The organism is Sphingomonas sp. SKA58, from assembly GCF_000153545.1.
Classification (GTDB): domain Bacteria; phylum Pseudomonadota; class Alphaproteobacteria; order Sphingomonadales; family Sphingomonadaceae; genus Sphingobium; species Sphingobium soli.
The window spans coordinates 243,820-298,090 of sequence record NZ_CH959307.1 but is presented as its reverse complement, the minus strand read 5'-3'; the positions used below and the strand labels follow the sequence as shown (position 1 = coordinate 298,090).

General features: G+C 63.6%; 56 protein-coding genes and 2 tRNA genes (1 of these 58 cut by a window edge). 25 read left to right on the top strand and 33 right to left on the bottom strand.

All coding sequences use genetic code 11. From position 1 onward, the window contains the following. Together ccmA and SKA58_RS10725 are read right to left on the bottom strand one after the other, a co-directional pair. Nucleotides 1-296 carry the 5' end (the start) of a heme ABC exporter ATP-binding protein CcmA gene (gene ccmA, locus SKA58_RS10730; RefSeq protein WP_009822447.1) on the bottom strand. The gene continues 304 nt to the left of window position 1, outside the view, so 296 of the gene's 600 nt are visible here — the first part of the coding sequence; it begins with the start codon at nucleotides 294-296; the stop codon falls past the left edge of the window. After that, nucleotides 293-700: a metallopeptidase family protein gene (locus tag SKA58_RS10725; RefSeq protein WP_009822446.1), complete on the bottom strand. Its 408-nt coding sequence runs from the start codon at nucleotides 698-700 to the stop codon at nucleotides 293-295. The genes ccmA and SKA58_RS10725 overlap by 4 nt, the downstream gene beginning before the upstream one ends. A gap of 41 nt (nucleotides 701-741) precedes the next feature. Between SKA58_RS10725 and SKA58_RS10720 the strand changes: the two genes are divergently transcribed. Beyond that, nucleotides 742-1,032, top strand: a complete 291-nt coding sequence (locus SKA58_RS10720; protein ID WP_009822445.1) for a 4a-hydroxytetrahydrobiopterin dehydratase — start codon at nucleotides 742-744, stop codon at nucleotides 1,030-1,032. Here the strand turns inward: SKA58_RS10720 and SKA58_RS10715 are convergent, their stop codons facing one another. The 3 genes from SKA58_RS10715 to SKA58_RS10705 all read right to left on the bottom strand — a co-directional run bounded on the left by SKA58_RS10715 (nucleotide 1,033) and on the right by SKA58_RS10705 (nucleotide 4,667). Further along, complete coding sequence (locus SKA58_RS10715; protein WP_009822444.1) at nucleotides 1,033-1,536, bottom strand: hypothetical protein; 504 nt, start codon at nucleotides 1,534-1,536, stop codon at nucleotides 1,033-1,035. Nucleotides 1,537-1,565: 29 nt separating this feature from the next. Next, on the bottom strand, nucleotides 1,566-3,899 hold the full coding sequence (locus SKA58_RS10710; RefSeq protein ID WP_009822443.1) for a patatin-like protein: 2,334 nt from the start codon (nucleotides 3,897-3,899) through the stop codon (nucleotides 1,566-1,568). A 69-nt stretch (nucleotides 3,900-3,968) separates the two neighbouring features. After that, the gene (locus SKA58_RS10705) at nucleotides 3,969-4,667 is read right to left on the bottom strand and encodes an endonuclease/exonuclease/phosphatase family protein (RefSeq protein ID WP_009822442.1); all 699 of its coding nucleotides are present in this window, start codon (nucleotides 4,665-4,667) and stop codon (nucleotides 3,969-3,971) included. An 87-nt stretch (nucleotides 4,668-4,754) separates the two neighbouring features. On the opposite strand from SKA58_RS10705, the gene radA reads away from it, so the two are divergent. Next, nucleotides 4,755-6,122, top strand: coding sequence for a DNA repair protein RadA (gene radA, locus SKA58_RS10700; protein WP_009822441.1), 1,368 nt, complete (start codon nucleotides 4,755-4,757; stop codon nucleotides 6,120-6,122). Nucleotides 6,123-6,133: 11 nt separating this feature from the next. Further along, on the top strand, nucleotides 6,134-6,652 hold the full coding sequence (locus SKA58_RS10695; protein ID WP_009822440.1) for a CvpA family protein: 519 nt from the start codon (nucleotides 6,134-6,136) through the stop codon (nucleotides 6,650-6,652). Nucleotides 6,653-6,656: 4 nt separating this feature from the next. Here SKA58_RS10695 and SKA58_RS10690 read toward each other — a convergent pair whose 3' ends face one another. The 5 genes from SKA58_RS10690 to SKA58_RS10670 all read right to left on the bottom strand — a co-directional run bounded on the left by SKA58_RS10690 (nucleotide 6,657) and on the right by SKA58_RS10670 (nucleotide 10,798). Beyond that, nucleotides 6,657-6,845: a hypothetical protein gene (locus SKA58_RS10690; protein WP_037543425.1), complete on the bottom strand. Its 189-nt coding sequence runs from the start codon at nucleotides 6,843-6,845 to the stop codon at nucleotides 6,657-6,659. A gap of 65 nt (nucleotides 6,846-6,910) precedes the next feature. Then, nucleotides 6,911-7,807: an NAD-dependent epimerase/dehydratase family protein gene (locus SKA58_RS10685; protein ID WP_037543422.1), complete on the bottom strand. Its 897-nt coding sequence runs from the start codon at nucleotides 7,805-7,807 to the stop codon at nucleotides 6,911-6,913. Between the two features lie 24 nt (nucleotides 7,808-7,831). Continuing rightward, on the bottom strand, nucleotides 7,832-8,959 hold the full coding sequence (gene proB / locus SKA58_RS10680; protein WP_009822437.1) for a glutamate 5-kinase: 1,128 nt from the start codon (nucleotides 8,957-8,959) through the stop codon (nucleotides 7,832-7,834). 99 nt (nucleotides 8,960-9,058) lie between these two features. Next, on the bottom strand, nucleotides 9,059-10,150 hold the full coding sequence (gene obgE / locus SKA58_RS10675) for a GTPase ObgE (protein WP_009822436.1): 1,092 nt from the start codon (nucleotides 10,148-10,150) through the stop codon (nucleotides 9,059-9,061). Between the two features lie 30 nt (nucleotides 10,151-10,180). Continuing rightward, entirely contained in the window at nucleotides 10,181-10,798 is a 618-nt protein-coding gene (locus SKA58_RS10670; protein ID WP_050763032.1) for a TetR/AcrR family transcriptional regulator, read from the bottom strand. A 54-nt stretch (nucleotides 10,799-10,852) separates the two neighbouring features. Between SKA58_RS10670 and SKA58_RS10665 the strand changes: the two genes are divergently transcribed. Together SKA58_RS10665 and SKA58_RS10660 are read left to right on the top strand one after the other, a co-directional pair. Then, the gene (locus SKA58_RS10665; RefSeq protein ID WP_009822434.1) at nucleotides 10,853-11,716 is read left to right on the top strand and encodes a metal-dependent hydrolase; all 864 of its coding nucleotides are present in this window, start codon (nucleotides 10,853-10,855) and stop codon (nucleotides 11,714-11,716) included. A 32-nt stretch (nucleotides 11,717-11,748) separates the two neighbouring features. Then, complete coding sequence (locus SKA58_RS10660) at nucleotides 11,749-12,282, top strand: GNAT family N-acetyltransferase (RefSeq protein ID WP_009822433.1); 534 nt, start codon at nucleotides 11,749-11,751, stop codon at nucleotides 12,280-12,282. Nucleotides 12,283-12,334: 52 nt separating this feature from the next. On the opposite strand, the gene SKA58_RS10655 is transcribed toward SKA58_RS10660, so the two are convergent. From SKA58_RS10655 to rplU, 3 genes are all read right to left on the bottom strand, one after another. Beyond that, nucleotides 12,335-12,907 carry a GNAT family N-acetyltransferase gene (locus SKA58_RS10655; RefSeq protein WP_009822432.1) on the bottom strand — a complete coding sequence of 191 codons (573 nt, stop codon included), beginning with the start codon at nucleotides 12,905-12,907 and terminating at the stop codon, nucleotides 12,335-12,337. Between the two features lie 273 nt (nucleotides 12,908-13,180). Next, complete coding sequence (rpmA, locus tag SKA58_RS10650) at nucleotides 13,181-13,450, bottom strand: 50S ribosomal protein L27 (protein ID WP_009822431.1); 270 nt, start codon at nucleotides 13,448-13,450, stop codon at nucleotides 13,181-13,183. A gap of 32 nt (nucleotides 13,451-13,482) precedes the next feature. After that, complete coding sequence (gene rplU, locus SKA58_RS10645; RefSeq protein ID WP_009822430.1) at nucleotides 13,483-13,782, bottom strand: 50S ribosomal protein L21; 300 nt, start codon at nucleotides 13,780-13,782, stop codon at nucleotides 13,483-13,485. Between the two features lie 186 nt (nucleotides 13,783-13,968). Between rplU and SKA58_RS10640 the strand changes: the two genes are divergently transcribed. The 3 genes from SKA58_RS10640 to ybaL all read left to right on the top strand — a co-directional run bounded on the left by SKA58_RS10640 (nucleotide 13,969) and on the right by ybaL (nucleotide 16,262). Further along, the gene (locus tag SKA58_RS10640; RefSeq protein WP_009822429.1) at nucleotides 13,969-14,367 is read left to right on the top strand and encodes a hypothetical protein; all 399 of its coding nucleotides are present in this window, start codon (nucleotides 13,969-13,971) and stop codon (nucleotides 14,365-14,367) included. Between the two features lie 61 nt (nucleotides 14,368-14,428). Continuing rightward, a complete protein-coding gene (locus tag SKA58_RS20070; RefSeq protein WP_009822428.1) occupies nucleotides 14,429-14,566 on the top strand; it encodes a hypothetical protein in 138 nt (45 codons plus the stop codon). Between the two features lie 67 nt (nucleotides 14,567-14,633). Then, nucleotides 14,634-16,262: a YbaL family putative K(+) efflux transporter gene (gene ybaL / locus SKA58_RS10635; RefSeq protein ID WP_009822427.1), complete on the top strand. Its 1,629-nt coding sequence runs from the start codon at nucleotides 14,634-14,636 to the stop codon at nucleotides 16,260-16,262. Between the two features lie 6 nt (nucleotides 16,263-16,268). Here ybaL and SKA58_RS10630 read toward each other — a convergent pair whose 3' ends face one another. The 12 genes from SKA58_RS10630 to SKA58_RS10575 all read right to left on the bottom strand — a co-directional run bounded on the left by SKA58_RS10630 (nucleotide 16,269) and on the right by SKA58_RS10575 (nucleotide 28,418). Continuing rightward, nucleotides 16,269-17,804: a cryptochrome/photolyase family protein gene (locus tag SKA58_RS10630; protein WP_009822426.1), complete on the bottom strand. Its 1,536-nt coding sequence runs from the start codon at nucleotides 17,802-17,804 to the stop codon at nucleotides 16,269-16,271. 66 nt (nucleotides 17,805-17,870) lie between these two features. Further along, complete coding sequence (locus SKA58_RS10625) at nucleotides 17,871-19,613, bottom strand: DEAD/DEAH box helicase (protein WP_009822425.1); 1,743 nt, start codon at nucleotides 19,611-19,613, stop codon at nucleotides 17,871-17,873. Between the two features lie 288 nt (nucleotides 19,614-19,901). Beyond that, a complete protein-coding gene (gene rplA / locus SKA58_RS10620) occupies nucleotides 19,902-20,600 on the bottom strand; it encodes a 50S ribosomal protein L1 (RefSeq protein WP_009822424.1) in 699 nt (232 codons plus the stop codon). Nucleotides 20,601-20,604: 4 nt separating this feature from the next. Further along, nucleotides 20,605-21,036 carry a 50S ribosomal protein L11 gene (gene rplK, locus SKA58_RS10615; RefSeq protein ID WP_009822423.1) on the bottom strand — a complete coding sequence of 144 codons (432 nt, stop codon included), beginning with the start codon at nucleotides 21,034-21,036 and terminating at the stop codon, nucleotides 20,605-20,607. A gap of 127 nt (nucleotides 21,037-21,163) precedes the next feature. After that, on the bottom strand, nucleotides 21,164-21,700 hold the full coding sequence (nusG, locus tag SKA58_RS10610; protein WP_009822422.1) for a transcription termination/antitermination protein NusG: 537 nt from the start codon (nucleotides 21,698-21,700) through the stop codon (nucleotides 21,164-21,166). A gap of 21 nt (nucleotides 21,701-21,721) precedes the next feature. Further along, nucleotides 21,722-21,928, bottom strand: coding sequence for a preprotein translocase subunit SecE (secE, locus tag SKA58_RS10605; protein WP_009822421.1), 207 nt, complete (start codon nucleotides 21,926-21,928; stop codon nucleotides 21,722-21,724). Between the two features lie 170 nt (nucleotides 21,929-22,098). Further along, nucleotides 22,099-22,174 (bottom strand) — tRNA-Trp (locus SKA58_RS10600). 67 nt (nucleotides 22,175-22,241) lie between these two features. Further along, nucleotides 22,242-23,153, bottom strand: coding sequence for a YihY/virulence factor BrkB family protein (locus tag SKA58_RS10595; RefSeq protein ID WP_009822420.1), 912 nt, complete (start codon nucleotides 23,151-23,153; stop codon nucleotides 22,242-22,244). Between the two features lie 87 nt (nucleotides 23,154-23,240). After that, nucleotides 23,241-23,975, bottom strand: coding sequence for a FadR/GntR family transcriptional regulator (locus SKA58_RS10590; RefSeq protein WP_009822419.1), 735 nt, complete (start codon nucleotides 23,973-23,975; stop codon nucleotides 23,241-23,243). Nucleotides 23,976-23,992: 17 nt separating this feature from the next. Continuing rightward, on the bottom strand, nucleotides 23,993-24,916 hold the full coding sequence (locus SKA58_RS10585; protein WP_037542983.1) for a Gfo/Idh/MocA family protein: 924 nt from the start codon (nucleotides 24,914-24,916) through the stop codon (nucleotides 23,993-23,995). Continuing rightward, nucleotides 24,913-26,490, bottom strand: a complete 1,578-nt coding sequence (locus tag SKA58_RS10580; protein WP_009822417.1) for an aldehyde dehydrogenase (NADP(+)) — start codon at nucleotides 26,488-26,490, stop codon at nucleotides 24,913-24,915. The genes SKA58_RS10585 and SKA58_RS10580 overlap by 4 nt, the downstream gene beginning before the upstream one ends. Before the next feature lie 125 nt (nucleotides 26,491-26,615). Then, the gene (locus tag SKA58_RS10575) at nucleotides 26,616-28,418 is read right to left on the bottom strand and encodes an IlvD/Edd family dehydratase (RefSeq protein WP_037543412.1); all 1,803 of its coding nucleotides are present in this window, start codon (nucleotides 28,416-28,418) and stop codon (nucleotides 26,616-26,618) included. A gap of 197 nt (nucleotides 28,419-28,615) precedes the next feature. Here SKA58_RS10575 and SKA58_RS10570 point away from each other — a divergent pair, with 197 nt between their 5' ends. Together SKA58_RS10570 and SKA58_RS10565 are read left to right on the top strand one after the other, a co-directional pair. After that, entirely contained in the window at nucleotides 28,616-29,644 is a 1,029-nt protein-coding gene (locus tag SKA58_RS10570) for a COX15/CtaA family protein (RefSeq protein WP_083784916.1), read from the top strand. Beyond that, nucleotides 29,641-30,441, top strand: a complete 801-nt coding sequence (locus SKA58_RS10565; RefSeq protein WP_009822414.1) for a hypothetical protein — start codon at nucleotides 29,641-29,643, stop codon at nucleotides 30,439-30,441. Before SKA58_RS10570 ends, SKA58_RS10565 begins: the two co-directional genes overlap by 4 nt. 6 nt (nucleotides 30,442-30,447) lie before the next feature. On the opposite strand, the gene SKA58_RS10560 is transcribed toward SKA58_RS10565, so the two are convergent. Together SKA58_RS10560 and SKA58_RS10555 are read right to left on the bottom strand one after the other, a co-directional pair. After that, the gene (locus SKA58_RS10560) at nucleotides 30,448-31,074 is read right to left on the bottom strand and encodes a hypothetical protein (protein ID WP_009822413.1); all 627 of its coding nucleotides are present in this window, start codon (nucleotides 31,072-31,074) and stop codon (nucleotides 30,448-30,450) included. Nucleotides 31,075-31,140: 66 nt separating this feature from the next. Then, on the bottom strand, nucleotides 31,141-32,589 hold the full coding sequence (locus SKA58_RS10555; RefSeq protein ID WP_037542982.1) for a sigma-54-dependent transcriptional regulator: 1,449 nt from the start codon (nucleotides 32,587-32,589) through the stop codon (nucleotides 31,141-31,143). Nucleotides 32,590-32,749: 160 nt separating this feature from the next. Between SKA58_RS10555 and SKA58_RS20065 the strand changes: the two genes are divergently transcribed. The 4 genes from SKA58_RS20065 (at nucleotide 32,750) to SKA58_RS10535 (ending at nucleotide 34,578) form a co-directional block, all read left to right on the top strand. Further along, nucleotides 32,750-32,875, top strand: coding sequence for an aa3-type cytochrome c oxidase subunit IV (locus tag SKA58_RS20065; protein ID WP_009822411.1), 126 nt, complete (start codon nucleotides 32,750-32,752; stop codon nucleotides 32,873-32,875). A 40-nt stretch (nucleotides 32,876-32,915) separates the two neighbouring features. Then, nucleotides 32,916-33,194, top strand: coding sequence for a hypothetical protein (locus SKA58_RS10545; protein WP_009822410.1), 279 nt, complete (start codon nucleotides 32,916-32,918; stop codon nucleotides 33,192-33,194). Between the two features lie 110 nt (nucleotides 33,195-33,304). Further along, nucleotides 33,305-33,814 (top strand): hypothetical protein, encoded by a 510-nt coding sequence (locus tag SKA58_RS10540; RefSeq protein ID WP_156784193.1) that lies wholly within the window; start codon nucleotides 33,305-33,307, stop codon nucleotides 33,812-33,814. A gap of 74 nt (nucleotides 33,815-33,888) precedes the next feature. Continuing rightward, nucleotides 33,889-34,578 carry an aspartate/glutamate racemase family protein gene (locus SKA58_RS10535; protein WP_009822408.1) on the top strand — a complete coding sequence of 230 codons (690 nt, stop codon included), beginning with the start codon at nucleotides 33,889-33,891 and terminating at the stop codon, nucleotides 34,576-34,578. Between the two features lie 18 nt (nucleotides 34,579-34,596). Here SKA58_RS10535 and SKA58_RS10530 read toward each other — a convergent pair whose 3' ends face one another. From SKA58_RS10530 to SKA58_RS10520, 3 genes are all read right to left on the bottom strand, one after another. Then, nucleotides 34,597-34,893, bottom strand: coding sequence for an RNA-binding S4 domain-containing protein (locus tag SKA58_RS10530; protein WP_009822407.1), 297 nt, complete (start codon nucleotides 34,891-34,893; stop codon nucleotides 34,597-34,599). After that, nucleotides 34,886-37,570 carry a helicase-related protein gene (locus SKA58_RS10525; protein WP_198005958.1) on the bottom strand — a complete coding sequence of 895 codons (2,685 nt, stop codon included), beginning with the start codon at nucleotides 37,568-37,570 and terminating at the stop codon, nucleotides 34,886-34,888. The genes SKA58_RS10530 and SKA58_RS10525 overlap by 8 nt, the downstream gene beginning before the upstream one ends. A gap of 130 nt (nucleotides 37,571-37,700) precedes the next feature. Beyond that, nucleotides 37,701-38,630 carry a DUF2171 domain-containing protein gene (locus SKA58_RS10520; protein ID WP_009822405.1) on the bottom strand — a complete coding sequence of 310 codons (930 nt, stop codon included), beginning with the start codon at nucleotides 38,628-38,630 and terminating at the stop codon, nucleotides 37,701-37,703. A gap of 211 nt (nucleotides 38,631-38,841) precedes the next feature. Here SKA58_RS10520 and SKA58_RS10515 point away from each other — a divergent pair. From SKA58_RS10515 to SKA58_RS10505, 3 genes are all read left to right on the top strand, one after another. Beyond that, nucleotides 38,842-38,917: transfer RNA gene (locus tag SKA58_RS10515), tRNA-Ala, on the top strand. 65 nt (nucleotides 38,918-38,982) lie between these two features. After that, entirely contained in the window at nucleotides 38,983-39,753 is a 771-nt protein-coding gene (locus SKA58_RS10510; RefSeq protein WP_009822404.1) for an NUDIX domain-containing protein, read from the top strand. Between the two features lie 3 nt (nucleotides 39,754-39,756). Next, entirely contained in the window at nucleotides 39,757-40,482 is a 726-nt protein-coding gene (locus tag SKA58_RS10505; RefSeq protein WP_009822403.1) for an extensin-like domain-containing protein, read from the top strand. 7 nt (nucleotides 40,483-40,489) lie between these two features. On the opposite strand, the gene trpE is transcribed toward SKA58_RS10505, so the two are convergent. Both trpE and SKA58_RS10495 read right to left on the bottom strand, forming a co-directional pair. Continuing rightward, nucleotides 40,490-42,007, bottom strand: coding sequence for an anthranilate synthase component I (trpE, locus tag SKA58_RS10500; RefSeq protein ID WP_009822402.1), 1,518 nt, complete (start codon nucleotides 42,005-42,007; stop codon nucleotides 40,490-40,492). 2 nt (nucleotides 42,008-42,009) lie between these two features. Further along, on the bottom strand, nucleotides 42,010-43,962 hold the full coding sequence (locus tag SKA58_RS10495) for a peptidyl-prolyl cis-trans isomerase (protein WP_009822401.1): 1,953 nt from the start codon (nucleotides 43,960-43,962) through the stop codon (nucleotides 42,010-42,012). A gap of 202 nt (nucleotides 43,963-44,164) precedes the next feature. On the opposite strand from SKA58_RS10495, the gene tpiA reads away from it, so the two are divergent. The 3 genes from tpiA (at nucleotide 44,165) to SKA58_RS10480 (ending at nucleotide 47,138) form a co-directional block, all read left to right on the top strand. Beyond that, entirely contained in the window at nucleotides 44,165-44,926 is a 762-nt protein-coding gene (gene tpiA, locus SKA58_RS10490) for a triose-phosphate isomerase (protein ID WP_009822400.1), read from the top strand. Nucleotides 44,927-45,047: 121 nt separating this feature from the next. Continuing rightward, entirely contained in the window at nucleotides 45,048-45,416 is a 369-nt protein-coding gene (secG, locus tag SKA58_RS10485) for a preprotein translocase subunit SecG (protein ID WP_009822399.1), read from the top strand. A 90-nt stretch (nucleotides 45,417-45,506) separates the two neighbouring features. Continuing rightward, nucleotides 45,507-47,138 carry a CTP synthase gene (locus SKA58_RS10480; protein ID WP_009822398.1) on the top strand — a complete coding sequence of 544 codons (1,632 nt, stop codon included), beginning with the start codon at nucleotides 45,507-45,509 and terminating at the stop codon, nucleotides 47,136-47,138. 63 nt (nucleotides 47,139-47,201) lie between these two features. Here the strand turns inward: SKA58_RS10480 and SKA58_RS10475 are convergent, their stop codons facing one another. After that, a complete protein-coding gene (locus tag SKA58_RS10475) occupies nucleotides 47,202-48,338 on the bottom strand; it encodes a PQQ-dependent sugar dehydrogenase (protein WP_037543406.1) in 1,137 nt (378 codons plus the stop codon). A gap of 184 nt (nucleotides 48,339-48,522) precedes the next feature. On the opposite strand from SKA58_RS10475, the gene rimP reads away from it, so the two are divergent. The 5 genes from rimP to infB all read left to right on the top strand — a co-directional run bounded on the left by rimP (nucleotide 48,523) and on the right by infB (nucleotide 54,231). Continuing rightward, nucleotides 48,523-49,047, top strand: coding sequence for a ribosome maturation protein RimP (gene rimP / locus SKA58_RS10470; RefSeq protein ID WP_037542979.1), 525 nt, complete (start codon nucleotides 48,523-48,525; stop codon nucleotides 49,045-49,047). Between the two features lie 14 nt (nucleotides 49,048-49,061). Then, nucleotides 49,062-50,630 (top strand): transcription termination factor NusA, encoded by a 1,569-nt coding sequence (gene nusA, locus SKA58_RS10465; protein ID WP_009822394.1) that lies wholly within the window; start codon nucleotides 49,062-49,064, stop codon nucleotides 50,628-50,630. 5 nt (nucleotides 50,631-50,635) lie between these two features. Further along, on the top strand, nucleotides 50,636-50,869 hold the full coding sequence (locus SKA58_RS10460; protein ID WP_009822393.1) for a tautomerase family protein: 234 nt from the start codon (nucleotides 50,636-50,638) through the stop codon (nucleotides 50,867-50,869). Between the two features lie 63 nt (nucleotides 50,870-50,932). Then, nucleotides 50,933-51,592 (top strand): DUF448 domain-containing protein, encoded by a 660-nt coding sequence (locus SKA58_RS10455; protein WP_009822392.1) that lies wholly within the window; start codon nucleotides 50,933-50,935, stop codon nucleotides 51,590-51,592. A 68-nt stretch (nucleotides 51,593-51,660) separates the two neighbouring features. Then, complete coding sequence (gene infB, locus SKA58_RS10450) at nucleotides 51,661-54,231, top strand: translation initiation factor IF-2 (RefSeq protein WP_009822391.1); 2,571 nt, start codon at nucleotides 51,661-51,663, stop codon at nucleotides 54,229-54,231. Nucleotides 54,232-54,271: the final 40 nt, after the last annotated feature.

The following is a 54,271-nucleotide window of genomic DNA, read 5'->3' as shown; positions in this document are numbered from 1 at the left end:
GCCGGGTCCGCCTTGTCGATCGCGGCCCAGAAGGACAGCGCCTTATGAAGCGTCGCATCGCTGTCCAGCGCCAGCTTCTCGTCGCATAGCGCCACGCCCCCGCTCCGGGCTACCGATCCGGTGAAAGCCGGAAGCAGCCCGGCGCAAAGCCGCAATAGGCTGGATTTGCCCACACCATTGGGACCGGTGAGCATCGCGCCGGTCCCTGAAGCCAATGTCAGGTAAACGCCGCGGAACAGCATCCGCCCGCCGCGCACGCAGGCGACGTCGTCGAGCCGCAGCGCCGCATCGATCATGATCCGACCATATCCTCCAGCACGTGCATATCGATGTCGGACAGACCGAAATGATGGCCAATCTCATGCACGACGACATGGGTGATGAGGGCGTCGAGGGGCACCCCGGTTTCGACCCATTCGTCGAGCAGGGGACGGCGAAACAGGTGGATCATAGGGGGCGTATCGCCCGTCTGCGCGTCTTGCCCGACCGGGCGCCCGGTATAAAGCCCAGTGAGGCCGAAGGGGTCGTCAATGTCCATCGCCCGCAGCGTGTCGGAATCGGCGAAGTCTTCGACAAACAGCACGACGTTGAGCAGATGTTCCCGAAAGGGATCGGGCAGCCGGCTCAGAGCTTCAAGTGCGAGCGTTTCGATGTCCTGCGCGGTAGGCGCGAAGCGCGGCGGTTGACGGGTCTGCGACATGACTGCCACATAAGCGCAAAGCGCCGCCAAGGGATAGAGACATGATCGCCAGGTTGAACGAAGACGAACGCGCCAAGGCGCTTGCGCACCTATCGAACTGGACTGCGATTACCGACCCGGACGGACTATCCCGCCGCTTCACCTTCGCCGACTTTAACGCCGCCTTCGGTTTTATGACGCGGGTCGCCATTTTGGCGGAGAAGGCCGACCATCATCCAGAATGGTCCAACGTCTATAATCGCGTCGACATTGTGCTGACAACGCATGACGCAGGCGGCCTGTCCCAGCGGGATGTAGACCTGGCGCGGGCGATCGATGGCTTGCTGGAGTGATCAGCGATAGCTGAGCTGCGTTTCGATCCGGTCGTCATAGCCTTTCAGGGCGGCGATCACCGACGGGTCGCCGGCATAGCGCCGCCGCAGCATAGCCAGGCGCGCGTCCGTGCCCCGGCAAAGCTCGTCGATATTTTCCTGGATGAAGGCGCGGCGTTCAGCGTCATAGGGGTCCTCGCCGCGAAAATGGTCGCAGCCATCGCGCGAAACCATGAATTCCGTCACCTCACGCGGAAAGGGCGCGGCGCTGGCAGCGACGTCGGATGGGGGTAAGTCGAGCGGGAAGTAAGGGGCGGGTTGCGTACGCACGGTGACGACAGGACTGGCGGGCGTCGGAGCGGCGGCCGCTGCTGCCGGCGTAGGCTTCGTTGGCGCAGCGGGCTGAGGCGCGGGCGGTTCCGGGGCGGTAGCCTGAGCGGCTGCCGGCTGAAGCGGCTGGGCAACATCGTCCGTCTGCGCGCTGTCGTCGGACGCACGGCAGCCGGCGGTCAGCGCCAGCATCATAGCCATCGGAACCAGCACCAAACGCCTGCTCACCCGATTTCCTCCCGCAAGCTGGCGATCAAGTCCGCAACATGCGGCAAGCGCGACTCTTCCTCGTCGAGGATCGCCAGAAACGCCGCCCGCCTATAGTCGGCCAGCATGTCTGGCGAAAGCCGACTTGCCGCAGGAACACTCGAATTCACGATGTCTAGAAGCCGTTCGATGCCGTGCAGCCGCCCCCATAGATAATCATTTTCGCGATAGACCCGGCTGAAAAATGCGCCGAAGTTGTTGAATTCTATCCCTTTCAGCGTTGCTTCGGCGCCGCCCGGACGAATGGCGGAGCAATCTTCCGGTGAAATCCGGTCCACCTTGACCGGATCATATTCATCCAGAGTGTCGCCCTGGAGCAACGGTAGAGAGGCAATGTCAGTGAAGGGAAAGCCGAGATAGGCCAGCAACATGATGCGGCGACCTGCCTTGGGCAGCCCGGCCAGAGCCTCCGCCAGCATCCGGTCGGCCGACTCGTCGCGGGCCTTGAGGTCCCGCGCCGCCGCCACCGCATCCAGCGCGGCAGCGGCGTCGCCAGGTACGGCCTTGGCTGCGGCAACGACGCTGTCGCCATAAAAGTCATGGTCTTCGCATTCGGCATAGAGAGACAGCGCGCCATAAATCGCGTCATGCATGGCGAGCACCGCAGAATCCTCCGCCTGCGCCTCTATCTCCAGAGTTTCGGCCAGACGGCGCGCCATAAATCGCAGACGGCGGATGCGGAACGCCAGGTCGTGGGCGCGGAAGAAGGCGACGGGTGCCGCGGCCGATCCGCTGCTTTCGCTTAATTGGTCGGCGCCCTGATTGCGCACCGCTGCCCATATTGCCTGGCGATAGGCTTCGCGCATCATGGCGCTATCCTCTCCGCTCAACCGGAACAGAAGCGCACAAAGCGATTCGACGATGCCCGACAATTTGAGATGGCCATAAGCGGGATAGGCGAAGCCGGCAGCGCCGGCGGCGCGCTGCTGCGCCTTGGCGCGCCAGGCTGACAGACGCGCGGGCGTTGGCCGGTCCAGAAACAGCATGCGGCCGACCGCGCTCTCCACATCCGCCTCAATGCCGGGGCGCAGCGCGTCGAAAATCCGCCGCATGCGACGGATTCGCGCGGAATGGCGGTCGATGACATCCAGATTGTCGCGAATGGGTTGTTCGCGCGGAATGTCGGACAGCGCGCCGAAGATGGTGCGGAAAAAGCCGGGAAGGGGCGGAGTAGCTCCGCTCGGCAGGTCTTCCTGCTGCCCCTCCTTGTTAAGGCGGATGGACCGGTGCCCCGGCTTGGGATCGATGTAGACGAAGCGCCGATCCACCTCGCGGCGTGATGGCCGGTTACGCAGCGCGCCGATCGCCTGGGCGAAGGGAGCGTTGGCCAGGACCGATCCGTCGATCAGCACGGCATCCTCGGCGGCGCCGCGCGCGGCATGACGCGGGAGGGCGCGCGCGAGAAAAATGTCGCGGGTTGGCCAGTTGCGGTGTTTGCGCTTCAGCACCCTATCAAGTTCCCGCGCGGTAAAGGGCGGGAAGGCGCCGGGGAAACTGGCCGTCGCGCGGGCGGCGAACACCAGTTCGGCAGTGTCGGCGAACAGCCTTTCGCCCCGCCCGCGCGCGCGGAAGCCGATGGAGAGCCGATGTTCGGTTTCGATGACCTGCGGCGGACTGTTGAGATTAAGGCTTTGGGGATGGCCTTCGAAATCCGTGACCGTGACGAACAGGTCGAGCGGATGGCCTTCAGGCAGCAAGGGCGGTCCCCGATCGGCCGCCGCCATGGCATCGAACGCGTCGAGCAGCATGGTGGTGAAAATTTCTCCGCCGAACGGCGGGTCGAACCAGCGCGACCGGATGAAGCGCGACAATTTCATCCGCACCTCCTCCCGGGTGCCGGGCGCCACGGTGCGTTCCACCGCATCGCCCGGATGGCGCGCCGCCATCCAGACGAGCGGCGTCGCCCAGAATTTGGTGAAAGCGCGGGCTGGTCGGGCGTCGGGGTCCAGCAATTGATCGACATCGGCATTGTCGAGCCAGAGGTCGGTCAGTGGTTCCAAAGATTGCCCGGTTTCTATCGCTTGCGCCAGGAAGATGCCGTTGATGCCGCCGGCGCTGGCTCCTGCGATGATGTCGGGCATGACGCGCAGGCGAATGCCGCTTTGCGTCTCGATCGCGCCGATGAGCGCGCGATAGACGGCTTCGCTGCCGCTGCTGGGCGCTGCATTGTCATGATAAGCACGGCTGGCGCGGGCGAGCCGCCACACTTCCTTGGTGATGCCGTGCATGTAGATGGCCAGGCTGATGCCGCCGTAGCAGACCAGCGCGAGCCGTAATTCCCGCTCCTTCATGGTGTCAGGGTCGCAGAGGCAGAGCGCATTGTCGAGGGCGATGACAGGTGGCCGGACAGCAAGACGACCTCAATCAACAGAGAATTCCGCCCAGATCGGCAGATGATCGGATGCCTTGCGCGCGGCGGCGCTTTCATGGACGCCGCAGGTCTTCAGGGTCAGTTGGCTGCAATGCATGATACGGTCCAACCGGGCGACGGGCCGGCGAGCGTGAAAGCTGCGGCCGCAGGGGGCAAAGCTGTAATGACGGCCAAAATCAGCAAGACACCCACCATTTGCGCTCCATTCGTTGAGATCGCCCATCAAGATGGTGGGCAAGCTTTCGCCTTGTGCAGCAGCATGGATGACCGCAGCCGCCTGCCGGCGACGCCACAGGCCCGACAGGTCAAGATGCATGCCAAACACGCGCACAGTGATGTCCTTCGCCGTGATTTCCGCCATGGTCGCGCCGCGCGGTTCCAGATAGGGCAGGTGCAGCACGTCATGGACGCCAATTTCGGCTTCCTTGCGAACCAGGATCGCATTGCCATGCCAGCCCATCGAGTCGGTCTGGATATTGAGCGGCACGGACTTGTAACCGCTCAACATGTCGAGCAGCAGAGGCGGAATGGCGGCTGAGCGTACGCCGAAACGTCGGTCCGCTTCCTGCAGGGCGATGATGTCCGCGTCGACCTCCCCCAGGACTTCCAGCACCCTTTCCGGGATCCGTCGCCGATCGGTGCCAATGGCCTTGCGAATATTGTAGCTGGCGACGCGGATCGTTTTCATGCCGTTTCAATGCCCGAGCATGGACGATGTTTCCACTGCGACCGCGATCGTTCTTGAATTGTTCCTTGCCTTTCGCCATGACAGGTCATGGCCAAGGCAAAGCGAAAATTCGTCTGTCAGCAATGCGGCACCGTCACCAGCCGATGGCAGGGGCAGTGTGAGGATTGCGGCGAATGGAACAGCATTGTCGAGGAAGCCGGGGAGACGGTCTTTTCCGCGCGGCACGACCTGCAAAATGGCGGCCGAGCAATCACGCTGGTGGGTCTTGACAGCGCGGTCGAGCTGCCCCCCCGCACGAGCACCGGCATTGCCGAATTCGACCGGGCCCTAGGGGGCGGCATCGTCCATGGCTCCGCGACCCTTATCGGCGGCGATCCGGGTATCGGCAAATCGACCCTGCTGCTCCAGGCGGCGGCGCGGATCGCGATGCGCGGCCTTTCAGTCGCCTATATCAGCGGTGAGGAGGCGGCCGACCAAGTGCGGTTGCGGGCGCAGCGGCTGGGCCTTGGCACCGCGCCGGTGCAATTGGCGAGCGCCACATCCGTGCGCGACATATTGACCACGCTGGGGGAGGGGCCGCCGCCCGCGCTGCTCATCATCGATTCGATCCAGACGATGCACAGCGACCTGATCGAGGGCGCACCCGGCACCGTCAGCCAAGTGCGCGCCTCGTCCCAGGAACTCATCAAATTCGCCAAGCAGCGCGGCACCGCACTGATCCTCGTGGGGCACGTCACCAAGGATGGCAGCATCGCGGGGCCGCGCGTGCTGGAACATATGGTCGATACCGTGCTGGCGTTCGAAGGCGAACGCAGCCACCAATATCGTATCCTGCGCGCGGTCAAGAACCGCTTTGGCGGTACCGACGAGATCGGCGTCTTCGCGATGGTGGCCGAAGGGTTGGAGGAGGTCGCCAATCCGTCGGCTTTGTTCCTCACCAACCGGGACGAGACGGTGACAGGCGCAACGGTCTTCCCGGCGCTGGAAGGGACGCGACCCGTGCTGGTGGAGATACAGGCGCTGGTCGTGCGCCTGTCGAGTGGCGCGACGCCGCGTCGGGCCGTCGTCGGCTGGGACAATGGCCGGCTGGCGATGATCCTCGCCGTGCTGGAGGCGCGCTGTGGCCTCAGTTTTTCGACGGCCGAGGTATATCTCAACGTCGCGGGCGGGTATCGCCTGTCCGATCCCGCCGCCGATCTGGCCGTCGCGGCCGCGTTGATCTCGGCGTTATCGGAGCGGCCGGTGCCCGCCGACGTCGTGCTGTTCGGCGAAGTCGCTTTGTCGAGCGAGATCCGGCCCGTCGCACATGCGCCGCTGCGGTTGCGGGAGGCGGCCAAATTGGGCTTCAACCGGGCCTTCGTGCCCGCGTCCGCCAGTGATGGCGTGAACGGGATAGCGGTGAGTGGTTTTCGCACGCTCGCGCAGCTGGTTGACCAGATGCTGGGACGCGGATAGCCACGCAGGCGATGAACGCCATCGACATTCTCGTTCTGCTCGCCATCGGCGGGTGTGCCGTGCTGGGGCTGCTGCGCGGTTTCGTGCTGGAAACCCTGTCTCTCATCGCCTGGGTGCTGGCGATCTTCGCCATCCGCCTCTTTCATGCATCGGCTGCCGAACTGCTCAGCGCCTTTGTCGGCTCGCCGAGCGGTGCGGCGGTGCTGGCGCTGGTCCTTGTGTTCGGCGTCACATTCGGCGCGGGCAAGATGCTGGCCCATGCCATCGGCCGGCGTACGCGCCAGTCGATCCTTGGGCCGGTCGACCGGGTCTTGGGTGCGGGCTTTGGCGCGGTGAAGGGCCTGATCGGCGCGACGTTGATCTTCCTTGCCTTCAGCCTGGTCTACGACACTTTCTACGGCAGCGGTGCACGCCGGCCCGATTGGCTGAGCGACGCGCGCACCTACCCGCTGCTCAATGCCAGCGGGCAGGCGATCAGCGCATTTCTAGCCGAGCAACGGGCAAAGCAGCCCGCGCCCGAGGATCGCTGAGGGCTCAGTCGTAGCTTTTGCCGGTATGCTGGGTCACATTGGCGCCGCCCCTGGCCTGATCCTCCTGCAATTCCTCGCCATGCCAGATGTTGCGCGCCAGGAAGATGACGATGACGATCGCCAGAATAAGGCCAACGACCCAGCATCCTGCGCGTTGCAGGCGGCGGGCGCTGGGCTGTTTTGAAGGGGGCATGCGTTCGGTCATGGGAACCCAAGCGCCGGCTGGCCACAAGGGTTCCGTTATCCGCTAACCCAGGATCAGATCCAGCCCTTTTCCCGATAGGCGGCCGCCGTGGCTTTGAGACCGTCTTCGGTCGGAATCTGGGGCATCCACAAGCGCCGGGGCGGCTGCATCTCTGGCGTGACCACCCAGTCGGGATGGCAGAAATAGTCCACGCGGTCGGGGGTCAGCTTCGCCTTGCCGCCGCGTATCATCCGGTCTGCCCGCGCCGCCATGCCGAGTGCCCAGCGCGGCGTCGCCAATGTTCGCACCTGCCGCCCCACGGCTCTGCCGATTGCGGCGCCGAAATCGTGATGATCCCAGCCGCCCGGCGTGCCGTCATCGACTTCGTAGCTGCGGGCGAGACTATTTTCGGTTTCCTTCGCCGCCGCCAGCAATAGCCGCGCCAGATCACCGACATGGATGACCGACAGCCGCCCGCCGGGGGGCAGCATCATGATCCCGCGCTTGGCCATGCGGAACAGGTCCAGCATTTCGCGATCATTGGGGCCGTAAATGGCGGGGGGACGCACGATCGTCCAGTCCAGCGCGCTCGCCTTTACGTGGCGTTCGGCCAGCGCCTTCGACCAGCCATAATCCGACAATTCGGGCTCGCGCGCGGCGAGCGAGGAGACATGGACCAGCCGACGGATGCCGCGCCGGCGCATGGCGTCGATGACCGCCACCGTCCCGCGCGCATTGCCGGCCTCGAAACCGGCGCGGTCGGGCGCATTGACGACGCCGGCAATGTGGATGACGGCATCGGCGTCGCGCACCAGCGTATCAAGCGCGGCGGCGTCTTCCAGAGCCCCTGGCACCCATTTCAGCCGGGCGCGGGGCGGTTGCGCCCGCCGCGTCAGCGCATTGACGCGCAGACCTTCTCCCAATGCCTGTTCGAGCACGTCTGTGCCCACAAAACCGGTTGCGCCGGTCATGGCGATGCGAAACGGCGCCATGGCTCAGATCATTGCCAGATGGTCGCGATGGACCAATACCGACCGGGGCATTTCGCCCAGCAGGGCGGGTATGTCCTCGCTGCGGCGGCCTGCGATCCTGGCGGCGGCGACGCTGTCATATTCGATCAGGCCACGCGCGATCACGCGGCCGTCCTGCGCCACTATGTCGATCACATCGCCGCGATCGAACACACCTTCGACGCGGGCGACACCGGCGGGTAACAGGCTGTTGCCCTTGGCCAGCGCCTGTTCCGCGCCTGCGTCCACGATGATCCGCCCTTGAGTCGTCAACCGACCCGCGAGCCAGCCCTTGCGCGCGCCCTTGGCCTGCGCGGCCAGAAATATGGAGCCCCGCCCACCATCGACCCAATGCGACAGCGGCGCGTCAATCTTGCCAGATATAATTGCCAGATGCGCGCCTGCCCCGGTGGCGATGCGGGCCGCCTGTATCTTGGACACCATGCCCCCCGACCCCATACCCGACGCGGAGCCGCCGTCCGCCATCGCCGCGATCCGCGCGTCGATCGTCTCGATCGTATCAATCAACATCGCGGTCGCATCGACCTGCGGGTTGGCGGTGTAAAGCCCGTCAACATCGGAAAGCAGGACAACCGCGTCAGCCCGTGCCGCCTGTCCGATACGCGCCGCCAGCCGATCATTGTCGCCGAACCGGATTTCAGCGGTCGCTACGCTGTCATTTTCGTTGACGACGGGCACGACGTCGAGCGTCATCAACCGCTCCAGCGTCGCCGATGCGTTGAGGTAGCGCCGCCGGTTTTCCAGATCGTCCAGCGTCACCAGCATCTGTGCGGCCGTGATGCCTTGCTGATCGAGCAGGCCCGCCCAGCATTGCGACAGTGCGATCTGCCCGGTGGCAGCGGCGGCCTGCGCATCTTCGAGCGACCCTCGCCCGCCTTTGGGCAGTTTGAGCCGCCTTGCCCCCAGCGCGATGGCGCCCGAAGACACGATGATGACCTGCTGTCCCGCCGCCTTGCGGGCAGCGACGTCCGCGACCAGCGTGCGCAGCCAGTCAACGCGCACCTCTCCCGCAGGATCGACCAGCAGGGCCGAGCCGACCTTGATGACGAGGCGGCGGACGAGCGCAGGAGGGAAACCGGAGAGGGGGTTCATGGCGGTCTAAAATACAATCCATTCGCTTCGAGCTTGTCGAGAACCCTCGCGCATCGTTCTCGACAAGCTCGAACCGAACGGAGGCAGGCTATGGGGTTGTCAAATCGGCGACCATGGCTTCTCGGCCTCAGGCGCGTCCTCTTCCTCACGTGGTGCCGGAGCGTCCAGCATCGGCAGCACCGCGTCCAGCAGCGCGCCGACGCCTTCGCCCGTTGCGCCCGAAATGATGAACACATCCTCGACGCCGGCTTCCTCGCGTAACTGGTCGGCAATGTCTTCCATCAGTTCCTGACCCAGCAAGTCCCCCTTGTTGAGAGCGACCAGTTGGGGCTTTTCGTCCAGCCCTCCGCCATAAGCCGCCAGTTCGTCGGTCACGATGCGAAAGGCTTCGACCGGATCGTCGCCGGTCGCGTCGATCAGGTGCAACAGCACCCGGCAGCGTTCGATATGCCCCAGGAACCGATCGCCGATACCTGCTCCTTCGGCGGCTCCTTCGATAAGGCCGGGAATGTCCGCCAGCACAAATTCGCGATCGCGGTGGAGCACGACGCCAAGTTGCGGTTTGGTGGTGGTGAAGGCATAGGCGCCGACCTTCGCCTTGGTATTCGTCACTTGATTGATGAGCGTCGACTTGCCCGCATTGGGCATGCCGACGAGGCCGACATCAGCCAGCAGCTTGAGGCGCAGCCATACCCACATTTCCTGGCCCGGCCAGCCCGTGCCATGCTGGCGCGGGGCGCGATTGGTGCTCGTCTTGTACGAGAGGTTCCCCCGCCCGCCATCGCCGCCGCGCAGCAGGACGATGCGCTGGCCTACCTCGGTAAAGTCGGCAAGCAGTTCCTGCTCATATTCCATCGATCCGTCTTCGTCCTCCGTCCCCTCGATCGGGGTCGGATCGGACAGGATCTGCGTGCCGACCGGCACCTTGACGACCAGGTCGTCGCCGCCCGCGCCATAGCGATTCTTGCCCATGCCGGGCTGGCCGCGCTGCGCCTTGAAATGCTGGGTGTAGCGAAAATCGATCAGCGTGTTGAGGCCGGCCACGGCTTCAAAGATGATGTCGCCGCCCTTGCCGCCATTGCCGCCGTCCGGGCCGCCATATTCGACATATTTTTCGCGCCGGAAGCTGACTGCGCCAGGACCGCCCCAGCCGGACTTGATAAAGATTTTCGCTTGATCGAGGAAATGCATGGCGCGCCCATAGCCCCATTGGCGGCAAAGTTAAACCTCGGCTTGCGCGGCGATCGTCGCGGCCTCCTGCATCAGGGCAAAGGTGAGGCTGCGGGTCGCGATTTCACGCGCCTTGGCCCGTGGCAATCCGATCGCGGCGGCCATCGGCCCACCCAATTGCGAATCGCCCAGTGCGAGCAGGACCAGCATCAGCGTATTTTCCCGGATCAGTTCAGCAAGGTCCGCGCTCAGCGCACTGCCGGCGAGCCGATCGACGAGGCGGTGGATCGCTTCCACCACCGGGTCGAGCGCATCCTCATTGCCTGATGCGAGCATCCAGCTGGCGAGCGCGCCCGCGCCCTGCGCGTCAAAGGCGTCGAAGGTCATATCGACGATAGCGCGCGGACCCACTTCGCCGCGTCGGGCGGCCTCCACCGTCTCGCCGATGCTGGCGGTGATGGTCTCGGCCAAATGCGCCGCCAGCGCCTTTTGCAGCCCGGCCGCCGATCCGAAATGGTGGAGAAGATTGGCATGGGTACGATCGATCCGGCTAGCCACGGCCTTCAGCGTCACGGCCTGCGGTCCCGCCTCGATCAACAGCGCGCGCGCGGCCTCCATGGCGGCGAGGCGGCTCTGGTCGGGGCTAAGGCGTACGCGTTTTATTGACATTGGTGTCAGTTTCTCTTATTTACATAAATGTCAGTAAGTAACGGAGGCGTCCTCATGACACCCACCGACCTCACCATCACCCCCCGGGATCGTCGTTTCGGTCGGGATCGCCGGGCACAGCGACATTGGCTGAATGGCGATCCGATCGCCACGGCTTTCTTCAATGCCCTGTCGATCACCTTTCCCCGCGGCGAAGCCTTTTTCATCGAGTCCGTACGGGCCTTCCGCGATGGGGCGCCGGACCAATTGGCGCGGGAGATTGCGGCCTTCACGCGGCAGGAAGTCGTGCATAGCCGCGAACATGTCGCCTTCAACCGGCAAGTGACCGATCACGGTTACGACGTGTCGCTCCTGGATGCGGACGTGACGATGGTGCTGGAACTTGCGAGGCAGCGGCCGCCGATCATCAGCCTGGCGGCCACCATGGCGCTGGAGCATTTTACCGCGATTCTTGCGCATCAGTTGCTGCGCGATTCACGGTATCTGGACGGGGCCGATCCCGAAGTGGCCGCGCTCTGGCGCTGGCACGCCGTCGAGGAAATCGAGCATAAAGGGGTGGCGTATGACACATGGGTCCATGCAACCCGCGACTGGCCGCGCTTTCGACGCTGGTGGGTCAGGTCGATAATGATGCTGGTCGTGACACGCCATTTCATGCACCATCGCGCCCGCGGCATGATGGATTTGTTGCGGCAGGATGGGGTGACGGGCTCGGCTGCATGGGGCGGGCTGCTGCGCTATGCGCTGCTGCGTCCCGGCATATTGCGGAGGGTCGCTTTGCCTTGGCTCGGCTATTTCCGGCCCAACTTCCATCCCTGGGCCGTGGATGACCGGGATCTGATCGCCAGTGCCGACACGCCCTATGCGGCGGCCCGGATGGATGACCGGAAGGATGAATTGTCGCCCTCAATGGCTTGACCGGACCAATGGCTCCGCTCTTTAATCGAGCGATGACCAACGCGCCGATATTGGAGACCGCCCGCCTGATCCTTCGCCCGCACAGCCTGGCTGACTATGCCAGCTGCCGGACGCTTTGGGCGGACGAGCGGGTGGTGAAGCATATTGGTGGCGCGCCGCAGGACGGGCAGGCGGTGTGGTTCAGGTTGCTACGCTACGCCGGCATGTGGTCGTTGCTGGGCTATGGCATGTGGGCGATCGAAGATCGAAAGAGCGGCGCCTTCCTGGGGGAAGCGGGACTGCTTAGTGCCGCGCGGGGACTGCCTGAACTGGAGGGCGTGCCGGAAGCCGGCTGGGTGCTGACGCCCGACGCCTGGGGCAAGGGGATCGCGCTTGAGGCAATGACTGCGGTGCTGACATGGGCCGACGCCCATGGTGAGGCGCCATCGCTTCGCTGCATCATTCATCCCGACAATGTTGCGTCCATCAGTGTGGCGCAAAGACTGGGCTTCTCCGCGCTGGTTGATACCGATCTTTCCGGTACCCCCACGCGCGTCTTTGATCGTCCCAAGGGCGCGATCCCTTGAACGGGATGGCGACTGTCGAAATCGCCACCCCTTTAGGGCTGCATCGGCCGGGTTAGGCGGCGACCGGCAGGTCGTTTGCGTAAGCGTCCATCATTGGATCGTCATTCATGCCGCCGCCTTCGCCTTCCTCGAAGATCAAGCAATCGACGATTGCGTTCCGGCCCAGGCTATGGCGCTTCTGCGTTTCTCCGGTGAAGCGGAAGCCAAGTTTGCGCAGGACATTGCCGGATGCCGGGTTGTCGGCGCAATGGGCGGCGCGGATGGTGCGTATGCCATTGGCGCGCGCCATGCCGATGACGGCGCCGGCTGCTTCCGTGGCGAAGCCCAGGCCCCAATAGGCGCGGGCAATCCAGTAGCCCAGTTCCGGCGCGCCATCAGCACCAGGATGCACGCCGCAGCCGCCGATCAGACGCGGAGCACCCCGCGTGCGCGAAAAGGCAAGCAGCCGGGGCATCCGGGGATGATGGGGCAGGGCCAGAAACCGCTGCGCATCCTCTGCCGTATACGGATTGGGCACATGCGATAAATTGCGCAGGACCGCAGGGTCATTGATGGCCGCGGCCAGCGCCGGGGCATCTTCCATCCAGCCGGGCCGCAGCAACAGCCGGGGGGTGCGGGCGAACATTCTTGTCTCTCCTCTCGTGCGCGTCGTTAGCCGGCGATGATGACGGCTTGACGACGGTCTCCTCCGGTTGTTTTCCTTGCCCGCATGACGCGCGAGAAGGCGTTGAGTTCCAGAGGTTTAAGGGAATTTTGAAGAAGGTTTCGCCCCACGGAAAAGGGGCGCTTCCTGCCTATGAGGAGCGCCCCTTATTCCCTTGGACACCGGGTCAGGTCAATGGCCCCGACACCGGAAGGATCGCCCCTTGTTCAAGGACGACCCGTCATCAGTCGTCCGTTATTCTGCCGCTTCGGCCATTGCGTCAACCGACACATATTTGCGGCCGAGCTTGCCGGTGTGGAATACCACCTTGCCTTCGCCGAGCGCGAAGAGGGTGTGATCCTTGCCCATGCCGACATTGCGGCCGGGATAGACGCGGGTGCCGCGCTGGCGAATGATGATGTTGCCGCCGATCACGTCCTGACCGCCGAACTTCTTCACGCCAAGGCGCTTCGACTCCGAATCGCGACCGTTGCGCGACGAACCGCCAGCTTTCTTATGTGCCATGACCTAAACTCCTCGAAATTCTACGCTGTGGCTCAGGCGCCGATCGATACGATCTTGAGGATCGTGTGATTCTGGCGGTGGCCGTTCTTGCGACGATAATTGTGGCGGCGGCGCTTCTTGAAGACGATGACCTTCTCGCCCTTCGCCTGCGCGATGATTTCGGCCGCGACGGTCAGCTTGGCGGTGTCCTTCAGGTCGCCGCCGTCACCGGCCAGCAGGACGTCATCCAACGTGACCTTGTCGCCGGCTTCGCCAGCCAGCTTTTCAACGACGATCTTGTCTCCGGCGGCGACGCGATACTGCTTGCCGCCCGTGCGCACGATAGCGAACATGGCTTGTCTCTTCTCGTTCAAATCTGCTTTACGCAGATCATCGAGGAGGAAATCCTGTCGACCCGCGCGGGAATGTGGCCCGTTAGTGGAATGACTCGCTGCTGTCAACCGATCCGGGGCTGTTTCCGGTCTGGCTTTCATCTTCGCGCCCGCCTATCTTGACCGTGATGGCGCTCGGAAGTGACAATGCGGCCCGGTAGCGGCATTAGCATATTGGCAGCGCGCCATGTTGAGCGCCTGCCGGTGCGCGCGGCATTCTGGACGCTTATTTTCATCACCTTGCTGTCGGCGCTTGCTCCCATGGGCGCGCCGCTCACCCGCCTCAAGGGTTCGGCATTCAATCCGGCCACGACCGAAGTCGTCCTGAAATCGCGCGCCAGCACGATGCAGGCTATGTCTCCTTCGCGGCGCAAGGACGCGGACGGGGTGTCACATGCATTCCTGCTCGTCCGCAAGGCGGCATGGCTCACCCTGGCTGCGGGGGCGGCAGGTGTGGCCGCGATGCCTTTGCCGGCAGTCCCCGTGCTGCGTCGGCACGATCTGCTCCGCGCACATCGTGCGCGTGCGCCACCGGCCGGTCTGTAACGACATTTGGATGCCACGGCGTTCGTGACGAACGCTTCGCCACAGCAGCGGGAGAGCGAATATGTCGCGTCTCGATGATCCGTCGGGCGACCCTTCGCGTCGCCAGCGGCCACCCTGGTGGTTTATGCCTCTGACCATGGGCGGTCTGGGCATTGCCGCCGCAATTCTGTCCATGGTGATGATCACCATAGTGGACTGAACCCCATCAAAGCCGGGCGCTCGCTTCGTGCAACGCCCGGTGGTTTGCAGAAAATGGAAAGGCAGACATGCCGCATCATACACCGTTGATTGGCACGATCGTCGCGGGACTGGTCGTCGCATTCATCATGGGATCACTCGCGCATCGCGTGAAACTTTCGCCACTTGTCGGATATCTGATCGCGGGCATTCTGGTGGGTCCGTTCACGCCCGGCTTTGTCGCGGATGCAGGGCTGGCGAATGAATTGGCGGAAATCGGCGTGATCCTGCTGATGTTCGGCGTCGGCCTGCATTTCTCGCTCAAGGATTTGCTGTCGGTCAGGCACATCGCGGTTCCAGGCGCCCTGGTCCAGATCGCCGTGGCCACGCTACTGGGCATGGGGCTGGCGCATGTCATGGGCTGGACGGTGATGGGCGGCCTGGTCTTTGGCCTCGCGCTTGCCGTCGCCAGCACCGTGGTTCTGTTGCGTGCGCTACAGGGCGCTGACCTGGTGGATACGCGCAGAGGCCGCATCGCGGTCGGCTGGCTGATCGTGGAGGACCTGGTGATGGTGCTCGCCCTCGTGCTGTTGCCCGCGCTTGCCGCCGTGCTGGACAATGACCAGGGCGAGGGTGCGTCAGCTCTGCTTGCGCCCTTGCTCGGCACCCTGCTTAAAGTTGTCGGCTTCGTTGTCGTGATGCTGGTCGTTGGTCGTCGCGTCATCCCCTGGGCGCTGCACTGGGTCGTGCACACCGGGTCGCGCGAACTGTTCCGGCTGGCTGTCCTGGCGATCGCGCTGGGCGTTGCGTTCGGCGCCGCCTATGTCTTTGATGTGTCGTTCGCGCTGGGCGCTTTCTTTGCCGGCATGATCCTGGGCGAAACGCCGCTCAGCCGCCGCGCGACCGAGGAGACGCTTCCCCTGCGCGATGCCTTTGCGGTGTTGTTCTTCGTATCGGTGGGCATGTTGTTCAATCCAGCCGTGGTGGTCGAACATCCGCTGCCGTTGCTGGCGACGATACTGATCATCGTCATCGGAAAATCCATCGCGGCCTGGGGCATTGTTCGCGCCTTCGGCCATCCCAATGTGACGGCCATCACCATCGCCGCTAGTTTGGCGCAGATCGGAGAGTTTTCCTTCATTCTCGCGTCCCTGGGCACGGGTCTTGGCGTTCTGCCTGCTGATGCGCGGGATTTGATCCTGGCAGGGGCGATGGCGTCGATCTTCCTCAATCCCATCCTCTTCTCCCTGATCGTCCGCGCGCATAGGCAGAACGAGGAGGAGCCATCGGAAACCGACCGCCAGGTCGCCCAGGCCATGGGCCACATGATCGTCGTCGGCTACGGCCGGGTCGGCAAACTGATCGCCGCTCGCCTTGCAACAAGGGGAGTCCAGTTTGTCGTCATAGAGGATGACTCCGAAAAGGCCGGCGAGGCGGCTGAGGACGGGCATGATGTCATTCGGGGCAACGCATTGGATGATCGCTATCTTATCGCCGCGGGCATAGCGGAAGCGCGGCATATGCTGATCGCCGTGCCGGAGGGCTTTGAGGGTGGGGCAATCCACGAACATGCCCGCCATCTCAATCCGACGCTCAATGTCATCGCGCGCGCGCACAGCGACGCCGAAGTTGCGCATCTGGAATCCTTGGGAGTCGGACACATCGTCATGGGGGAACGCGAATTGGCGACGCGCATGCTCACGCTCTGCGGCGCATAGGGTTAGTCAGAGGCTCTCCAGGAATCGCGCTGCCTGCTTGCGGGTGGCGGCGCGGTCCTCTTCCTTCATCCTCTGCCAGTTGCGATAGGGCATCGCCATGCGCGGGTTGCGTGCGAGCCTGCGCTCGTTCCGCGCGATGAAGTCCCAGTAGAGCGCATTGAAAGGGCAGGCGTCATCGCCCACCCGCTTCTTCACATCGTAGCGGCATGTGCCGCAATAGTTTGACATGCGATTGATATAGGCACCCCCGGCCGCATAGGGCTTGCTGCCCAGCAAGCCGCCATCGGCGAACAGCGCCATGCCGATGGTGTTGGGCATCTCCACCCATTCATAGGCGTCGGCATAGACCTCCAGATACCAGACATGCACCTGATGCGGGTCGATCCCCGCGATCAGGGCGAAATTACCGGTGATCATCAACCGCTGGATATGATGGGCATAGCCATGGTCGATGGTCTGGCCGATCGCCTGAGCCAGGCAATGCATGTCTGTCTCGCCGGTCCAGTAGAAGTCGGGCAAGTCCCGCTGTGCCTCCAGCGCGTTGCGCTTTCCATAATCAGGCCCTTCATGCCAATAGACGCCGCGCACATATTCGCGCCAGCCGATGATCTGGCGGATGAAGCCTTCGGCGCAATTGAGCGGCACCTTGCCCGCGCGATAGCGCGCCTCGACCTCCCGGCACAGATCCAGCGGATCCAGCAGCCCGGCGTTGATATAGGGTGACAGGATCGAGTGCCACAGGAACGGCTCGTCGGTCAGCATTGCGTCCTGATAATCGCCAAAGCGTGGCAGGGCATCGTCCAGGAAGCGCTTGCGCTGGCGCAGCGCTTCGTCATGCGTGACCGCGAAATGAAAATAGTCGAGGCTGCCAATATGGTCGGCGAAGCGATCGGCAACCATATCCAGCACCGCCTGCGTCACGCCATCGGGACGAAACCGGATCGGATGCGGCATCAGCAGGTCGCGATCGGGGGCTGGCTTGCGATTGTCGGCATCATAATTCCATTGCCCGCCCTCCGGTTCGCCCGCGTCCGTCATCAGCAGGCCGGTCTTGCGCCGCATGTCGCGATAGAAAAACTCCATGCGCAACTGGTTGCGCGCCGCTGCCCAGCTGTCGAACTCCGCATGGGAGCAGAGGAAGCGATCATCCTCATGGATGGTGACCGGGATGGCGAACCGGGTTTCCCAGCTTTCGATCATGGACCGGACGCGCCATTCGCCCGCTTCGGTCACGTGAATCGCGCGCGGTTGATGCCGCTCAACTGCCCGCGCAACCTCGCTGGTGAAAGAGCCCCTATTGTCAGGCGCGTCGAGCGTCACATAATCGACCGTCCAGCCAAGCGCGCGCAGACGTTCGGCATGATGGCGCATGGCGGACAGGATGAACGCGATCTTGGCCTTGTGATGCTTCACATAGGCCGTCTCGTCCGCCACCTCCATCATCAGGACAATGCTGTCATCCTTGTGGGCAGCGCGCAGGGCGGCAATGTCAGGGGTCAACTGGTCGCCGAGCACGGGAATGAGCAAAGGGCCGTCGGTCATCCCGATGGAATGACCGACGACCCTTCAATATCCCAGCCTGTCCGAAGGGGCAGGTGGCCCAACGGCTCAGCGACCGCGCGGTGGCCCCTTGCGCCCACTTTTGAAGGGGCGCGGTGCATGGCCGCCGGGACGCGAGGCGCGATCATTGCCGCGCGGTCCGCGATCATTGGGACGACCGGCGCGCTTGTGCTGGCGCGCTTCCTCCCGCGGGCTGCCTTCGATCATCTCGAAGGCAACATCGGCGCCCTCGTCATTGGCTTCCCCCGTGCGCTTCAAGGCGGAAGTGAAGCGGCTGACGATCGCCTTGGGGATTTCGAACATCGTCTCGTTCGTCGTGATACGAATCGCGCCGATGTCTTGGCGCGACACATGGCCCCGACGGCAGATGAGCGGCAGGATCCAGCGCGGATCGGCATTCTGCCGGCGGCCAATGTCCATGCGGAACCATTGCGTATCTTCAAAGCCTGGACGCGGACCGTCATTGCGCGTCGGCGCTTCGCTGCGGTCGAGCAGTTCCTCGGGCGCGGGCAAGGCGGCACGTGCGCTCTTCACCAGCATCGCGGCGATTTCCTTGGCGCTCTTCTCGGCCAGGATTTCTGCGCCCAGCGCCCAGTCCGCCTCGTCCAGTTCGGCGCGCTCCATCAGGCTGGCGCGCAGGCGAGCATTGTCCTGCTCCAGAATCGCTTCCTTGCTCGGCGGGGTGCCCCATTCCACCGGAATCTTCGCCCCGCGCAGCATCGATTCGACGCGACGGCGGCGCGGATAGGGGACGATCAGCACGGCCGTACCCTTCTTGCCTGCGCGTCCCGTGCGGCCCGATCGATGCTGCATCGTCTCGGCGTCGCGGGGCAGTTCGACATGGACGACGAGGGACAGCGAGGGCAGGTCGATGCCGCGCGCGGCCACATCGGTCGCCACGCACACCCGCGCCCGTTTGTCGCGCAGCGCCTGCAACGCATGGTTGCGCTCATTCTGGCTATGCTCGCCCGACAGCGCCACGACGGCAAAGCCGCGCTCGGTCAGGCTGGCGTGAAGGTGGCGCACATTGTCACGGGTGGCGCAAAACAGGATCGCCGTCTCCGCCTCATGAAAGCGCAGCAGGTTCACCACTGCATTCTCAATGTCGGAAGGTGCGACGGTCAGCGCCTGATAGCTGATGTCGCCATGGCCGCGTTCCTCGCTCATGGTCGAAATGCGCAGCGCGTCCTTCTGGTAGCGCTTGGCCATGGTCACGATCGGCTTGGGCATGGTGGCCGAAAACAGCAGCGTGCGGCGTTCCTGCGGCGCGCTGTCGAGGATGGCCTCCAGATCCTCGCGAAAGCCCATGTCCAGCATTTCGTCGGCTTCGTCCAGAACGGCCGTGCGCATCGCGCTCAGGTCCAGCGCGCCACGCTCCAGATGGTCGCGCAGACGCCCTGGCGTACCCACCACGATATGTGCGCCATGGCTCAGGTTCCGACGCTCCTTGGCCGCGTCCATCCCGCCGACGCAGGTCGCGATGCGCGCCCGTGCCGCGCCGTAGAGCCATTCCAGCTCGCGGCTGACCTGCAACGCCAGTTCGCGCGTCGGCGCAATCACCAGCGCCAGCGGCAGGCCGGCCACCGGCAGGCGCTCCGCATCGCCCAACAATTCGCCCGCCATGGCGAGCCCGAAAGCGACCGTCTTGCCCGATCCGGTCTGCGCCGAAACGAGCAGGTCGCGGCCATGCGCTTCTTCCTGCGTGACTTCGGACTGCACGGGGGTCAGTGCTTCATAGCCCTTGGCGACGAGCGCCTGAGACAGCAGGGCGGGGAGAGTTTCAAAAGCCATATTTCTAAGTTCCATCGGTAAAATAGCGACCCGCCATTCCCGACGGATACGAAAGACCGTTCATGCCATTCGCGGGATGCGAAGGCCCGAAGGATGGTCAGTCCTTCGGTTCCAAATCCTCCCGCATTTGGGGAGGGGGGCCGGCCATGCCGGTGGAGGGGTGTCCCCCTTCTTGCGGACCATTCCGGTCCGACGCCGCCTCGATGTCGAAGCCGCGGCAAAGAAAACAAGAAGGCCGCCTTCCCCCGCATGGGAGGGAAAGCGGCCCCTTTATCACTTTTCAGTCGATCAGACGGAAGCGACTTCCGCCACATCGACCTTCACGCCCGGGCCCATCGAGGACGACAGGGCGATCTTGCGGACATATTTGCCCTTCGAACCCGATGGCTTCGCCTTGACGATCGCGTCGACGAAGGCGTCGAAATTCTTGCGCAGGTCTTCGGCCGAAAAGCTCGACTTGCCAAGACCGGCATGAATGATGCCTGCCTTTTCGACGCGGAATTCGATCTGTCCGCCCTTGGCGGCCTTCACGGCTTCGGCGACGTTCGGGGTTACGGTGCCCAGCTTCGGGTTCGGCATCAGACCCTTGGGGCCCAGCACCTTACCCAGACGACCGACGAGGCCCATCATGTCGGGGGTGGCGATGACGCGTTCGAAATCGATGTTGCCGCCCTGGATCGATTCCAGCAGGTCTTCGGCGCCGACGACTTCGGCGCCGGCCGCCTTGGCGGCTTCGGCCTTGTCGCCACGGGCGAACACGGCGACGCGCACGTCCTTGCCGGTGCCAGCGGGCAGGGTGACGACGCCGCGCACCATCTGGTCAGCGTGACGCGGATCGACGCCCAGGTTGATCGCGATTTCGACGCTTTCGTCGAACTTGGCGGTCGCGTGGGTCTTGATCAGGCCCAGCGCCTCATCGACGCCGTGCAGCTTTTCGCGGTCAACGGCAGCGGCCAGGGCCTTCGCCTTCTTGGTCAGCTTTGCCATGGTCTTAGCCCTCCACCACGTCGAGGCCCATCGCGCGCGCGGAGCCTTCAATGATCTTCGTTGCAGCGTCGATGTCGTTCGCGTTGAGATCGGGCATCTTGACCTGCGCGATTTCGGCGAGCTGTGCGCGGGTGATCTTGCCAGCGACGGCCTTGCCCGGCTCCTTCGAGCCCGACTTCAGGTTGATCGCCTTCTTGATCAGGTAGGTCGCCGGCGGCATCTTCGTGACGAAGCTGAACGAACGGTCCGCATAGACGGTGATGATGGTCGGCAACGGCGTGCCCTTGTCCATCTTGTCCGTCGAGGCGTTGAACGCCTTGCAGAATTCCATGATGTTCACGCCGCGCTGACCCAGGGCAGGGCCGATCGGCGGCGAGGGGTTGGCGGCTCCAGCGGGCACCTGGAGTTTGATATAGCCCGTAATCTTCTTGGCCATTGTCACTCTCTTTCAAGTTTAGCGGTCAAGCAGGCTGCATAAAGCAACCCTCCCGCATGCATCACCGGCTTCCCGGCAATTTCGTCGCCCATCTTTCCGGATCATATCCGGATGACGGGCATCATTCTTATTTCGACAGTTCGACCTGTTCGAAATCCAGTTCGACCGGGGTGGCGCGACCGAAGATCGACACCGAAACCTTGACCCGGTTCTTTTCGAAATCCAATTCCTCGACAACGCCGTTGAAGCTGGCGAAGGGGCCGTCCAGAACCTTGACGCTGTCGCCGATCTCGTAATCGACATTGACCTTGTGCTTGGGCGCGGCCTCGGCTTCCTTCTGGGCGCCGAAATAGCGGGCGGCCTCGCCCTCGCTGATCGCCTGGGGCTTGCCCGACGAGCCAAGGAAGCCCGTCACCTTGGGCGTATTCTTCACCAGGTGATAGATGTCGTCGTTCATGCTAAGCTTGGCGAGGACGTAGCCGGGCATGAACTTGCGCTCGACCTGCACCTTCTTGCCGCGCTTCACTTCGGTCACCGTTTCGGTGGGCACCTCGACCTGTTCGACCAGTTGGGAGAGGCCCATGCGCTCGGCTTCGGCCAGGATCGATTCCTTGACCTTGCTTTCGAAGCCCGAATAGGCGTGGATGATGTACCAGCGCGCCATGTTACTCTTTCATACTCCCGATCAGGCCCGGCCGGCCGCGAGGCTGAGCAGCCACTGGACGATCGCGCCGAAGAAGGTGTCGATGCCGAAGAAGAAGAGCCCCAGCAGCGTGGTCATGATGACGACCATCACGCCAGTCATCACCGTTTCGCGACCGGTCGGCCACACGATTTTCGACGCTTCGGTCTTCACCTGATTGACGAATTCGCCGGGGGAAACCTTCGCCATCGCCTGCCTTTTCACCTTCGTATCAACGCCAATTCGCGAAGCAACAGTCCGCCCTCCCGATCCCGCCTGTTCCAGCGTCCGGGGGTGCGGCCGCCTGCTCCGCGACCTTGTTTCGCCTGCGCACTTAGCCGCGAGCCCATTGATATTCAAGGGATCGCGGCCAGTTCGCTTGGCAGGAGTGGAGGGACTCGAACCCCCGGCATTCGGTTTTGGAGACCGACGCTCTACCAGCTGAGCTACACTCCTGTGCCGGCGAAGGAGGGCGCTTTAGCGTGGCGAAGCGGGCAGGGCAAGCGCGATTATCGCGCCGCCGTCATTGCGCCGGCGGCTCGTCGATCTGCGTGTCGGCGCTTGTCTGGCGTTCGGCCTCCCGATTGAGCTGTGCCCCCAGCAGAACGACGAAGGCGGAGACATAAAGCCACAGTTGAAGGACGACCACGGCGCCCAGTGAGCCATAGGTTTCGTTGTAATTGCCAAATTTCGACACGTAGAAGGATACGGCCAGCGTCGAGAGTAGCCAGAGCACTGTCGCGGTGACGGATCCCGCCGTCAGCCAGCGCCAGCGCGCCTTGCGCCGATGCGGCCCGAAACGGTAGATGAGCGCGAAGATCAAGCTGGCGAACATTCCCGCCACGATCCAGGTGATCGCCTTGGTCAGGAAGATCGCGATCTGGCCCCAGCCATTGGTCAATGTTTCGAGAAACCCGATCACCGACGCGGTGAGCACGCCCACCACGACCACGAGAACCGCAGAGAAAGTGATTCCCAGGGACACCCGGTAAAAGGCGAAGATCGACCGCGCTTCGGTCTGTTCATAAATGATATTGAGCGCCTCGATCGTTGCCGAGGACGCGCGGGTGGCACCATAAACGGCAAAGGCTAGGGCAAAGATCAAGCCCAGGCCGACGGCAGGCTTGGTCGTCGTCACAATGGCCATCAACTGTTCGTAGATGAGCTTGGCGGCCTCCTGTGGCACGACCGTGATCAGCGACCGGACATTGTCCGCTACCAGTTGAGGATCGCCGATCAGACCATAGGTCAGAACCACTGCCAGCAGCAGCGGAGCGATGGACAAAAAGGCGTAATAGGCGACGCCCGCCGACAACAGGCTGATGTGATTGGTCGACAATTTGCCGTAAACCCGTTTGAGGATTTGCCACCAGCCGCGCGCCGGTATCTGCCATGGTGCGTGGGCATGGACCTGCTGCGCTACGATATCTGTCATTCCAATCCCCTGCTTGTCGATATCGGGAAGCAAGCGCGCGAACCGGAGTGCGGGTTCCCTGTCGATCTGGGCCCCAGGGCGTCGATGTCACTCCGACAGCGCGATATCCATGTCGGCCAAGGCGAGGCGAAGCAGTTCAGCCATGGAATCGCGCGCCGCCGCGGTGTCGCGTGCAGCTATGGCCTTATGCACGGATTGGTGATCGGGCAGCGGATCGCGCGGAAGCAGCTTTTTGCGATGCTTGAACGTGGTGGTCCAGCTGACCGCCGCGCCGACGGAACTGGCAAGCGCAGCCAGGGCGTCATTATGGGCCGCAGCCAATATGGCATGGTGAAAGCGCTGGTCGGCGGCGCGGCCTTCGGGCGTGGAGAGGCCATAGCGGCGCATTTCGCCCAATGCCATATCCATGACCGCGAGTTGATCGTCCGTGCGCCGCCGTGCGGCGAATTCCGCGGCGGCCGGCTCGATCACGCCACGCAGTTCGAACAGGTCGCGAATGAAGGCGCGATCGGGTTCGCCAGCAAACATCCAGGCGAGCATTTCGGGGTCGAGCACATTCCAACGCGCGCGGGGAAGCACGCGCGTGCCCGCTTTCGGCCGGCTTTCAAGCATGCCCTTGGCGATCAGGATGCGGACCGCTTCGCGATAGGCGGTGCGCGATACGCCAAGCCGTTCGGCGGCCTCGATCTCGCCTTCGAACAAATCGCCAGGCTTGTGCTTGCCGGTCAGAATGGCGGTGCCCAGGTCGCGGGCAATGGCCTGATGGATGCGGAGCGCGCCCTCGTCGGTTCCGAAATGGCCCTCCTTGCGCGCGCTCCCCATGGCGTTTTCCTTTTAGATTAATCCTCGAACGCTGCCGTAGGACAATGCCGCCCGCAAAGGAAGGCGTCCGCCACCAATCGCAATGGCGCGGTGTCGACGTCGATGGCCCGCCGTTCCACCAAATCGACGAAGCGCCGATACATTGCGGGATATTCCTCATCCGGCGCCTTCATCTGGACTTCGCCGTCGAGCCGCAATGTATTGCCACCTTCTGATAGCAAAAGGCTGCCATTGTCGGTCTCGACCGCGATGTCCCAGGTTTGCGGCCCGGTTTGGCGCCAATCGAACACGGTGTCGATCGCCGCGCCCGATGCCGTCGCCATGCCCAGCGTCGCGCCGATCGGTGCCTGCTTGTTGGACGGCACTTCCAGTTCCGCCGACAAAAGGGTGATCGGCTCCCCGACGATTTCGGTCAGGATCGACAGGGCGTTGATGCCAGGATCGAAGACTCCGAAACCGCCAGCCTCCCAGATCCAGGGTTGTCCCGGATGCCAATGGCGCACATCCTCTCGCCATTGGATGTCGATCCGTTCCACCTTGCGGTCGGCTATCCAGGACTTGGCCTGGGCCACCGCAGCGGCATAGCGGCTATGCCAGCTGGCGTAGAGCGTGACGTTTTTTTGCCTGGCCAGCGCGGTCAGCGCCTCCACTTCGGACACGGTCGCGCCGGGAGGTTTTTCGAGGAACACATGTTTGCCCGCCAGCAGCGCCTGTCTGGCTGTGGCGTAGCGGACCTGTGGCGGCTGACACAGGATGACGGCATCCAGATCAGGCTCCCCTGCCAGCATCGCACCGAGGTCGGGATAATTCTGGACCCCTTCCGCTTGCGCGTTGCGGCTGGCGACCGCGACCAGCGCGATGCCGTCGACCTTATCGATCGCCGGCAAATGCTGGTCGCGCGCAATCTTGCCAAGGCCGACGAGACCGGCCCGGATCATCAGGCTGCGACCTCCAGCTTGCCTTCGACGCGGCGCGTAAGGCCCCAGGGATTGGCATCCTGCAAAGCGGCGGGCAGCAGCGTATCAGGAACGTCCTGATAGCAGACGGGGCGCAGGAACCGCATCATCGCCAGCGTGCCGACCGAGGTCGAACGACCATCGGCGGTCGAAGGGAAGGGGCCGCCGTGAACCATGGCATGGGTCACTTCGACGCCGGTGGGCCAGCCATTGGTGAGAATGCGCCCAACCTTGCGCGACAGCGTCGGCAACAGCTTGGCGGCGTGATCCTGATCGCCCTCGCCAATTTGCAACGTGGCGGTCAGCTGACCTTCCAGACCGGCGATCGTCGCAACGACCTCATCGATGCTCGAGCACCGGATGAGAACCGAGGAAGACCCGAACACTTCCTCCGCCAAAACCGGGTTCGACGTGAACGTCGCGCTGTCGGTCGAGAAAAAGGCAGCCTGTCCACGGTTGACGCCTTCGGGTTCGGTGCCGCGCGCAACAGTGGTGACGCCGTCGGCGCCGGCCAGGGCGGCAACGCCCTTCTCATAGGCTTCGTGAATGCCCGGCGTCAGCATCACCTGCGGCGCCGCGCCCGACATGGCGGCAGCGGCCGACGCGACGAACGCATCGAGATCCGGGCCATCAAGCGCGATGACAAGGCCGGGATTGGTGCAGAACTGGCCCGAACCCATGGTGAGCGAACCAACAAAGGCCGCGCCCATGGCTTCGCCGCGGCTGGCGAGCGCGCCGGGCAGCAGCACCACCGGGTTGATCGACGACATTTCGGCGTAGACCGGGATCGGCTCGGGCCGTTCGGCGGCGATCTTCATCAGCGCCGTGCCGCCACCGCGCGAACCGGTGAATCCGACAGCCTTGATACGCGGATCAGCGACCAGAGCGCCGCCCAGGGCGCGATCAGCACCCGGAAGGTAGGAAAAGACGCCTTCATCCAGGCCACAGCTCTTCACTGCCGCCTGGATGGCGCGGGCAACCAGTTCGCCGGTGCCAGGATGCGCGCTATGCCCCTTGACGACGACGGGTGAACCCGCCGCGAAGGCGGCTGCGGTGTCGCCACCCGCGACCGAAAAGGCCAGGGGGAAATTGGATGCGCCGAAGACGGCGACGGGTCCGACCGAATGATTGACCCTGCGCAGGTCGGCGCGGGGCAGAGGCGCCCGTTCCGGCATGGCGCGGTCGATCGTGGCGTCGAGCCAGTCGCCCAGACGGACATAGGAAGCGAACAGGCGCAACTGGCCGACCGTCCGGCCGCGTTCGCCCTCCAGTCGCGCGCGCGGCAGGCCGGATTCGGCCATCGCGGTTTCGATCAGCAGATCGCCGATACCCATGATGTTGTCGGCCACGCTTTCCAGGAAGGTTGCGCGGGCGTCAGGAGACAGGGTAGAAAAGCTTTTAAAGGCTTCGTCGGCCAATTTGGTGGCTTGCTCGACGTCCGCAGGCATGGCGCTGGAAAAGGCGACATCGCCCTTTTCGCCGGTCGCCGGATTGATGGCGTGGAAGGGCTGGCCGCCGGTGCGCTCGCTCGCGCCGATGAGGATGGCTCCGTTGAACATGGCTGTCTCCTTAAAGAGGGGCTGCTGGTCTTTTGCGCCGCCAGAATATTATGGCGACCGCTATGCGAATGGGAGCGGGGGAGGATGGCGACGCAGATGGAAAGCCGCCGTCCCGCTTTCAATGCTTAATGATTGTCGCGCGGCAGGCCCTTGGTCTGGGCGATCCGCTGATATTTTTCGGCGCCTTCCAATATGGCCCCGGTGTTCATCTGACCCACGACAGAACGCTGGATTTCCTGCCAGGGCGTCTGCGAGGCGGGATATTTATACCCGCCCGCCGCCACCAATTTCGCGCGGCGCGCCTCCAGTTCCTCGTCGGAAATCAGGACATTCACGGTCCCGCTCTTCAGGTCCATGCGCACGCGGTCGCCCGTTTCAAGCAATGCCAGGCCGCCCATCGCCGCAGCTTCGGGCGAGGCGTTGAGGATGGATGGGCTGCCCGACGTGCCCGACTGGCGGCCATCGCCGATGCAAGGCAAGGCGCTGATCCCTTCCGTGATAAGATAGGAGGGGGGGCGCATGTTCACCACTTCGGCAGCACCCGGATAGCCGATCGGCCCTGCGCCGCGCATGAACAACAATGTTTGGGCGGTGATGCCGAGCGACGGGTCGTCGATGCGGTTATGATAATCCTCAGGGCCGTCGAACACGACCGCCGCGCCTTCAAACGCTTCGGGATCGTCGGGATTGGAAAGATAGCGCGCCCGGAATTCGTCGCTGATGACGCTGGTCTTCATGACGGCCTGGTCGAACAGATTGCCGGTCAGGACCAAGAAGCCGGCTTCTTCCTTAAGCGGCTGATGGAAAGGCCGGATGACCTTCTCATCTTCAATCTCTACCCCCCGGCAATTGTCGCCCATGGTCTTGCCGTTGACGGTCATCGCGTTTGTCCGGATCAGCCCCTGGTCGATCAGCTGGCTGATGACCGCGGGCAAACCACCGGCGCGATAATAATCCTCGCCCAGATATTCCCCCGCCGGCTGCATGTTGACCAGCAACGGCACCTTGTGCCCGACTGTCTCCCAATCCTTGAGCGGCAGGTCGACGCCCATGTGCCGCGCGATCGCGGCCAGGTGAATGGGCGCGTTAGTCGATCCGCCGATCGCCGAGTTGGCGACGATCGCGTTATGGAAGGCGTCCAGCGTCATGATGTCGGAGGGCTTGAGATCCTCATGCACCATGTCGACGATGCGCTTGCCGGTATGATAGGCCGCTTCCTGACGATCGCGATAGGGCGCGGGGATTGCAGCCGTGCCCGGCAGCATCATGCCCAGCGCCTCGGCCAGCGCGTTCATCGTGCTGGCCGTGCCCATGGTATTGCAAAAGCCCGTTGAGGGGGCGGAAGACGCGACCAGCTTGATGAAGCCCTCATCGTCGATCTTGCCGGCGGCAAGCAGCTGGCGGCCGTGCCAGACGATCGTGCCCGAACCGGTACGCTCGCCCTTGTGCCAGCCATTGAGCATCGGTCCGACGGACAAGGCGATTGCGGGGATGTTGACGGTAGCGGCAGCCATCAGCAGCGCCGGCGTCGTCTTGTCGCAACCGGTGGTCAAAATGACGCCATCAAGGGGGTAGCCATAGAGGGCTTCGACCAGGCCCAGATAGGTCAGGTTGCGATCCAGCCCGGCCGTAGGGCGCTTGCCCGTTTCCTGAATGGGGTGGACCGGGAATTCGATGGCGATGCCGCCCATTTCGCGGATGCCCTCACGCATGCGTTCGGCCAGCACGATATGATGGCGATTGCACGGCGACAGGTCGCTGCCGGTCTGGGCGATGCCGATGATCGGCTTGCCGCTGCGCAACTCCTCCAGGGAAAGACCATAGTTCAGGTATCGCTCGAGATAGAGCGAGGTCATGTCGATATTGTCGGGGTTGTCGAACCAGGCGCGGCTACGCAGCTTCGGGGCGGACTTGGACGAATCGCTCATGAGGGCATCCTGAAAAAAGAAGAGGCGCATTCCGCGCGCTTGGCTGCCTGATATACTCATACAAATTCAATATCAAGGCGGCGCGCCCGACACGCTGATAAATGTGGGCCAGCGGATCGCTGGGCAAAGGCGCCTGGGACGATCGGTCTCTGCTACCGGTCTTGAATTGGAAAAGGGTTGGGCGCAAGGATCGCGCCATGACGATCATGGATCACCGTTCGGCGCCGCGCGCCATCGCCAGATGGCTGCTGATGGTGGCGGCGCTGGTCTTCTGCATGGTGGTGGTGGGCGGAATTACCCGCCTGACCGAATCGGGTTTGTCCATCACCCAATGGAAGCCGATCACCGGGGCAATCCCGCCTCTGACCCACAACCAATGGATGGAGGCTTTTCGCCTTTATCAACAAATTCCCGAATATCAGGAAATCAATCGTGGCATGACCCTGTCGCAGTTCCAGTTCATTTTTTTCTGGGAATGGGTGCATCGTCTGCTCGGCCGGCTGATCGGCGTTGCCTTTGCGTTGCCGCTGCTGTGGTTCGCTTGGAAACGGATGATCCCGACAGGCTATGGCTGGCGTCTGGTCGCATTGTTGGCGCTTGGCGGTTTGCAGGGCGCGATTGGCTGGTGGATGGTGAAGTCCGGCCTGTCCGTCCGCACCGATGTGAGCCACTATCGGCTGGCGGTGCATTTGCTGACGGCCCTCTTCATCATGGGCGGGCTGATCTGGACCGCGCTCGACCTGCGTGTCCTGGCGCGGCGTCCTGCGGCGCGGCCGGCGCGCCTGCGGCCTTTCGCGCTGGCGGTTCTTGTAACGCTTGGCGTGCAATTGATGTTTGGCGCTTTCACCGCCGGGCTGGATGCGGGCTATGTATCCAGCACTTGGCCGCTTATGAATGACCATCTGGTGCCTCAGGGCATTAATTGGTCAGGGTCGTTTTGGGCGACGCTGTCGTCTGATCCCTATCTTGTCCATTTCATCCATCGCTGGTGGGCCTGGATCGCCGCGGTTATGCTGATGCTGCTGGCGCGCCGCGCCAAGCTAGCGAGACAGCGCGGCGCTTCGATGGCGCTCAATGCCGCCGTCGGCACGCAGATCTTGCTTGGAATTGCAACGGTGATGACGGGCATAGCCCTGCCACTCGCGGTGTTGCATCAGGCCGTCGGCGCGCTGGTCGTGGCGGCGGCGGCCTGGGCTGCGCACGCGTCGGGTCAGGCGCGCGCATGACGCCGACCCGCGGATTTGCGACGTTGTTGCTGGCCGCCGTGGCGCAGCCGGCGGCGGCGGAACGGATCGCGATCCCGTTCGCGCCGCCTGTCGGCCAGCAATTGGCCTATGACATTGATCAGCATCGCCCCATCGCCGGTCAGGAGAGCCGGTTCAGCGCGCATCGCACGGTGCGATTTGAACGGGTGGGGGATGGCTATCAGTTGTACGCCGTTCTCCGTTCACTCGACAGCGATGCGAGCGATGCCGCCGCTGCATCCTTCCGCGCCGCCCTGACGCCGCTCATCGGGGTCGAGATGCGCTTTTACCTGGATTCACAGGGAAAGATCATTGCCCTGGACGATGATGAAGCGGTGTGGTCCGCCGTCGAGCATGGCCTGGAGACGATGATGGCGCAGTTCGCCCCTGACACGCCCCGCCATCGCGCCGCGCAAAGCGTCAGGACATTATTCGACGGATTGGCTCGCGACGGGCGGCTTGCCCTGCTGGCTGGCGAATATCAGCCGCTGTTCCTGTTCGCAGCGAGCGAGGTCGAAGATGGCGCTAATGGCCGGGGTGTCAGGACAATGGCGGGATCGCCATTGGGCCGGCCCGTTCCAGTCGAAGGCGTCCTGACCTTGCAGGGTCGGGCGGCCGATGGCCTTTCCCTGACCGAAACATTGGCCGGGCCGGGCGTGGACGTTCAGATGCACTATAATGTGTCGCCGGTGACCGGCCTCGTCACGCGACAGGGTCGTACACTGACGGTCGGCACCCGGACATTATCGGAGGAAAGGGTGCTGCGCCCCGCGCCCTGACGCCTGTCAGGGTTGGTTGGCGTTGGCGGCGGCCGCAGGGGTTTGCGTCTGATCGCTCGCTTCGCGCGGCGCAAAAACGCGCAAACTGTCCAGCAGTTTTTCCGCGATGCCCTGATATTGTTCGCTCAGCATTTCGGGATAGACGAAGGTCGCCGTTACGACCGCGCCGTCTGGTTGCCGCAACAGGCGGACGGCGACATTATTGCCTTCGCCATCGTTGGCCGTGCCGCGATATTCACTGTCGCCGACAAAATCGCCATCGACGCCTTCGGCACTGCTGTTCAACGCTTCGACCGTCTGCTGCAGCGTCTCGTCGCCCTCGTTCTTCTGCCAGAAGACGCGCACGTCAGCGCCCGCGCCCGGATCTTCATAAACGACGCCATCGTCATTGCTCGCGCCCTTGTCCATCACCCAGCCTTCGGGAAGGGTAACGGAAAAGCCGCGATCAAGGTTCACATAATTGCGGCTGTCCGCGCTTTCATCGGCCTGCTGGCTTTCGAGCGCGTTGGCGGCTGCGGCATTGGCGGCTGCTGCCAATTCCTCCTGGCTCGGCATGTCGGCGACCGGCTCGGTCCGGCCGCAGGCGGCGAGCAGGAGGATGGGCAGGCAGGCGATGAGCGGGGCATGTTTCATCCTGCGTCCAAAGCATAGCCACGCGCGGATTTCAACGCCGCAAGGAAGCAGCGGACGATGGCTGGTTCAGGCGGCGCTATCAATGCCCAGTTCGGCGAGCTTGCGATACAGGGTCGACCGGCCGATGCCCAGCCGACGCGCAACCTCCGTCATGCGCCCGCGATAATGGCCGATGGCCAGACGTATCACGTCCGCCTCGATCTCCGCGAGCTGGCGGACATGGCCATCCAGTTCGAACAGGGTGATGCCGGCCCCGTCGCGATGCGGCTGGCTGATCGAACGCACCTGCGGCGTCATCCGGTCGACCATGCCGCCGGCGCGAATCTGTGCCGCAATCTGCGGGAAATCCTGGGGCGTCAGGGCGTCGCCATCGCACAAGACCGCTGCGCGGAAGAGGGCGTTTTGCAGCTGGCGCACATTGCCGGGCCAGGGATGCTGCATCAGCAGAGACAGCGCATCATCCGTCAGCCCCAGACTGCGAAGGCCCGGCTGTCCGGCGATCCGCGCCAGCAAGTGGCGACAAAGCGCGGGTATGTCGCCCATCCGTTCGCGCAACGGCGGCACGGTCAACTGGACGACGTTGAGCCGATAATAAAGGTCCTCGCGGAATCGCCCCGCTTCGATTTCTTCGCTCAGCCGCTTGTTGGTCGCTGCGATTACGCGCACATCGACGTGGACGGGCCGGCGAGCGCCGATCGGCTGCACCTCGCCATCCTGCAGCACCCGCAGCAGCTTGACCTGCGCGTCGAGCGGCATTTCACTGACTTCATCCAGGAATATCGTACCCATGTCAGCGGCCACGAACTTGCCGACATGGCGGTCAAACGCCCCGGTAAAGGCGCCGCGTTCATGCCCAAACAGTTCAGATTCGACCAGATTGGCGGGAATGGCGCCGCAATTGACCGTCACCATCGCCTGTTTATGGCGCGGGGACGCGGCATGCACCGCGCGGGCGATAACGTCCTTGCCGACCCCGCTTTCGCCTTCGATAAGAACGGGCACCCGCGCTCGCGCGGCCTTGGCCGCGATTGCCAGCGCGGCGCGGAATTGTGGTGCGGAACCGACCACATCCTCGAACGACAGGGGGGCGGTGATCTTTTCGGTCAGCGGCCGCAATTCGCCTGCGGCCGCGCCGTCGGCCAGCGTAGCGTTGAGCGCGGCCAGCAAGCGCTCGGGCGCAATCGGCTTTGACAGATAGTCGCTCGCGCCCGCCCGCATGGCCTCCACCGCTACAGCCACGTTGTTGTGGGCCGTAAGGACGAGGATTGGCAGGGCCGGCCGCTCTGCGCGCAAATCGCGAATCAGTCCCGAAGGTTCATAGTCCGGGCTCCACTGATCCAGGATGACAGCGTCCAGCAGCATGCCGTCCTGCGTGCCCAGCATCGCCAGCGCCGTTTCGGCATCGGCCGCGAAGATCGTGCGCCATCCCGCGCGTGAAGCGAGCGCGGATACCAGGCGGCGCTGGGCCGGCTCGTCATCGATCAGCATCATTATGGGTACGCCGTCGCGTGCCATTCCAACCCCTTGTCATGATCCGCATTTCTTGATCAGGCGTCGGACCCTAGCGGCCCGCGGTAAAGGCTCACTTAACCGCGCCGATTTTCTGTCTGGAAGGTTGAGGGCCGCGCGGGGACGGGATAAGGACGGGACCACTATATCAGGAAGGGGACATGGCATGGCGTCGAACGGCAATATGAAAAGCGCGAACCAGACCTATCACAGCTTTGTCGGGCTGATGAAATGGGGCACGATCGCCAGCGTGGCCGTCGCAGCTGTCGTGGTGTTGCTGATCGCGACGTGATCCCTGCCGGCCGTCTTTTCGGCGAGGACGAGCCGACATCATGGCCCATATGACGGCGCTGGCCGCCCTGTTACCGCCCTTGACGCTAGTTGCCGTGCTGGTGACGCGCGCTGCGGCGCGTCGTCATTCGCGCCCGGTCATCGGGATGGTTTGCGCTTTGGCTGCGTTCCCGGTCCTGGGCGCGCTGATCGTCGCTGCGGAAGTTGGCGGTGCCAGCGCGCGCTTGCTTGGCCTGCTGGCGATTTTGCTGGGCGGTATCGCGCTGATTGCCGGTTTTGGGCTGATGGAGCGATTCGCCAGAACCGGGGATGCGCGTTGACGGCGGTATCGTGGGTTGCCGCGGTCGCCTGGGTTGGTTCCGCGCTGCTGATGTTGTGCGGGTTGCATAAGGCGGACTCGCCATATGCGGCGCGACTTGGGGCGGCGGGCATGGCCTTGGCGATCGGCGGCGCGCTTTACACCCATGATGTGGTCAACCTGCCGGAAATGGTCAGCCTGGCCGCGCTGGGGTCGGCATTGGGCTATCTTGTCGTCCGCTCGTCGACCATTCGGTCGGTGTTCCCGATCCTCGCCGTCTTGCAGCTTCCCATTGGCCTGAGCCTTCTGCTGACGGCGCTCGCGATTGATCGCAATCGCATTGCCTTCGACATTCTTCAGCCTGATGACGCCACGCTGACGCCGGCCAATTGGTGGCTGCTCGCCGGTGCGAAACTGATCGGAGCCCTGATGGCGATAGCGGCTCTGCCGCTATGCAAGGCTTTGGCTGCGGGGGCGGTAGGGGCTGAGCGATGGCTTGCCGCGCTCGGGGGGCTTGCCGGCTGGGGTGGTCTGGCGATCGCACTGCTGCTGGACGAGCCGGCTATGGCGGTTATCGCCACGATCGTTGGCGCCAGCGGGCTGACGCTGAGTTCACTGCCCCAACACGCCAAGGCCGATTAAGCCTTTGACCCTTGGAGGCGGCTTCCCCTAACCCTGTACCCGTCACATGCGAATTGGGGGTTAAAGCGAATATCATGCGCAAGCTCGGCCTGATCGGCGGTCTCAGCTGGACATCGACCGCTCGCTATTACGAGATCATCAACAAGACGGTTCAGCGCAGACTGGGTGGCCAGCACAGTGCGCAACTCTTGATCGAAAGCCTTGATTTCGCGGCGGTGGCCAGTTGCGTGAGCGATGACGACTGGGATTGCGCGGCAACGCAGCTTATGGAAGCGGCCCGCCGTCTGGAACGGGCGGGGGCAGGCGCATTGCTGATTTGCGCCAATTCCATGCACAGGGTGTATGATCAGGTGCAGGGCGCGGTCGCCATTCCGATCCTTCACATTGCCGACGAAGTCGGAAAAGCGATGCAGGCCGACGGGGTCGAGAAAGCCGCCCTGATCGGCACGCGCCGGGTCATGACCGAAAAATTCTATCGCCAGCGGTTGGTGGCGCACGGCGTGTCGCTTCTGCCGCCGGACATGGAACTGGCGGAACAGGTGGATCGCATCTTTTACGATGAACTGACGCTCGGCAAGGTCAACCGGGAATCGCAACGCTTCATGAAGTCTTCGTTGACCGACATCGCCAAGCAGGACGTTCAGGCCGCCGTGCTGGCCTGCACCGAACTGGAGATGATCGTCGATGTGAGGGCGAATGTCCTGCCGATCTACGACTGCACCAGCATCCACGCCCTGGCTGGCGTTGATTTCATCCTTGGATAGCGCGCCTGCGCTGACGCCCTAGCTCCCTATGGTCAGTTCCTCATAACAGGATTGCGCTTCGGGGGCAGGGCCGCGCCGGACGGGCAGGGCGAGTACGCGAACGACGCGCACGCTCTCTATGTGCGGGAAGGTGATCAGGTCGCCAGCCCGCACCGGGGCATGAGCGCGGTCGATCCGCCTGCCGTTAAGGCGGATATGCCCCTCTTCGGCCAGCTTCTGCGCAATCGACCGGCTTTTCGAAAGACGCGCGAACCAGAGATATTTGTCGATACGCAAGCTTGGGCCATGACCGGCGCCTGCGACCGCGTCAGCCATTGCGACCCAGCAAGTCCGCAAGGCCCGCAAAGGCGTTATTGACCGGCGCGGGACTGGCGCTTCCGCCAGTGTTGGATGAGCGCTGGCCATCGCTGCGTTGCGCTTTGCCGCTGCCCGGCTTTCCTCCACGACCGCGTTGGGCTTGTGGCCTGTCGCTCCGCGCCTTCTGTCGGCCCTTGAAGGCCCAGTTCGCGGCTGCGACGGGGGCCGGTGCCTCCGCCCCGTCCTCGACGGGCGGTGGAGGAGGCACATCCACAGGCCGGAAGCCGGCCGCGCGCATCAATTGTAGAAAGGCATCTTCGCTAAGTCCCAGAGATACGATCTGGGGGCTGAGCGCGGTAAATGCCTCATTCTTGGCGATGGTTTCATGCGCGGTGCGCGCCATGCGCTCGGCCATGTCGATGCGCAGCATCTGATCGCCAAAGCCGCGAAATCCCGCTATGCGCGCGCCCATTTGCGCGGGGCGTTCGCCAGCGGGGATCAGCGTCAGTCCGGGACCCGGCAGAGGCAGGCAGGGCTTGGCGATTCGTGCCGCCAGCAGCGCCGACCGCCAACGCGCCGCGCCCGGCTTCAGCAAGCCGGGATGATAGATGTCGAGTACGCCGATATCGATGCCGGCCTTGCGCAACAGGTGCCGTTGCTCCTTGTCCAGGTGGCCCAGCGCCGAATCGAGATCGGTCCGCGCCAAAACCCCGCCTGCGTCTCCCAACTGGGCGAACACCGCCCGCACCACGGCGGGTACCTGCGGGTCGGCGGCGCTTTCGTTCATTTTCACCAGTGGTAGAAGATGCTTCTGTTTTTGCCCGTCGAACCATGCGGACAGGCGCGCGATGACCTGCTTCTGTACGTCCTGGCCCAGGGCAAGCAGCGCGCGATCCAGCCGGATTTCCGGCGTCAACAATGTGGTGCCAGCCATCAGGACCGCTACCGGCGTTTCGCCCCAGGCGATGCCGGGGGCCTGCCCCGCTTCGTCCAGCAGGGCAAAATCCGCATCCGTCGCAGCGATCAGTTCGTCAGCCTTCACTCGCAATACCTTTCCCAGGCGCCGCTCGGCGGCCGCCAACAGCATCTTTCGGTCCTGATGCCGCGTAGCGGGATCGACCGAGAATCGGAAGCCGTCAAGTCGTCCGATCATTTCCCCATCGACGCAGACGCTGCCGTCGGCTTCCACCGTGACGGGCAGATTGCTCGCATTCTGGCCGATGTCGCGCAACAGGACGGACGTGCGACGATCGACGAAACGCTGTGTCAGTGCCGTATGCAGGGCATCGGACAGCTTTTCCTCCAGCGCGCGCGTGCGTTCCGCCATTTCGCCCGGGTGGGTCAGCCAGTCGGCGCGATGCGCGATATAGGACCAGGTCCGTGCGGCCGCGATCCGGCCGGACAATATGTCGATGTCCCCCTGCACCGAATCGAGCCGCGCAACCTGTTGCGCAAACCAGTCGCGCGGGATGTGGCCGCTGCCTTCCGACAGGAAACGCCAAATCCGAGACACCAGCCGGGCGTGATGGTCCGCCCCCAGCTTCTGAAAATCAGGCAGGCCACATGCCGCCCATAGCCGTTCAACCTGGCGCTTGCCCCGGGCGCGTTCGATCACGGTCGGATCATCTGCCAGCCGTCGGAGCACCGCCAGGTCCACCGCCTCGGGGGCTGCGCGCAGTTCCGGTCGTTCCGGCTTCTGCTCCAGATCGCTCAGCAGATGGTCGAGGCGATCCGTATGCGGCGTTCCGTTGCGCCAGAATAGATGATCGACCGGCGGGAAACGATGCGCCTCGATCGCGTCTATTTCCTCCGGGGTGAAGGCCGCATCGCCGTCTTCATGGCCCAAGCTGCCGAACGTGCCGTCCATGTGGTGGCGGCCTGCACGCCCGGCAATCTGCGCCATTTCGCTGACGGTCAGGCGTCGGCTTCGCCGTCCGTCGAATTTGCGCAGAGAGGCAAAGGCCACATGCGCCACATCCAGGTTAAGCCCCATGCCGATCGCGTCGGTCGCGACCAGATAATCGACGTCGCCGTTCAGGAACATCTGGACTTGCGCGTTCCGGGTGCGGGGCGACAATGCGCCCATGACGACGGCCGCGCCGCCCCGGAACCGACGAAGCATTTCGGCAACGGCGTAGACTTCTTCCGCTGAAAAAGCGACGATCGCCGACCGGCGGGGCAGGCGCGACAGTTTCTTCGCGCCGGCATAGCTCAACGTCGAAAAGCGCGGGCGGCTGATGATGTCGACATCCGGGATCAGGGCTTTGACGATCCGGCTGATGCTGGCTGATCCAAGGATCATCGTTTCTTCTCTGCCGCGCGCGCGCAGCAGCCTGTCGGTGAAAATATGTCCGCGTTCAGGGTCAGCGCCTAGTTGGGCCTCGTCCAGCGCGACGAAGGCGAAATCCTCTTTCGCGCCGGCTTCCCGGCTGCCGGAGATCGGCATGGATTCGGCGGTGCAAAGAAAATAGCGCGCGTTTGGTGGGACGATCTTTTCCTCGCCAGTGACCAGCGCGACCAGCTTTTCGCCCTTGATGGCCACCACCCGATCATAAACTTCGCGCGCCAGCAAACGCAGGGGAAAACCCATCATGCCGCTGGAATGGCCGCACATCCGCTCTACAGCCAGATGGGTCTTGCCGGTGTTGGTTGGCCCCAGGACGGCAGTGACGGGCGCTCGGGCGAAGGAAACCATGATGGTGCCTATGTCGGGCATCGTGGCATTGGGGGCAAGGGTTAAGCCTCTCTGGCTCCAATGTCAGAGATGATCCGACTACAAAAAAAGCCCGGTGATTACACCGGGCCTTCTTCAAACGGATCGTGGCTTAACGATAGCGATTGCCATGGCTGCTATTGCTGCTGGCAAAGCCTCCACTGCTCCAGCCGCCGTCGCGACCTTCCGATCGGTCATTGAACATCGCGCTCTGCTCGCGTTCCGTGCGCCATGCGTCCTGCGCCTGTTCAGCGGTTTTTTCCAGCGTCACACGGGTAGCGTCGACGGACTTGATCCAGTTCGACGGAATGGAATGATGCACGCCACCGGCGTCTTCATCATTCTTAGTCAGAATGATGCGGTCACCTCGGCATTTGTCTACAGTGCCGACATGCTCGCCGTCGCTGCCGACGACTTCCATATGCTCCTTGACCTGGGTGACCGCCTGACGCTGCTCGCCCCTGCGTGTCCGCCACGTGCCGAACTCGCTGTTGAAGCGATCGCGATTCTCCCGCTGATATTCGGCATAATCGCGGTCAAGCTCATCGATCCGCTGCTGACGCCAGGCATGATAGTTGCTGTCATGATGGGCGTTCTGGTCGCGTTGCGGCCCGAAGGCGCGCGTGCGGTAACCATGATCTTCGCTGCCAAAGCCACTGCGTTCGTTGGTGTAGGGTGCATAGCCACGGCCCGGCAAATAGTCGCTCCGGCCGGCGGACGCATAGCCGATCCGGCTCGACTGGTCGCGCGGATCGCCATAGGGGCGATTATAATATTCATCATATTCACGCCGGCGCTCTGCCTCTTCATCGCCGAACCAGCTGCGCACCTCGTCACCCGCCCGGTCGAAAAATCCCCGCTCCTCTGGGTCATAATCGTCGGGGTGACGGCGCATGTCCGATCCGCCAAATTGGCCGCGCGTGCCATAACGATAGCTGTTGTCGTCACGGCGATAGTCCCGCTGTCCACGATAGCGCTCGCCGCGGTCCCAGTTCGAGGAATAACGATCATCACCGTAGCGGCCTCCGCCTTGGTAACCCATGGTCCATCTCCTTTTGCGTGTCAGGCGACGCGTGGGGCGCCGTCGATCCTATCAATGAGTGGACCACGCCCATGTTCCGGGCGTTACGGACGGGTAATGTCCCGCAACAGGTGCGTTCCGGCGCAGGGCAGGCCGGCTGGGCCGGTCCGTCGTTTTGAACAAAATACCGTTGCACGGCTTAAATCGCTCGCTTATAGGCAGCGCTCCTTCAGGGGCCTTAGCTCAGCTGGGAGAGCGCGTCGTTCGCAATGACGAGGTCAGGGGTTCGATCCCCCTAGGCTCCACCAACCCTTTAATCGGGTTGTTTTGGAAGGACTTTACTAGCGCTGGGCGATGGGCCTAGAGCATCTGCATGACAGACTATGATGGCCTGACCCGGCCGGCGGCGACCGTCGTGATCGTGCGTGATCGGCCAGGCGCGGCGGCCGAACTGCTTATGATGGAGCGTGCGTCCACCATGTCCTTCGCGGCGGGTGCGCTTGTCTTTCCGGGTGGGGCCGTCGATGAAGCGGATCGCATGCTTGCCGCGCGGTACGATACCGGCCTGCCATTGGACGAAGCGGCCGCGCGTATCGCGGCCATTCGCGAGACGATAGAGGAAGCGGGTCTGGCCATCGCGATCACGGGCGAAATGGATCAGGCCATGATCTTGCGCTTGCGTGATGGGTTGCATGATGGCGCGATGCTGGGCGATCTATTGGAACGCCATAATTTGACCCTCGATATCCAGGCGCTCACGCCTTTCGCCCGCTGGCATCCAGCGCCGTTCGATCATGCGACACGGGTGTTCGACACACGTTTCTACCTGGCGCGCGCGCCCGAGGGGCAGGTCGCGACCGTGGACAGCAGCGAAAATGTCCGCCTGTTCTGGAGCAGCGCCACAGATACGCTCGCGCAGTGCGATGGCGGAAACGGGCGCGTCATCTACCCGACCCGCCGAAATCTCGAACGGCTCGCGCGCCATCATCGCCACGCGGACCTTGTGGCTGACGCGGCATCCTTTCCTATTGAGAAGATTCAACCCTGGCGCGAGGATCGGGACGGCGTGCCGCACCTGTGCATCCCGGACCATCTGGGCTATCCGGTGACGGCGGAACCAATGGCTGCGGTCCAGCGTGCTTAGCGCATGCGAAAACTTCACCTGACGCTGCGCTCCCTTCTTGTCGTCGGCGGGCTGCTTGCCTTGTTGCTGCTGGCCTATGCCTGGCTGCGGCAGCGACCGCAGGATCTGCCCTGGACGGACCTTGATCTTGCGCAGCCTATCGGCCTGTTCACTGGAAGGAAGCTGGCGGCGCTGACCGGCGACACCGGCGCCTGCAAGGCTCTGCTGGATCGGGCGGGTGTCGATTATGTCGCCCTGAAGCCGGGCGGCGCGGATCAGTGCGCCTATGCCGATGCGGTGCGGCTTCGCCCGGATGAGGACGCAATCCTGTTGGCCCCGGCCGCCGTTGCGCCATCCTGCCCCGTGGTCGCGGCTTTGAAGCTGTGGGAATGGCAGGTGGTGCAGCCTGCCGCGCAGCGTATCTATGGCCAGCCGGTCGAGTCGATCCGGCACTTTGGCAGCTATAGCTGCCGCCGGCTGTACGGGCGCAGTCAGGGGGATTTCAGCGAACATGCAACCGCCGACGCGATTGATATTGCGGCTTTTCAATTGAAGGATGGCCGCCAAATCAGCGTGCTGGGCGACTGGAAAGGCGAGGGGAAAGATGCGTTCTTCCTGCGCGAAGTGCGGGACGGCGCCTGCGATCTTTTTTCGACCGTCCTGTCACCCGACTATAATGCCGCGCACAAGGATCATTTTCATCTGGATCAGGCGGAAAGGGGCGCGATGGGCGGGCGCGCCTGCCGATGACAATTGATCATTGGCCGAAGGTCGGCTGACGCGCCAGCGCGACCGCTTCGCGCGCGGCCGCCAGCAACGCCCCGCTTTTCGCTTCACATTCGCGCTGCTCATATTCAGCGTTGGAATCGGCGACGATGCCAGCGCCCGCCTGCACATGCATGACGCCATCCTTCAGCACGGCCGTGCGCAGCACGATACAGCTGTCCATATTGCCGTCCGGCCCGAAATAACCAACCCCGCCGGCATAGGCGCCGCGCGTTTCGGGTTCCAGCTGCGCGATGATTTCGCACGCGCGCACCTTGGGCGCGCCCGATACGGTGCCCGCCGGGAATCCGGCGAACAGCGCGTCGATCGCATCCCTGTCGTCCGCCAGCCGGCCCACGACGTTAGAGACGATGTGCATGACATGGCTGTAAAATTCGACGCTGTAGCTTTCTGTCACCGTCACTGTCCCGGCGGCGGCCACGCGACCGACATCGTTGCGGCCCAGGTCCAGCAGCATCAGATGTTCGGCGCGCTCCTTGGGGTCTGCGAGCAGGCTTTCGCGATTGGCGGCATCCTCGACAGCGCTTTTGCCGCGCGGGCGCGTCCCGGCAATCGGCCGGATCGTCACTTCACCGTCCCGAGCGCGCACCAATATTTCGGGGCTGGACCCGATCAGTGCAAATCCGGGGAGGTCGAGATAATAGAGGAAAGGCGACGGATTGATCCGCCGCAACGCGCGATACAGGGCGATCGGAGGCAGTGTGAACGGACTTGTGAAGCGCTGCGCCAGGACCACCTGAAAGATGTCGCCGGCCACGATATAGTCCTTCGCGGTCTCCACCATGTGCGCATAGCGTCCCGGCTCCAGCACCGGGGTTACAGCGATGTCCGCGATCTCGTCCGTGGCTGGCATTGCGGGGATCGGGGCCGCCAGCCGCGCGGCCGTCGCGTCAATCCGCTCCAACGCGTCGGACATGGCGCGATCGATATCGGTGAAGCTGCCCTTCCAAACCGGCGCGACGATATAAAGGGCGTCAGCCAGCCGGTCGAAGACCAGGATTACCGTTGGCCGCACGAACAGCATGTCAGGCACGCCGATCGGGTTCGGGGCCGGGCGGGGCAGTTTTTCGACCAACCCCACCGTCTCATAGCCGAAATACCCAACCAGACAGGCAAGCGCCGGGGGCAAGGCCGGGTCCATCTCCGCCCGGCATTCGGCCACCAACGCTCGCAACGCGTCGAGCGCGCCGACGCTTTCAGCTTGGAAGGCGTTGCGGTCTGCTGCCCAGTGCCGGTTGATTTCTGCCTTCTGGCCATTGGCCCGGAAGACGAGGTCGGGGGCAAGTCCGATCAGGCTGTGCCGCCCACGCACCGCGCCGCCTTCGACCGATTCCAGTAGATAATCGCCGCGATCGGGTTCGAACAATTTGAGCGCGGCGGAAATTGGCGTGTCGGTATCTGCAATCTGGCGCCGCCAGATCAGCGCTGATTCGCCGCGCGACAGGGCCGCGCGTGCAGCGGCGATACCGTCATTCCCCCCATCCGCCATGCTTACTGGCCGCCGCTATTGTTCGCAGCCAGCGCAGCGCGCACCTGCTCCACCGCCTTGGGGTTGCGCGTCACGCCCAGTTCCTTCTCGACCGCGCGCTCGAATTGCTCGCCATATTCCTGGCCGATCACCTCACCCATCTGGTCGCGCACCTGTGCCAGCAATTGGGGATTGCCCTTGGCATCGCCGCGCTCGATCTTGGTCAGCTGGACGACGAAATAACCGCGGCCTTCGCTGATCGGCAGTGTCTTGACGCTGTTTTCGGCCATGGCGAACAGGATCGACACTTCGGCCGGCGGGCGCTGTTCGGCCCGCATGATGTCGGCACGGCGGCCGCCCAGCGTCTGTGGCGCGGGCAGCTTGACGCCCGCCTGGCTGATCGCGTCCGCCAGTTTCGTGCCCTTCGCCACCTTGGCGCGAATCTGCTCGGCAAGAGCTTTGGCCTTCTGATTGCCGGCGTTCAACTTATACTGGGCCTGCACCAGCGACTTGACCTCGGCCAGCGGAGGCGGGGCTGCGGCGATGATCTGCCCGGGCGCAATCAACGCATAGCGCTTGTCCGGCGTGATCGGCACCAGCTGTGCGTCATCATCCGCGCTCATGGTGAACGCCGGGGACAGCAGCGGCTGAACGTCCGCAGGGGCGACATAGGCCATGTCCTTGACCTGCTTGCCAGTCGCCAGCAGCGGCGGCGTGGTCTCAAGCTTCAGGCCATTATCCTTTGCCACTTCGTCAAACGTCCCGCCATCGGCGATCTGGTCCTCCAGCTTGGCGGTAAAGTCGCCGAGCAGCTGCTTTTCCTTTTGCACGCGCAGCGTCTTGACGATCTCGTCGCGCACAGCGGCCAGCGGCCGGGCGGGCTTGTCCTGCACCGCGGTGACGCGCAGCAACAGCCAGCCGAGCGGCCCGCGCACCGGCCCGATCAGTTCGCCTTGCCTGGCGGCGAAGACCGCGTCCGCCACCGCCTTGCTCGTCGCGCTGGTCAGCTGGCCGCGGCTTTGCGCGTCCAGCGTGGAGACTGACAGGCCGGCGCCTTGCGCGGCCTGGGGCAAGGACTTGCCGGCCTTCACTTGCGCTGCGATCGCCTTGGCGCCCGCTTCGGTCGGCAGCACAAGCTGTTCGACGCTGCGGTTTTCGCTGGCGGCGTAGTTCGCCTTGTTCTGGTTGTAATAAGCGCTGATTTCCGCATCGCTGGGCATCGACGCCTGCGCGAAGCGCTCAGCGTCAACGACAGCGTAGCGGATGCGACGCTGTTCAGGGATGGTGAAGCGATCGCTGTTCTTCTTGTAGAAGTCAGCGAGCTGCGCGTCGGTCGGGTCCTTGTCGTCCAGGAAGGCGACGGCCGGGATGGCGGCGACCTGGCCCTGGCGCGCCTCCAGCAGCAGCGAGGCATAAGGCAGGACCAGATTTTCCGATGGACGTGCGCCAATACCGATAGGCGCCAGCAACTGGCGTTGCAGGATTTCGCGGCTGATATCGTCGCGCAATGCCTGTTCGCTCAGCCGTTCGCGCGCCAGAAGGGCACGGAAATTGTCATTGCTGAAATTGCCCGCCGCATCCTGAAAGGCCGGGATCTGCGCGATCTGCGCATCGACCAGCCGTTTGGAGATATGGATGCCCTGATCGTCGGCATAGGCCCGCAGCGTCAGCGATTGCACCAATTGATCGAACACCTGCGCGCCGCCGCCCTGTGCGAAAAATTCGCCGATCTGAAGTTCGGGGCTTGAGCGGCGCGCATTTTCGAACACGCGCTGCACCCGGTCCTGCAATTCGGCGACGGTCAGCTTGTATCCCTTCGCCTTGGCCGCGGTGCCGCCGCCCGACAGGCTTGCACCGCCAAATTGACCGCTGGTCACGTCGCCCAGGATGAAGGCGGCGGCGATGACGCCCAGGAACAGGAACGCGAAGATCGCGCCGAACTTGGAATGGATGATGCGGCGAAAGACAGAAAGCATGAAAATGTCCGAACTACAGGCGGTATGGCGGCCCGCTTTAAGGGCGGAACGGCGCGGCGGCAAGGCTTGGACTGGACAAATGCGCGATGCCCGTCCATCGCATTTGCCTGGCACCCACGCGCGTCTTGGAGGCGCCGCTTACCGGAGCGGCGACGACGTGCGCGGGCGCTACGTGCAGCAATAATCACAGGGGACTTGGCGGATGAACAGGCGCAAGCTGGTTGTCGGCAACTGGAAGATGAACGGGATGCGCGCGCATCTGGATGAAGTGGAGGCGATCGGCCGGGTCGCAGCGGCGCATCCAGACGTCGAAGTCGGGCTATGCCTGCCCGCAACGCTCATCATGGCGGGGTCCGAACGGCGCGGCGCGGCCTTCATCGGCGCGCAAAATTGTCATATGGATATCAGTGGGGCCTATACCGGTTCGCTATCGGCCGACATGCTGGCCGAAGCCGGCGCGACCTGGGTCATCACAGGTCATAGCGAACGACGCGAGGCGCGGGGCGAAACCAATGCCGATATCGCGGCCAAATCGGTGGCGGCGCACAAGGCGGGGATCAACGTCATTCTGTGCGTCGGCGAAACCCTGGCCGTGCGAGACGCCGGGCGCGCCGAACAAGTGGTCGCGGATCAACTGCTCGCCTCCCTGCCCGAAGGCGCGGCGGCGGATTGGCTCGCCGTCGCCTATGAGCCGATCTGGGCGATCGGTACCGGCCGAATCCCGACCATGGAAGCGGTCGCGACCATGCATGCCGCCTTGCGCAACGCGCTGGCGAGCCGGATCGGCGCGGAGGCTGACAAGATGCGCATTCTTTATGGCGGGTCGATGAACGGCGACAATGCGGCCGACCTGATGGCGCTGGCGGATGTCGATGGCGGCCTGGTCGGTGGCGCGAGCCTCTCTGCGGCCAAATTCGCGCCGATCATCGAAGCGGCCGACCAGCGGATGAAAGCCGCGGCGTAAAACTCACGCGCAGGCGCTCGGCGGGAAAGGACCGGTCGGTGGCGCCCGACATGGTTGCCCCCGCGCGCCTTCGTCGCTATGTGCGCGCCAACGCTTTTTTCTTGTCCCGGACACCTGTCGCATGTTCACCTTCCTCCTCGTCGTGCAGGCGATCATCGCCGCCTTGCTGGTCACCGTCATCCTGATGCAGAAATCGGAAGGTGGCGGTCTGGGTGTAGGCGGCAGCCCGGCCGGCTTCATGTCGGCGCGCGGTGCGGCGGATTTCCTGACGCGATCGACCACGATCCTCGCCAGCGTCTTCGTGCTGTTGTCGATCGTCATGGCGGTGATCGCGTCGGTCCGTCATGCGCCCAGCGATATCGACACATCTTTGGTCAAGCAGGCGCCCGCGACGCAGAGCGCGCCGGCGACTACTGACCCGCTGGCTGGCGCTGCCGCCAATGCGGCGTCCGCGCCCGCGTCCAACGACGCGGTTCCGCTCGCCAACTAAACCTTCCGCCGATCTTCCGATCTTTTTTTAAGCGCGCGTGGATTCGCGCGCTTGCCCTTTGTTGTTCCGAAAGGCTAAGCCTCTCCTCCCATGACGCGGTATATTTTCATCACCGGCGGCGTGGTCTCCTCGCTTGGCAAGGGCCTGATGGCCGCTTCGCTCGCAGCCCTTCTGCAAGCGCGAGGTTTCCGTGTGCGAATCCGGAAATTCGACCCCTATCTCAACGTCGATCCGGGCACGATGAGCCCCTACCAGCATGGCGAAGTCTATGTGACCGACGACGGGGCCGAGACCGATCTTGACCTGGGTCATTATGAGCGCTTCACCGGCGTGTCGGCGCGCCAGTCGGACAATGTGACGCAGGGACGCGTCTATCAGACGATCATCCAGCGCGAACGGCGCGGCGATTATCTGGGCGCGACGGTGCAGGTGATCCCGCACGTCACGGATGAGATCAAGGCGTTCGCGACGGCCGACACCGATGACCTGGACTTCGTGCTGTGTGAGATTGGCGGCACCGTTGGCGACATCGAATCGCTGCCCTTCATGGAAGCGATTCGCCAGCTGCATAATGATCTGGATCGCGGCCAGTCGATCTTCGTGCACGTAACGCTGGTGCCCTATATCGCCGCCGCAGGCGAATTGAAGACCAAGCCGACGCAGCGCAGCGTGCGCGATCTCACCTCGCTTGGCATTCAGCCCGATATATTGCTGTGCCGCTGCGAGCATCCGCTGCCCGATAGCGAGCGCAGGAAGATCGCGCTCTTCTGCAACGTCCGCCCCGAGGCGGTGATCCCCGCGCGCGACGCCAAGAGCATCTATGCGGTGCCTGAACAATATCATGCCGAAGGGCTGGACCGCGAAGTCCTGCGCGCCTTTGGGATGGGCGACGCGCCACCGCCAAAGCTCGACCGCTGGGTCGACATCATGGATCGTCAGCTCAATCCCGAAGGGGAAGTGACGATCGGCGTCGTCGGCAAATATGTCGGCCTGCTCGACGCCTACAAATCGCTCTATGAGGCGCTTAACCATGGCGGCCTCGCCAACCGGGTGAAGGTCAACGTCAAGTGGATCGACGCGGAACTGTTTGAAAAGGGCGATGATCTCGCCGCCAGTCTTGAACCCATGCACGGTATCCTGGTACCCGGCGGCTTTGGCGTGCGCGGATCGGAAGGCAAAATCGCCTCGGTCAGGTTCGCGCGTGAACGCAATGTGCCATTCTTCGGCATTTGCCTTGGCATGCAGATGGCCTGCATCGAAGGGGCGCGGAACACGGCTGGCATTCCCGACGCATCGACCACCGAATTTGGCGAGACGTCTGAACCGGTTGTCGGCCTGATCACCGAATGGATGAGCGCGGAAGGTTTGCAGAAGCGCACCGCCGAGACCGATCTGGGTGGCACGATGCGGCTGGGCGCCTATCCCGCCAAGCTGACCGGCAACAGCGTCGTCGCGGGCATTTACGGCGTCGATGACATCAGCGAACGGCATCGCCATCGCTATGAAGTCAATGCCGGCTATCGCGAGCGGCTGGAAAAGGGCGGCCTCATCTTCTCTGGCATGTCACCCGATGGAACTTTGCCCGAAATCGTCGAGCGACCGGATCATCCCTGGTTCGTCGGCGTGCAGTTCCACCCGGAACTCAAGTCCAAGCCCTTCGACCCGCATCCTCTGTTCGCCAGCTTCATTGAAGCAGCGGTGAAGCAGAGCCGATTGGTATGACGCACCGCTAATTCCGTTCGCGCTGGTCGAAGCATTTGTTACGGCCAGCGCGAACGAGCAGGTTTATCCCGCCGGCGTCAGTTTCAGCATCCGTCCCTGCGATCCCTGGCCGCCATCCTCCAGCACCCACAATGCGCCGTCCGGTCCCTGCTCGACTTCGCGAATGCGTGCGCCCATGTCCCACTGGTCGGCCTTTGAAGCCTTCTCGCCGTCCAGTTTGACCCGGACCAGGCTCTGGCTGGACAGGCCGCCTATGAACAGGCTGTTCTTCCATTGTGGGAAGAGATCGCCCGAATAATAGAGTAATCCGGCCGGTGAAATGACCGGGTTCCAGCTGACCTGTGGCGCTTCGAAGCCGTCGCCGGGGGCGTGGTCGGGGATCGGCCTTCCGTCATAATGGTCGCCGTTCGACACTTTGGGATAGCCATAGTTGAGGCCGGGCTTGATCAGGTTCACCTCGTCACCGCCCTTTGGTCCCATTTCCTGTTCCCACAGCCGCCCGTCCTTATCGAATGCGATCCCCAGGAGATTGCGGTGGCCATAGGACCAGATGGCGGGATCAAAGCCCTTGGCGGCGAGGGGGTTGCCGCCTGCTGGTGTGCCGTCCGGATTGAGGCGCAGCACCTTGCCAAGCGTCGCCTTGGGGTCCTGCGCGGGATCGAATTTCTGTCGCTCGCCATTGGTGAAGAACAGATATTTGCCGTCGGGTGAAAAGGCGATCCGCCCCGAATAATGGCCGTTGCCTTCGACATAAGGGCTGGCGCGGAAAATGACCGCCACATCATCGAGCGCGGTCGTCCCATCGCTAGCCTGATTGAAACTCCCCTTGGCCAATGCCACGCCCTTGCCGCCGTCACGGGCTTCTGAAAAGCTGAAATAGACGATTTTGTCCTGCCCAAAGCCGGGCGACAGGACGACATCCATCAGCCCGCCTTGCCCTGCGCTGTCGACCGCGGGAATGCCGGACACGGGAATTTTCGTTCCGTTTTTCGGATCGAACAGGATCATTTCCCCCGCCTTTTCCGTGACCAGCGCGCGTCCGTCCGGCAGGAAGGTCATCGCCCAGGGCGAATCGAAATCGGCGATGATCGATGTCTTGAATGGTTTGTCGGCCGAACTGGCCGTATTCTGGCCCGTGGCGTTGTCCGCCGAGCAGGCGATCAGGATGAAGGGCAGGGCGGCAAGCGGAAGGCGGCGCATCATCGTCTCCATTCTCGACAGGGCAATCAATATGGCTGATAGAATGAGCCATCACGAATAATGTTGCAGATATTCGACGCTCCGCCTATATCAGCAATGCTTCCTTACATCGTCAAAAATGTCGGGGTCGCGGGCGGATGCTCGCGGCGACGCGGAAGCGCGCATGATAGTTTCTGGAGATTGCATGGCGGACATCGCCGCACTGACCGCTTTGATAGAACCCGAGGTCCAGGCCTTGGGCTTTGATCTTGTGCGTATCAAGCTGTTCGGATCGGGTGACGACTACACGCTTCAGATCATGGCGGAAAATCCCAGGACGAAGCAACTGGTCATCGAGGATTGCGCAACCATTTCCCGCCGCCTGTCGGACGTGCTGGATGAAGCCGACCCGATCGAGGAGGCCTATCGTCTGGAAGTCAGCTCGCCTGGCATCGATCGCCCGCTGACACGCCTGCATGATTTCCAGGAATGGGCCGGCCACGAAGCGAAGATTGGCGCGAGCGAGATCGTATCGGGCCGCAAGAGCTTCCGCGGTGTCGTCAACGGCGTGGACGGCGAGGAGATACTTTTCACCGACGCCAAGTCCGGTGACGTCCGAATTCCTTTTGCGCTGGTCGACGAGGCCAAGCTGCTGCTGACTGACGCACTGATTGCTGCTAGTATGCCGCTCTCCTCTGATGGGGCGGACGAATTTGAAACCGAAGAATAAGGGTTCATAAAGTCATGGCCAACGCCATTTCCGCCAACAAGGCCGAACTGATTGCCATCGCCAATTCGGTGGCGAGCGAAAAGATGATCGACAAGGCCATCGTCATCGAGGCGATGGAAGACGCGATTCAGCGCGCCGCGCGCGCTCGTTATGGTGCCGAAAACGACATTCGCGCCAAGCTGGACCCAGATAGCGGTGACCTGCGCCTGTGGCGCGTCGTCGAAGTGGTCGAAACGGTCGAAGATTATTTCAAGCAGGTCGATCTCAAGCAGGGGCAAAAGCTCAAGAAGGACGCGGTGATTGGCGACTTCATCGTCGATCCATTGCCCGCGATTGACCTTGGCCGCATCGACGCCCAGTCGGCCAAGCAGGTCATCTTCCAGAAGGTCCGCGACGCTGAGCGTGAGCGTCAGTATGAAGAATATAAAGACCGCGTGGGTGAGATCATTACCGGCGTCGTGAAATCCGTCGAATTCGGCCATGTCGTCGTCAATCTGGGCCGCGCCGAGGGCGTGATCCGCCGCGACCAGCAGATTCCGCGCGAAGTCGTCCGCGTCGGCGACCGCATCCGCTCGGTTGTGCTGAACGTCCGCCGTGAAAATCGCGGGCCGCAGATTTTCCTCAGCCGCGCGCATCCCGAATTCATGAAGAAGCTGTTCGCGCAGGAAGTCCCCGAAATCTACGATGGCGTCATCACCATCATGGCCGCCGCCCGCGATCCGGGCAGCCGCGCCAAGATCGGCGTCATCAGCCGCGACAGCAGCATCGATCCCGTCGGCGCCTGCGTCGGCATGAAGGGCAGCCGCGTTCAGGCCGTCGTGCAGGAAATGCAGGGTGAAAAGATCGACATCATCCCCTGGTCGGAAGACACCGCGACCTTCGTCGTCAACGCGCTCCAGCCCGCACAGGTCGCCCGCGTGGTGATCGATGAGGAAGAAGAACGCATCGAGGTCGTCGTTCCCGACGATCAGCTCTCGCTTGCCATTGGTCGCCGCGGCCAGAATGTCCGCCTCGCCAGCCAACTGACCGGCAAGGCCATCGACATCATGACCGAGGCTGACGCGTCCGAGAAGCGCCAGAAGGAATTCGTCGCCCGTTCCGAAATGTTCCAGAACGAGCTGGACGTCGATGAAACGCTCTCGCAGCTGCTGGTGGCCGAAGGCTTTGGCGAGCTGGAAGAGGTCGCTTATGTCACCGTCGAGGAACTGGCCGGAATCGAGGGCTTTGACGAGGATCTTGCCGCCGAGTTGCAGAGCCGCGCGCAGGAAGCGCTGGACCGCCGCGAAGCCGCCGCGCGCGAGGAGCGCCAGGCGCTTGGCGTCGACGATGCGCTGGCCGATATGCCGCATTTGACCGAAGCGATGCTCGTCACTCTGGGCAAGGCGGGCATCAAGACGCTTGACGATCTTGCCGATCTCGCCACTGACGAACTGATCGCCAAGAAGCGTGTCGATCAGCGTCGCCGCAAGTCTGAAACGACCGAGGACAAGGGCGGCATCCTGTCGGCCTATGGCCTTAATGAAGAGCAGGGCAATGAGATCATCATGGCCGCCCGCGCGCATTGGTTCGAAGAGGAAGCCTGACACCCATGCCATTTGTCGACATCCGCCTGGCTGGTAGCGCCACTCGCGAGCAGAAAGCCGCGATCGCTGCCGACGTCACCCAGTCGCTCGTCGAGCGGCTGGGTAAGCCGGCGGCTGCCGTTCAGATCGTCATTTCGGAAGTGTCGCCTGAAAATTATGCGGCCGGCGGTCAGTTGATCGCCGACCGCGCGGCCCCTTCATCCAGGGAGGACGCCAATGCCGCGGACACTCCCCGATGAGAGAATAAGCGCCCTCGACAGCGTTGGACTTGCACCGCTTTCCGTTCTGACGGAGGAGCGCGCATGACTGAACGCAAATGCATATTGACCGGCGATCGCGCCGATCCCGCCATGCTGATCCGTCTGGCCGTCGGGCCGGAGGGACAGATTTTGCCCGATCTGCGCGCCAAGGCGCCCGGGCGCGGCGCATGGATCGGCGTCAGCCGACCCGAACTGGAATCCGCTTTGGCCAAGGGCAAGCTGAAGGCTGCGCTGGCGCGCGCCTTCAAGAGCGGCGAATTGCAGATCCCTGATACGCTGCCCGACCTCATCGAACAGGGGTTGCGCAAGGCGGTGCTTGACCGGCTGGGGCTGGAGGCGCGGGCGTCCATGCTGCTGACGGGTTCGGAAAAGATCGACGTCGCCTGTCGCAAGGGCGACGTCAAATTGCTGCTGCATGCGTCCGACGCGGCCGCAGACGGCAATCGCAAGCTGGACCAGGCGCTGCGCGTGGGGCAGGACGCGGAAGGCACGGATCTGGCGGGCATCACCTTGCCTGTGGACCGCGATGCACTATCTATGGCAATGGGGCGCGACAATGTCGTCCACATCGCGATTACCGACTCGCGTGCGGCGGCGCGTCTTCGCGGCGCTATCGGCCGCTTGGAAAGCTATCTGGGTTGCGCTACCGAAGCGCCCGCGCATGGGGAGCCTGCCTCCACCGACGCGCCGGGCGTCGGTTAGGCATCGGGATTGAAGGCGCCGGCGGGCCTATCCGGCCGGAGCGGAAGTGAAGGGTTAAGTTCGAACATATGAGTGACAGCAAGGAAGACAAGCCGGTTCTGGGCCGCAAGCCGCTGGGCATCAAGCGGACCGTCGAATCCGGTCAGGTGCAGCAGCAGTTCAGCCATGGCCGCAAGAATACGGTCGTGGTCGAAGTGAAGCGGCGCCGCGTCCCCATGGGCAAGCCCGGTGAGACGACCGGTGCTGCGCCTGCGGCTGCGCCCGAGGCGAACCCCAAGCCCGCAGCGCCTGCGCCACAGCGGCCCGCGCCTCCGCCGCCGCCCCGTCCGGTCGCGCAGAACTCCATGCTGTCCCGCAAGGAATTGCAGGAAAAGCTGCTGCGCGAGGCGGAAGAAGCCCGTATGGCCGCTCTGGAAGACGCGCGTCGCCGTGAGGATGCTGCGCGTCAGGCGGCGAGTGAGGAAGAAAAGCGCAGGGCGGAGGAAAATCGCCAAGCCGCTGAAGCCGAGGCGGAGCGCGAAGCTGCGGAGGCGTCCGCACCTGCGGCCCAGCCGGCGGCCGAAGAACCCAAGGCCGAAGCCGCGCCGGCTGCTGAGCCCGCTCCCGAAGCGGCGCCGGCTGCGCCTGCCACGCCTGCCGCCCCTGCATCGGCGATGCCGCCGCCACGCCGCTTCACGCCGGTGACGCCGGCCAAGCGGCCCGAACCGGCCAAGCCGGAGCGTGCCAAGCGGGGCGACGATAATCGTCGCCAGTCTGGCAAGCTGACCGTTACGCGCGCGCTCGCTGACGACGACAGCGCCCGCGCCCGCAGCCTCGCCGCGCTGAAGCGCGCGCGGGAAAAGGAACGTCGCGCTCATTATTCGGGCGGCAGTCAGCCGCGCGAGAAACAGTCGCGCGATGTCATCGTGCCGGAAAGCATCACGGTCCAGGAACTTGCCAACCGCATGGCCGAAAAGGGCGCGGATCTGGTCAAGGCCCTGTTCAAGATGGGCACCGCCGTCACGCTTAACCAGCCGATCGACCAGGATACGGCAGAGCTGCTGGTCGAGGAATTCGGCCACCGCATTCAGCGCGTGTCCGATGCCGACGTCGAAATCGGCATGCAGGGCGAGGATGATGCGGCCGAAACGCTGAAAGCACGTCCGCCGGTCGTTACGATCATGGGCCATGTCGATCACGGCAAGACCTCGCTGCTCGACGCGCTGCGCGGCACCAGCGTGGTTTCGGGCGAAAGCGGCGGCATCACGCAGCATATCGGCGCCTATCAGATCAAGACGAAGGGCGGTGACATCATCACCTTCCTTGACACGCCGGGTCACGAGGCTTTTTCGGAAATGCGCGCGCGTGGCGCCAACGTCACCGACATCGTCATCCTGGTGGTGGCGGCCGATGACGGGTTGATGCCGCAGACGATCGAGGCGATCAATCATACCAAGGCGGCCGGCGTGCCGATGATCGTTGCGATCAACAAATGCGACAAGCCCGAAGCCAATCCGCAGAAGGTGCGTGAGCGCCTGCTGGAGCATGAAGTCATTGTCGAGGATATGGGTGGCGAAACCCAGGACGTCGAAGTGTCCGCGCTCAAGAAGCAAGGCTTGGATACGCTGATCGACAAGATTTTGTTGCAGTCCGAACTGCTCGAACTTGTCGCCAACCCCGATCGCGCCGCTGAAGGCAATGTGATCGAGGCGCAGCTCGACAAGGGCCGTGGCGCGGTGGCGACCATTCTCGTCCGTCGCGGCACGCTCAAGGTCGGCGACACGTTCGTCGTCGGCGCTGAAAGCGGCAAGGTCCGCGCGATGATCAACGATCAGGGGCAGCAGGTGAAATCGGCCGGTCCCTCGACCCCGGTTGAAGTGCTGGGCCTGTCGGGCGTTCCGATGGCCGGCGACCAGATGACGGTCGTCGAAAATGAAGCCCGCGCCCGCGAAGTCGCTGCCTATCGTCAGGAACAGGCGACCAAGAAGCGCACGACCGCCGCTCCGACCAGCTTCGAGCATATGTTCTCGGCGCTCAACACGCAGGTCATCGAATATCCGGTGGTGGTGAAGGGCGACGTGCAGGGGTCGGTCGAAGCGATCGTTTCGTCGCTCAACAAGATTTCGACCGACGAGATCAAGGTTCGCATCCTGCATTCGGGTGTCGGCGCTATCACCGAAAGCGACGTGACCCTGGCCGCGGCCAGCCGCGCGCCGCTGATCGGCTTCAACGTCCGCCCCAATGCCAAGGCGCGTCAGCTGGCGGAACGCGAGAAAATCTCGCTGCGCTATTATGACGTGATCTACGACCTTCTCGAGGAAGTCCGTGGCGAAATGGCGGGCCAGTTGGCGCCGGAACGCATCGAAACGGTCGTTGGCCGCGCCGAAGTGCTTCAGGTGTTCCCGGCAGGCAAGAAGGACAAGGCGGCTGGTCTGCTGGTCCTCGACGGCATCATTCGCAAGGGTCTGGCCGCCCGCCTTACCCGCGACGATGTCATCGTATCGCGCACCAACATCGCCTCGCTGCGTCGTTTCAAGGACGATGTGTCCGAAGTGCGCGCTGGTATGGAATGTGGCGCGGTGCTTCAGGACACCAACGACATCAAGCCGGGCGATATGCTCGAACTGTTTGAGGTCGAGGAGCGCCAGCGCACCTTGTAACGCGCATTCCCCCTCCCGGACATGGGAGGGGCAGGGGGGC

Excerpts from the sequence above, each read along its gene's own strand:
- infB (WP_009822391.1), top strand. The coding sequence starts at position 51,661 with ATGAGTGACAGCAAGGAAGACAAGCCGGTTCTGGGCCGCAAGCCGCTG.
- SKA58_RS10530 (WP_009822407.1), bottom strand. The coding sequence starts at position 34,893 with ATGGCTGACGCGGTCGCAGGCGCCGGTCATGGCCCAAGCTTGCGTATC.
- SKA58_RS10725 (WP_009822446.1), bottom strand. The coding sequence starts at position 700 with ATGTCGCAGACCCGTCAACCGCCGCGCTTCGCGCCTACCGCGCAGGAC.
- proB (WP_009822437.1), bottom strand. The coding sequence starts at position 8,959 with ATGAACCCCCTCTCCGGTTTCCCTCCTGCGCTCGTCCGCCGCCTCGTC.
- SKA58_RS10580 (WP_009822417.1), bottom strand. The coding sequence starts at position 26,490 with ATGTTCAACGGAGCCATCCTCATCGGCGCGAGCGAGCGCACCGGCGGC.
- SKA58_RS10715 (WP_009822444.1), bottom strand. The coding sequence starts at position 1,536 with ATGATGCTGGCGCTGACCGCCGGCTGCCGTGCGTCCGACGACAGCGCG.
- SKA58_RS10475 (WP_037543406.1), bottom strand. The coding sequence starts at position 48,338 with ATGCGCCGCCTTCCGCTTGCCGCCCTGCCCTTCATCCTGATCGCCTGC.
- SKA58_RS10630 (WP_009822426.1), bottom strand. The coding sequence starts at position 17,804 with ATGACCGACGGCCCTTTGCTCATTCCCGTGCTCGGCGACCAGTTGACC.
- trpE (WP_009822402.1), bottom strand. The coding sequence starts at position 42,007 with ATGGCGGATGGGGGGAATGACGGTATCGCCGCTGCACGCGCGGCCCTG.
- SKA58_RS10705 (WP_009822442.1), bottom strand. The coding sequence starts at position 4,667 with ATGAAAACGATCCGCGTCGCCAGCTACAATATTCGCAAGGCCATTGGC.
- SKA58_RS10665 (WP_009822434.1), top strand. The coding sequence starts at position 10,853 with ATGACACCCACCGACCTCACCATCACCCCCCGGGATCGTCGTTTCGGT.
- SKA58_RS10520 (WP_009822405.1), bottom strand. The coding sequence starts at position 38,630 with ATGGGTTACCAAGGCGGAGGCCGCTACGGTGATGATCGTTATTCCTCG.
- SKA58_RS20065 (WP_009822411.1), top strand. The coding sequence starts at position 32,750 with ATGGCGTCGAACGGCAATATGAAAAGCGCGAACCAGACCTATCACAGC.
- SKA58_RS10625 (WP_009822425.1), bottom strand. The coding sequence starts at position 19,613 with ATGGCTTTTGAAACTCTCCCCGCCCTGCTGTCTCAGGCGCTCGTCGCC.
- SKA58_RS10525 (WP_198005958.1), bottom strand. The coding sequence starts at position 37,570 with ATGGTTTCCTTCGCCCGAGCGCCCGTCACTGCCGTCCTGGGGCCAACC.
- nusG (WP_009822422.1), bottom strand. The coding sequence starts at position 21,700 with ATGGCGCGCTGGTACATCATCCACGCCTATTCGGGCTTCGAAAGCAAG.
- SKA58_RS10570 (WP_083784916.1), top strand. The coding sequence starts at position 28,616 with ATGACGATCATGGATCACCGTTCGGCGCCGCGCGCCATCGCCAGATGG.
- rimP (WP_037542979.1), top strand. The coding sequence starts at position 48,523 with ATGGCGGACATCGCCGCACTGACCGCTTTGATAGAACCCGAGGTCCAG.
- SKA58_RS10565 (WP_009822414.1), top strand. The coding sequence starts at position 29,641 with ATGACGCCGACCCGCGGATTTGCGACGTTGTTGCTGGCCGCCGTGGCG.
- SKA58_RS10535 (WP_009822408.1), top strand. The coding sequence starts at position 33,889 with ATGCGCAAGCTCGGCCTGATCGGCGGTCTCAGCTGGACATCGACCGCT.
- SKA58_RS10545 (WP_009822410.1), top strand. The coding sequence starts at position 32,916 with ATGGCCCATATGACGGCGCTGGCCGCCCTGTTACCGCCCTTGACGCTA.
- SKA58_RS10695 (WP_009822440.1), top strand. The coding sequence starts at position 6,134 with ATGAACGCCATCGACATTCTCGTTCTGCTCGCCATCGGCGGGTGTGCC.
- SKA58_RS10555 (WP_037542982.1), bottom strand. The coding sequence starts at position 32,589 with ATGGCACGCGACGGCGTACCCATAATGATGCTGATCGATGACGAGCCG.
- SKA58_RS10640 (WP_009822429.1), top strand. The coding sequence starts at position 13,969 with ATGCGGCCCGGTAGCGGCATTAGCATATTGGCAGCGCGCCATGTTGAG.
- obgE (WP_009822436.1), bottom strand. The coding sequence starts at position 10,150 with ATGCATTTCCTCGATCAAGCGAAAATCTTTATCAAGTCCGGCTGGGGC.
- SKA58_RS20070 (WP_009822428.1), top strand. The coding sequence starts at position 14,429 with ATGTCGCGTCTCGATGATCCGTCGGGCGACCCTTCGCGTCGCCAGCGG.
- nusA (WP_009822394.1), top strand. The coding sequence starts at position 49,062 with ATGGCCAACGCCATTTCCGCCAACAAGGCCGAACTGATTGCCATCGCC.
- SKA58_RS10505 (WP_009822403.1), top strand. The coding sequence starts at position 39,757 with ATGCGAAAACTTCACCTGACGCTGCGCTCCCTTCTTGTCGTCGGCGGG.
- SKA58_RS10720 (WP_009822445.1), top strand. The coding sequence starts at position 742 with ATGATCGCCAGGTTGAACGAAGACGAACGCGCCAAGGCGCTTGCGCAC.
- rpmA (WP_009822431.1), bottom strand. The coding sequence starts at position 13,450 with ATGGCACATAAGAAAGCTGGCGGTTCGTCGCGCAACGGTCGCGATTCG.
- SKA58_RS10595 (WP_009822420.1), bottom strand. The coding sequence starts at position 23,153 with ATGACAGATATCGTAGCGCAGCAGGTCCATGCCCACGCACCATGGCAG.
- secE (WP_009822421.1), bottom strand. The coding sequence starts at position 21,928 with ATGGCGAAGGTTTCCCCCGGCGAATTCGTCAATCAGGTGAAGACCGAA.
- SKA58_RS10495 (WP_009822401.1), bottom strand. The coding sequence starts at position 43,962 with ATGCTTTCTGTCTTTCGCCGCATCATCCATTCCAAGTTCGGCGCGATC.
- secG (WP_009822399.1), top strand. The coding sequence starts at position 45,048 with ATGTTCACCTTCCTCCTCGTCGTGCAGGCGATCATCGCCGCCTTGCTG.
- rplU (WP_009822430.1), bottom strand. The coding sequence starts at position 13,782 with ATGTTCGCTATCGTGCGCACGGGCGGCAAGCAGTATCGCGTCGCCGCC.
- SKA58_RS10480 (WP_009822398.1), top strand. The coding sequence starts at position 45,507 with ATGACGCGGTATATTTTCATCACCGGCGGCGTGGTCTCCTCGCTTGGC.
- rplA (WP_009822424.1), bottom strand. The coding sequence starts at position 20,600 with ATGGCAAAGCTGACCAAGAAGGCGAAGGCCCTGGCCGCTGCCGTTGAC.
- SKA58_RS10685 (WP_037543422.1), bottom strand. The coding sequence starts at position 7,807 with ATGACCGGCGCAACCGGTTTTGTGGGCACAGACGTGCTCGAACAGGCA.
- SKA58_RS10575 (WP_037543412.1), bottom strand. The coding sequence starts at position 28,418 with ATGAGCGATTCGTCCAAGTCCGCCCCGAAGCTGCGTAGCCGCGCCTGG.
- SKA58_RS10455 (WP_009822392.1), top strand. The coding sequence starts at position 50,933 with ATGACTGAACGCAAATGCATATTGACCGGCGATCGCGCCGATCCCGCC.
- SKA58_RS10670 (WP_050763032.1), bottom strand. The coding sequence starts at position 10,798 with ATGTCAATAAAACGCGTACGCCTTAGCCCCGACCAGAGCCGCCTCGCC.
- tpiA (WP_009822400.1), top strand. The coding sequence starts at position 44,165 with ATGAACAGGCGCAAGCTGGTTGTCGGCAACTGGAAGATGAACGGGATG.
- radA (WP_009822441.1), top strand. The coding sequence starts at position 4,755 with ATGGCCAAGGCAAAGCGAAAATTCGTCTGTCAGCAATGCGGCACCGTC.
- SKA58_RS10710 (WP_009822443.1), bottom strand. The coding sequence starts at position 3,899 with ATGAAGGAGCGGGAATTACGGCTCGCGCTGGTCTGCTACGGCGGCATC.
- SKA58_RS10655 (WP_009822432.1), bottom strand. The coding sequence starts at position 12,907 with ATGTTCGCCCGCACCCCCCGGCTGTTGCTGCGGCCCGGCTGGATGGAA.
- SKA58_RS10660 (WP_009822433.1), top strand. The coding sequence starts at position 11,749 with ATGACCAACGCGCCGATATTGGAGACCGCCCGCCTGATCCTTCGCCCG.
- SKA58_RS10460 (WP_009822393.1), top strand. The coding sequence starts at position 50,636 with ATGCCATTTGTCGACATCCGCCTGGCTGGTAGCGCCACTCGCGAGCAG.
- rplK (WP_009822423.1), bottom strand. The coding sequence starts at position 21,036 with ATGGCCAAGAAGATTACGGGCTATATCAAACTCCAGGTGCCCGCTGGA.
- SKA58_RS10540 (WP_156784193.1), top strand. The coding sequence starts at position 33,305 with ATGGCCTTGGCGATCGGCGGCGCGCTTTACACCCATGATGTGGTCAAC.
- SKA58_RS10510 (WP_009822404.1), top strand. The coding sequence starts at position 38,983 with ATGACAGACTATGATGGCCTGACCCGGCCGGCGGCGACCGTCGTGATC.
- SKA58_RS10690 (WP_037543425.1), bottom strand. The coding sequence starts at position 6,845 with ATGCCCCCTTCAAAACAGCCCAGCGCCCGCCGCCTGCAACGCGCAGGA.
- SKA58_RS10560 (WP_009822413.1), bottom strand. The coding sequence starts at position 31,074 with ATGAAACATGCCCCGCTCATCGCCTGCCTGCCCATCCTCCTGCTCGCC.
- ybaL (WP_009822427.1), top strand. The coding sequence starts at position 14,634 with ATGCCGCATCATACACCGTTGATTGGCACGATCGTCGCGGGACTGGTC.
- SKA58_RS10590 (WP_009822419.1), bottom strand. The coding sequence starts at position 23,975 with ATGGGGAGCGCGCGCAAGGAGGGCCATTTCGGAACCGACGAGGGCGCG.